47 protein-coding genes, 2 tRNA genes and 1 pseudogene (1 of these 50 cut by a window edge) are annotated in these 57199 nt (G+C 61.4%); 25 read left to right on the top strand and 25 right to left on the bottom strand.

The window, feature by feature from the left end; genetic code table 11:
• The 4 genes and pseudogenes from OKC44_RS04805 to OKC44_RS04790 form a co-directional block, all read left to right on the top strand.
• Window positions 1-384, top strand: partial view of an FKBP-type peptidyl-prolyl cis-trans isomerase gene (locus tag OKC44_RS04805; RefSeq protein ID WP_016351483.1) — the 3' portion only. Its footprint begins 87 nt before the window's first position; only the last 384 of its 471 coding nucleotides appear in the window; the start codon falls outside the window, past its left edge; the stop codon is at window positions 382-384.
• A gap of 311 nt (window positions 385-695) precedes the next feature.
• A complete protein-coding gene (locus OKC44_RS04800) occupies window positions 696-1463 on the top strand; it encodes a DODA-type extradiol aromatic ring-opening family dioxygenase (RefSeq protein ID WP_266140924.1) in 768 nt (255 codons plus the stop codon).
• Between the two features lie 154 nt (window positions 1464-1617).
• Window positions 1618-4899, top strand: a pseudogene (locus tag OKC44_RS04795) (response regulator).
• A 189-nt stretch (window positions 4900-5088) separates the two neighbouring features.
• Entirely contained in the window at window positions 5089-5766 is a 678-nt protein-coding gene (locus tag OKC44_RS04790) for a Crp/Fnr family transcriptional regulator (protein ID WP_202009411.1), read from the top strand.
• Window positions 5767-5844: 78 nt separating this feature from the next.
• Here OKC44_RS04790 and tsgA read toward each other — a convergent pair whose 3' ends face one another.
• The 3 genes from tsgA to OKC44_RS04775 form a co-directional block, all read right to left on the bottom strand.
• Window positions 5845-7008, bottom strand: coding sequence for an MFS transporter TsgA (tsgA, locus tag OKC44_RS04785; RefSeq protein ID WP_266140925.1), 1164 nt, complete (start codon window positions 7006-7008; stop codon window positions 5845-5847).
• A 53-nt stretch (window positions 7009-7061) separates the two neighbouring features.
• Complete coding sequence (gene deoD, locus OKC44_RS04780) at window positions 7062-7763, bottom strand: purine-nucleoside phosphorylase (protein WP_266140926.1); 702 nt, start codon at window positions 7761-7763, stop codon at window positions 7062-7064.
• 289 nt (window positions 7764-8052) lie between these two features.
• Complete coding sequence (locus OKC44_RS04775) at window positions 8053-8433, bottom strand: hypothetical protein (protein WP_266140927.1); 381 nt, start codon at window positions 8431-8433, stop codon at window positions 8053-8055.
• A 647-nt stretch (window positions 8434-9080) separates the two neighbouring features.
• On the opposite strand from OKC44_RS04775, the gene OKC44_RS04770 reads away from it, so the two are divergent.
• A complete protein-coding gene (locus OKC44_RS04770) occupies window positions 9081-10436 on the top strand; it encodes an AAA family ATPase (protein WP_266140928.1) in 1356 nt (451 codons plus the stop codon).
• Window positions 10429-11253 (top strand): HNH endonuclease, encoded by an 825-nt coding sequence (locus OKC44_RS04765; protein ID WP_257685251.1) that lies wholly within the window; start codon window positions 10429-10431, stop codon window positions 11251-11253. Before OKC44_RS04770 ends, OKC44_RS04765 begins: the two co-directional genes overlap by 8 nt.
• A gap of 173 nt (window positions 11254-11426) precedes the next feature.
• Here the strand turns inward: OKC44_RS04765 and OKC44_RS04760 are convergent.
• Window positions 11427-12280 (bottom strand): IS5-like element ISAs34 family transposase gene (locus OKC44_RS04760; protein ID WP_161470807.1). Its coding sequence is split into 2 segments (ribosomal slippage): window positions 11427-11938 and window positions 11938-12280, totalling 855 coding nucleotides; the frame shifts between segments, so codons are not numbered across the junction.
• A 348-nt stretch (window positions 12281-12628) separates the two neighbouring features.
• Complete coding sequence (locus tag OKC44_RS04755; RefSeq protein WP_266141120.1) at window positions 12629-14206, bottom strand: ATP-binding cassette domain-containing protein; 1578 nt, start codon at window positions 14204-14206, stop codon at window positions 12629-12631.
• A 430-nt stretch (window positions 14207-14636) separates the two neighbouring features.
• Here OKC44_RS04755 and OKC44_RS04750 point away from each other — a divergent pair, with 430 nt between their 5' ends.
• Window positions 14637-15551, top strand: coding sequence for a DKNYY domain-containing protein (locus OKC44_RS04750; RefSeq protein ID WP_266141119.1), 915 nt, complete (start codon window positions 14637-14639; stop codon window positions 15549-15551).
• A gap of 113 nt (window positions 15552-15664) precedes the next feature.
• Here OKC44_RS04750 and thrC read toward each other — a convergent pair whose 3' ends face one another.
• The 4 genes from thrC to OKC44_RS04730 form a co-directional block, all read right to left on the bottom strand.
• Entirely contained in the window at window positions 15665-16939 is a 1275-nt protein-coding gene (gene thrC, locus OKC44_RS04745) for a threonine synthase (protein ID WP_270811370.1), read from the bottom strand.
• Entirely contained in the window at window positions 16936-17931 is a 996-nt protein-coding gene (gene thrB / locus OKC44_RS04740; protein WP_270811368.1) for a homoserine kinase, read from the bottom strand. Before thrB ends, thrC begins: the two co-directional genes overlap by 4 nt.
• Before the next feature lie 2 nt (window positions 17932-17933).
• The gene (gene thrA, locus OKC44_RS04735; RefSeq protein WP_029299563.1) at window positions 17934-20393 is read right to left on the bottom strand and encodes a bifunctional aspartate kinase/homoserine dehydrogenase I; all 2460 of its coding nucleotides are present in this window, start codon (window positions 20391-20393) and stop codon (window positions 17934-17936) included.
• Between the two features lie 260 nt (window positions 20394-20653).
• Window positions 20654-21346 (bottom strand): tRNA/rRNA methyltransferase, encoded by a 693-nt coding sequence (locus OKC44_RS04730; protein ID WP_029304108.1) that lies wholly within the window; start codon window positions 21344-21346, stop codon window positions 20654-20656.
• 195 nt (window positions 21347-21541) lie between these two features.
• Between OKC44_RS04730 and aceK the strand changes: the two genes are divergently transcribed.
• On the top strand, window positions 21542-23269 hold the full coding sequence (aceK, locus tag OKC44_RS04725; protein ID WP_270811365.1) for a bifunctional isocitrate dehydrogenase kinase/phosphatase: 1728 nt from the start codon (window positions 21542-21544) through the stop codon (window positions 23267-23269).
• Window positions 23270-23384: 115 nt separating this feature from the next.
• On the opposite strand, the gene OKC44_RS04720 is transcribed toward aceK, so the two are convergent.
• A complete protein-coding gene (locus tag OKC44_RS04720; protein ID WP_024943684.1) occupies window positions 23385-23783 on the bottom strand; it encodes an META domain-containing protein in 399 nt (132 codons plus the stop codon).
• A gap of 172 nt (window positions 23784-23955) precedes the next feature.
• On the opposite strand from OKC44_RS04720, the gene OKC44_RS04715 reads away from it, so the two are divergent.
• Window positions 23956-24432 (top strand): hypothetical protein, encoded by a 477-nt coding sequence (locus tag OKC44_RS04715; RefSeq protein ID WP_024943683.1) that lies wholly within the window; start codon window positions 23956-23958, stop codon window positions 24430-24432.
• Window positions 24433-24437: 5 nt separating this feature from the next.
• Here the strand turns inward: OKC44_RS04715 and OKC44_RS04710 are convergent, their stop codons facing one another.
• Together OKC44_RS04710 and OKC44_RS04705 are read right to left on the bottom strand one after the other, a co-directional pair.
• Window positions 24438-24917, bottom strand: a complete 480-nt coding sequence (locus OKC44_RS04710; protein WP_010633331.1) for a putative 4-hydroxy-4-methyl-2-oxoglutarate aldolase — start codon at window positions 24915-24917, stop codon at window positions 24438-24440.
• A 42-nt stretch (window positions 24918-24959) separates the two neighbouring features.
• Window positions 24960-25376, bottom strand: a complete 417-nt coding sequence (locus OKC44_RS04705) for a DUF3293 domain-containing protein (protein ID WP_270811362.1) — start codon at window positions 25374-25376, stop codon at window positions 24960-24962.
• Window positions 25377-25752: 376 nt separating this feature from the next.
• On the opposite strand from OKC44_RS04705, the gene arcA reads away from it, so the two are divergent.
• Complete coding sequence (arcA, locus tag OKC44_RS04700; RefSeq protein ID WP_011706824.1) at window positions 25753-26472, top strand: two-component system response regulator ArcA; 720 nt, start codon at window positions 25753-25755, stop codon at window positions 26470-26472.
• Window positions 26473-26618: 146 nt separating this feature from the next.
• Here the strand turns inward: arcA and OKC44_RS04695 are convergent.
• Together OKC44_RS04695 and OKC44_RS04690 are read right to left on the bottom strand one after the other, a co-directional pair.
• Window positions 26619-26693, bottom strand: a tRNA-Gly gene (locus tag OKC44_RS04695).
• Between the two features lie 94 nt (window positions 26694-26787).
• Window positions 26788-26861 (bottom strand) — tRNA-Gly (locus tag OKC44_RS04690).
• 201 nt (window positions 26862-27062) lie between these two features.
• Between OKC44_RS04690 and cydD the strand changes: the two genes are divergently transcribed.
• The 4 genes from cydD to OKC44_RS04670 all read left to right on the top strand — a co-directional run bounded on the left by cydD (window position 27063) and on the right by OKC44_RS04670 (window position 31610).
• Window positions 27063-28832, top strand: coding sequence for a heme ABC transporter permease/ATP-binding protein CydD (gene cydD, locus OKC44_RS04685; RefSeq protein WP_270811360.1), 1770 nt, complete (start codon window positions 27063-27065; stop codon window positions 28830-28832).
• A complete protein-coding gene (gene cydC, locus OKC44_RS04680) occupies window positions 28825-30570 on the top strand; it encodes a heme ABC transporter ATP-binding protein/permease CydC (RefSeq protein ID WP_270811359.1) in 1746 nt (581 codons plus the stop codon). The genes cydD and cydC overlap by 8 nt, the downstream gene beginning before the upstream one ends.
• Before the next feature lie 253 nt (window positions 30571-30823).
• A complete protein-coding gene (rcsF, locus tag OKC44_RS04675; protein WP_010633326.1) occupies window positions 30824-31195 on the top strand; it encodes an Rcs stress response system protein RcsF in 372 nt (123 codons plus the stop codon).
• 22 nt (window positions 31196-31217) lie between these two features.
• On the top strand, window positions 31218-31610 hold the full coding sequence (locus tag OKC44_RS04670; protein WP_029304115.1) for a DUF488 domain-containing protein: 393 nt from the start codon (window positions 31218-31220) through the stop codon (window positions 31608-31610).
• A gap of 70 nt (window positions 31611-31680) precedes the next feature.
• Here the strand turns inward: OKC44_RS04670 and OKC44_RS04665 are convergent, their stop codons facing one another.
• On the bottom strand, window positions 31681-32661 hold the full coding sequence (locus OKC44_RS04665; RefSeq protein ID WP_270811357.1) for an NAD-dependent epimerase/dehydratase family protein: 981 nt from the start codon (window positions 32659-32661) through the stop codon (window positions 31681-31683).
• 247 nt (window positions 32662-32908) lie between these two features.
• Between OKC44_RS04665 and tsaA the strand changes: the two genes are divergently transcribed.
• Complete coding sequence (gene tsaA, locus OKC44_RS04660; protein ID WP_270811356.1) at window positions 32909-33616, top strand: tRNA (N6-threonylcarbamoyladenosine(37)-N6)-methyltransferase TrmO; 708 nt, start codon at window positions 32909-32911, stop codon at window positions 33614-33616.
• A 62-nt stretch (window positions 33617-33678) separates the two neighbouring features.
• Here the strand turns inward: tsaA and OKC44_RS04655 are convergent, their stop codons facing one another.
• The 3 genes from OKC44_RS04655 to OKC44_RS04645 are packed head-to-tail and all read right to left on the bottom strand — an operon-like array spanning window position 33679 to window position 36865.
• Window positions 33679-34800, bottom strand: coding sequence for a beta-ketoacyl-ACP synthase III (locus OKC44_RS04655; protein ID WP_270811355.1), 1122 nt, complete (start codon window positions 34798-34800; stop codon window positions 33679-33681).
• Window positions 34801-34855: 55 nt separating this feature from the next.
• A complete protein-coding gene (locus OKC44_RS04650) occupies window positions 34856-36019 on the bottom strand; it encodes a vWA domain-containing protein (protein ID WP_270811353.1) in 1164 nt (387 codons plus the stop codon).
• Window positions 36020-36022: 3 nt separating this feature from the next.
• Window positions 36023-36865: an AAA family ATPase gene (locus OKC44_RS04645; RefSeq protein WP_270811351.1), complete on the bottom strand. Its 843-nt coding sequence runs from the start codon at window positions 36863-36865 to the stop codon at window positions 36023-36025.
• Window positions 36866-37032: 167 nt separating this feature from the next.
• Between OKC44_RS04645 and cysK the strand changes: the two genes are divergently transcribed.
• From cysK to crr, 4 genes are all read left to right on the top strand, one after another.
• Window positions 37033-38001 (top strand): cysteine synthase A, encoded by a 969-nt coding sequence (gene cysK / locus OKC44_RS04640; protein ID WP_270811349.1) that lies wholly within the window; start codon window positions 37033-37035, stop codon window positions 37999-38001.
• A gap of 442 nt (window positions 38002-38443) precedes the next feature.
• Window positions 38444-38701 (top strand): HPr family phosphocarrier protein, encoded by a 258-nt coding sequence (locus OKC44_RS04635; RefSeq protein WP_005303128.1) that lies wholly within the window; start codon window positions 38444-38446, stop codon window positions 38699-38701.
• Window positions 38702-38745: 44 nt separating this feature from the next.
• Window positions 38746-40473, top strand: coding sequence for a phosphoenolpyruvate-protein phosphotransferase PtsI (gene ptsI, locus OKC44_RS04630; protein ID WP_011706834.1), 1728 nt, complete (start codon window positions 38746-38748; stop codon window positions 40471-40473).
• 43 nt (window positions 40474-40516) lie between these two features.
• On the top strand, window positions 40517-41026 hold the full coding sequence (gene crr, locus OKC44_RS04625) for a PTS glucose transporter subunit IIA (protein WP_005303134.1): 510 nt from the start codon (window positions 40517-40519) through the stop codon (window positions 41024-41026).
• A gap of 78 nt (window positions 41027-41104) precedes the next feature.
• On the opposite strand, the gene OKC44_RS04620 is transcribed toward crr, so the two are convergent.
• Both OKC44_RS04620 and OKC44_RS04615 read right to left on the bottom strand, forming a co-directional pair.
• On the bottom strand, window positions 41105-42067 hold the full coding sequence (locus OKC44_RS04620; protein ID WP_270811347.1) for a sensor domain-containing diguanylate cyclase: 963 nt from the start codon (window positions 42065-42067) through the stop codon (window positions 41105-41107).
• Between the two features lie 61 nt (window positions 42068-42128).
• Window positions 42129-42947 (bottom strand): ABC transporter substrate-binding protein, encoded by an 819-nt coding sequence (locus OKC44_RS04615; RefSeq protein ID WP_201974596.1) that lies wholly within the window; start codon window positions 42945-42947, stop codon window positions 42129-42131.
• 219 nt (window positions 42948-43166) lie between these two features.
• Here OKC44_RS04615 and OKC44_RS04610 point away from each other — a divergent pair, with 219 nt between their 5' ends.
• Entirely contained in the window at window positions 43167-43712 is a 546-nt protein-coding gene (locus tag OKC44_RS04610) for a cytochrome b (RefSeq protein ID WP_024943670.1), read from the top strand.
• An 81-nt stretch (window positions 43713-43793) separates the two neighbouring features.
• Here OKC44_RS04610 and OKC44_RS04605 read toward each other — a convergent pair whose 3' ends face one another.
• The 4 genes from OKC44_RS04605 to OKC44_RS04590 all read right to left on the bottom strand — a co-directional run bounded on the left by OKC44_RS04605 (window position 43794) and on the right by OKC44_RS04590 (window position 49476).
• Complete coding sequence (locus OKC44_RS04605; RefSeq protein WP_270811342.1) at window positions 43794-47549, bottom strand: AAA family ATPase; 3756 nt, start codon at window positions 47547-47549, stop codon at window positions 43794-43796.
• Complete coding sequence (locus tag OKC44_RS04600; protein WP_102988257.1) at window positions 47546-47728, bottom strand: exonuclease SbcC; 183 nt, start codon at window positions 47726-47728, stop codon at window positions 47546-47548. The genes OKC44_RS04605 and OKC44_RS04600 overlap by 4 nt, the downstream gene beginning before the upstream one ends.
• On the bottom strand, window positions 47725-48951 hold the full coding sequence (locus tag OKC44_RS04595) for an exonuclease SbcCD subunit D C-terminal domain-containing protein (RefSeq protein ID WP_270811336.1): 1227 nt from the start codon (window positions 48949-48951) through the stop codon (window positions 47725-47727). Before OKC44_RS04595 ends, OKC44_RS04600 begins: the two co-directional genes overlap by 4 nt.
• A gap of 96 nt (window positions 48952-49047) precedes the next feature.
• Window positions 49048-49476: a GNAT family N-acetyltransferase gene (locus OKC44_RS04590; RefSeq protein ID WP_011706840.1), complete on the bottom strand. Its 429-nt coding sequence runs from the start codon at window positions 49474-49476 to the stop codon at window positions 49048-49050.
• A 180-nt stretch (window positions 49477-49656) separates the two neighbouring features.
• Here OKC44_RS04590 and rdgC point away from each other — a divergent pair, with 180 nt between their 5' ends.
• From rdgC to OKC44_RS04570, 4 genes are all read left to right on the top strand, one after another.
• Window positions 49657-50568, top strand: a complete 912-nt coding sequence (rdgC, locus tag OKC44_RS04585) for a recombination-associated protein RdgC (RefSeq protein WP_011706841.1) — start codon at window positions 49657-49659, stop codon at window positions 50566-50568.
• Window positions 50569-50747: 179 nt separating this feature from the next.
• Window positions 50748-52526 (top strand): gamma-glutamyltransferase, encoded by a 1779-nt coding sequence (ggt, locus tag OKC44_RS04580; RefSeq protein WP_270811335.1) that lies wholly within the window; start codon window positions 50748-50750, stop codon window positions 52524-52526.
• A gap of 386 nt (window positions 52527-52912) precedes the next feature.
• Complete coding sequence (ybaL, locus tag OKC44_RS04575) at window positions 52913-54556, top strand: YbaL family putative K(+) efflux transporter (RefSeq protein ID WP_017409102.1); 1644 nt, start codon at window positions 52913-52915, stop codon at window positions 54554-54556.
• 400 nt (window positions 54557-54956) lie between these two features.
• A complete protein-coding gene (locus tag OKC44_RS04570; protein ID WP_270811334.1) occupies window positions 54957-56138 on the top strand; it encodes a M28 family metallopeptidase in 1182 nt (393 codons plus the stop codon).
• Window positions 56139-56212: 74 nt separating this feature from the next.
• Here OKC44_RS04570 and OKC44_RS04565 read toward each other — a convergent pair whose 3' ends face one another.
• Window positions 56213-56425, bottom strand: a complete 213-nt coding sequence (locus OKC44_RS04565; protein ID WP_270811332.1) for a hypothetical protein — start codon at window positions 56423-56425, stop codon at window positions 56213-56215.
• 304 nt (window positions 56426-56729) lie between these two features.
• On the opposite strand from OKC44_RS04565, the gene OKC44_RS04560 reads away from it, so the two are divergent.
• A partial coding sequence (locus OKC44_RS04560; protein WP_270811330.1) for a pyruvate kinase occupies window positions 56730-57199 on the top strand: 470 nt, incomplete at its 3' end.

Raw genomic sequence — 57199 nt, 5'->3', positions numbered from 1 at the left:
AACGTGCGCAAGGGCGCCGAGTTCCTCGCCGCCAACAAGGAGAAACCCCTGGTGACCACCACCGCCTCCGGTCTGCAGTATGAAGTGCTGACCCCGGGCACCGGCACCGTTCACCCCACCGCCACCAGCAAGGTGAAGGTGCACTACGAGGGCAAGCTGCTGGACGGCACCGTCTTCGACAGCTCGGTCGCCCGCGGCGAGCCCATCGAGTTTGGCCTCAATCAGGTGATCGCCGGCTGGACCGAAGGGGTGCAGCTGATGGTGGAAGGGGAGAAGACCCGCTTCTACATCCCCGCCAACCTGGCCTACGGCGATCGCGCCGCCGGCAAGATCCCGCCGGGATCTGTATTGATCTTCGACGTGGAACTGCTGGGTATTCAGTAAACCGGTCAGATCCCACCCAGCGCCCGTGCTGATCTTCGATGTCGAACTGCTGGGTATTCAGTAAGTTGTTGATGGCAGGCCTGTCGCCTGTTTGATCCCCCAAGGCCGGCCACTGCGCTGGCCTTGTCATGAGTAAAACCGCCCGCCCTCCCCCCCATAACTATCAACCAATAGTGAACAGTGCTTATTCATCAAGCTAGATTGTTAACTTCATTGTCGGGGCAGATAATGACCATATCGTCAGTGGCATGTCGCCCTGACCCACAGTTTTCGGTGCGCCGCGCACCAATTCAACGCATATGGAGTCTGTCATGTCTATCGCCCCCGTCTGGTTCATCTCCCATGGCGCCCCGGATCTGGTTCTGCGCGACCAGCCGGCGACCCATTTCCTCAAAAATCTGCGCCTTGGCGATCTCAAGGGGCTGGTGGTCATCTCGGCCCACTGGTTTACCCGCAGCGAGCTGCAGATCAACGTCGAGCCCAACCCGGCCTTGATGTACGACTTCTACGGCTTCCCCGAGCCGCTCTACCACATCCGCTGGCCGGCCAGCAGCCCGCTCTGGCTGCAGGAGGCGGTGAGCGATCAGCTGCTGCTGGCGGGGCTGCCCGCCGAGCCGGTGCGCCGCGAGCTGGATCACGGGGTCTGGTCACCGCTCTCGCTGATGGATCCCGCCAGCAGCGTCCCACTGGTGCAGCTCTCCATCCCGGCCAGCTTCACCCCGCGCCAGCTGTGGCAACTGGGGGAGGCACTGCAACAGCTGCGCGCCCAGGGGATCGGCATCCTGGCCTCCGGCGCCATCACCCACAACCTGCGGGCCCTGGGGCCGGAAAACTCGCCAGTGCCGGGCTGGGCCCGCAGCTTCGTCAACTGGCTGGAGCTGACCATGAGCGAGGGCGATCGGACCGCGCTGGAAGATTACCGGGCGCGGGCGCCGGGGGCGGTGGAATCCCACCCCCACGACGATCATCTGCGCCCGCTGTTCGTGGCACTCGGCGCCGCCGGCCAGAACAAGCCCGTCAAGCTGCACGACAGCTGGGATGGCGGCAGCCTCTACATGGGCTCTTACCGCTTCGGTTGAGCCCTGGCAGCGCAAGATGGCGGGTCGCTTCCCGCCATTTTTTATGGCGCCGGCACTGACAAACTGCTGAATAGAGGTTCATTGTCCGCCGCTCTTCGGTAGAATCGCCGCTTTCGATCACCATCTGACCAGCGGGAGGGGGCACAAGCCGGCAATGAACCTTATTCGACCCCTGCTGCTGCTCTGCCTGCTGTTTCCCCTCTGCGCCCAGGCGCTCACCCTGCACAGCCGTCACTATCTGCAGAGCAGCCCGGCCCCCACGCAGGCGGCCGAACAGCAGTGGCTGGCCCGGCACCAGCTGCTGCGCGTTGGTGTGCTACGCCACGACTACCGCCCGTTCGCCATGACCGGGCCGGACGAGCACTTCGAGGGGATCTCCGCCGACTATCTCGACATCGTCGCCAAGACCCTGCAAAAGCCGGTCGAGCTGCGGGTGTTCGACGACAAGCGCAGCGCACTGGCGGCGCTGCGGGCGGGGGAGCTTGACCTCGTCAATCTCGGCAACCTCAGCCTGAGCGGCCCCGACCAGACGGGCATTGCCCTCAGCCAGCGCTATTTCAGCAGTGCCCCCGTCTTCTCGGCGCTCGCCGCCGAACAGGGCCCGCTGCTGCTGCCGGGCCAGCGGGTCGCCACCGTGCAGGGGTATGTGGACGAGGCCGCCTTCAAGCGCTACTACCCGGACCTGGTGCTGGTCAACTACCCCTCCAACGTGGCGGCCTTCGATGCGGTCTTCTTCGGTCGCGAGCCGCTGCTGCTAAGCGACCCCCACTCCCTGCACTACCTCAACAGCGAGCGCTTCGACAAGATCCGGCAGCGCAGCTAGGCGCAACCCGCCATCGCGGCAGACGGCTTTCGCTTTGCGGTTTCGTCCGACAGCCCCCGGCTGCTGGCGCTGCTCAATCACGCCCTGGCGGGGGTGAGCGACATTACCCACAGCCTCATCTTCAGCCAGTGGAACGGCCCCATCCGCGACATCGTCGAGCGCCCCAGCGAGCTCTACAGCGCAGAGGAGCGCGCCTGGCTGGCGACGGCCGGCCCGGTCAGGGTGTGGTTGATGGACGATCTCTACCCCTACGGGGTGCGCGACTACGACAACCAGCTCACCGGCATGTCGGTGGAGATGCTGGAGAAGATCAGCCGGCGCTCCGGCCTGCGCTTCGAGTTCGTCAGTTATGGCTCGGAGCTGGCGCGCAACGAGGCCCTGCTCAGGGGCGAGCTGGATCTCATCGGCGCCATCTCCCGCCCGGTGGCCGAGAGCTACCGGCTGCGCCCCTCCCTGCCCTATGCCACCGACGACATCTATGTACTGGTGGCCCGCAAGGGGGATGCCTTGAGCGGCGATCTGGCGCAGCTTGCCGGCAAGCGGGTCGGCAGCACCCACTACAACCCTATCGCCCGGCGGCTCGACAACAGCCGGGTGAGCTATCTGGAGAGCGCCGACGAGGCGATGGCGGCGGTCGACGACGGCCGGCTCGATGCCGCCATCGTGCCGCTCTATTTTGCCCAGCATGCAGTGGAGTGCGGCCGGCTCAGCCAGATCCGCATCGCCGGCCCCGCCGACAACCAGCCCATCCGGATGGGCTTTGCCAGCCTGCCCGGCAACCAGATGCTGATGGATGTCATCGACAAGACCATCCTCTCCATCGCTCCCAACGAGCTGGCCACCATGAGCTACCAGTGGCGCAACCGCAAACTGCCGGCGCCCACCTTCATGGAGCGCAACGCCCCCTACTTCTACCTGCTGCTGGCCGGCCTGTTCGCCATCGCCCTGCTGCTGCTCTATCGCAACCGCATGCTCAACCGGCTGGCCCGCTCGGAGCAGGCCTCCCGCCGCCAGCTGGAGGAGCACGTGCGCTTCATCGAGGCGCTCGGCGAGAGCCTGCCCCACCCCATCGTCGTGCGCGACAAGGGCGGCAAGGTGATCCTCTGCAACAGCAAGTACCTGGCCATCCTCAACGCCCCCATCGAGCGGGTGCTCGGTACCTCGTTTGCCGAGGGGCTCAAGGGGCTGCTGGGTGCCGAGGCCATCACCACCCTGGAGCAGGATTTTCAGCAGGTGCTGCAAAGCGGCAGCCCCATACTGTCGGATCGCATCTTCAGCCAGCGCGGCCCGCGCCAGTTCGTCTACCACTGGATGGTGCCCTACTTTGACTACCGCGGCGCCATCAGCGGGGTGATCAACGGCTGGATCGACATCACCGAGCGCAAGACCATGGAGGAGGCCCTGCGCCGCGCCAAGGAGCAGGCCGACCGCGCCAGCCGCGCCAAGAGCGACTTTCTGGCCACCATGAGCCACGAGATCCGCACTCCCATGAATGCCATCCTCGGCATGCTGGAGCTGGCGAGCCAGGATCCCGCCCTCGCCCCCTACACCGGCGAGCAGCTGCGCATCGCCTCCGAATCCGCCAACGGCCTGCTGGATCTCATCGGCGACGTGCTGGACATCTCCAGCATCGAGTCGGGCCAGCTGACCCTGGCCCCCGAGCCGTGCGAGCTGGCGCCGCTGCTGCAATCGGTGGCCCGCGCCTTTGCGGGCATGGCCGAGCAGAAGGGGCTCAGCTACCGGGTAGAGCTGGATCCCCTGCCGCGGGTGCTGATCGACGGGCCACGCCTGCGCCAGATCGTCTTCAACCTGCTCGGCAACGCCATCAAGTTTACCGAGCGGGGGGAAGTGAGCCTGCAGGCCAGCCTCGCGGGGAGCGCGGAGCAACCCCGGTTGCACCTGCTTATCCGCGACAGCGGAGTGGGCATCGCCCCCGACAAGCTGCCCGGGCTGTTCAACCCCTTCTACCGCGCCCACGACCCCTACCAGTTCGCCGGCACCGGCCTTGGCCTCAACATCGCCCGCATGCTGTGCCAGCTGATGGGGGGCAAGATAGCGGTCAGCAGCGAGCTTGGCGCCGGCACCGAGCTCAGGATCCGGCTGCCGCTCACCCCGCTGGCGCCGGAGCTCGAGCCAAAGCCAGCGTGTGAGCCATTGCCTGCGCCGCTCGATGCCGAATCGGCCATGGTGCCCTCACCCAAGCGCCCCTCACCCCCTGCCGCCGCCGGCCGGCTGCGGGTGCTGGTGGTGGACGACAACCACGCCAACCAGGTGCTGCTGCGCCAGCAGCTCAAGCACCTGGGCCACGAGGTGAGCGTGCGGGGCAACGGCGCCGAGGCGCTGCGGGCCATCCAGAATCAGGACTTCTCTCTCATCATCACCGACTGCCAGATGCCGCTGATGGATGGCTTCGAGCTGACCCGCCGCCTGCGCGCCCGCGGCCACACTCTGCCAATCTGGGGCTTTACCGCCCATGCCACAGCGCGCGAGCGGGAGCGCTGCCTGGCCGCCGGCATGGATGAGTGCCTCTACAAGCCCATCGGCCTGGCCCGGCTGCGCACAGCCCTCGCCAGCCTGGAGCAAAACAGCGCCAGCGCCCTGAGTCCGGTCTGATAATCTGAGCCAGCTTGTGCGGGCTGTGCTCCCGCCGCATCCGCGCCAGCCGTGTCCACCCCAGTCCCGCCAGCCCGATCTCCGTCACACCCTCGCATGCTCACGCCGGCCCTCCGCGCCTTCGGGCTGGAGTCTGCCAGCGGCAGGGTGTGTAATAGCCGTTTGTGTTTGGCGACGACCCGGAACCCCATGCAACTCAAACCCCTTCTCAAGGGGCGCTTTCAGCCCCACTGGCAGGCCGGCCACGATCTCATCGAACAGGTGGTCAGCTCCTGCATCACGGAGCGGCGCCTGATCCCCGAGGGGGAACCCCTGATGCGCCAGGGCGAACCGCTGCGGGATCTGGTGCTGGTCAAGAGCGGCCGCATCGCCATGGGCCACACCGCCATGAATGGCCGCCGCTTTCAGCTCGGCACCCTGGAGTGCGACCACCAGCTCTTCGGTGAGATGGAGTTCTTCACCGGCTATCGCTGCCAGCTCGACATCATCGCCGAGGAGCCGCTGGAAGTGGCCCGCATCGATGGCGAACAGCTGGAGCAGGCGCTGGTCGCCCACCCCAAGGTGGCGCTCTTCTTTGCCACCGCCATTGCCATCGACTATCAGGACACGGTGGATATCTTCACCTGCCGCATGCTCTACCCCATCAGCTACAACATCGCCCTCGACCTCTATCACAGCCACTGCCACCACAACCCGGTAAGCGGCTTTCGCAAGGGGTATCAGGAGGCGGAGCGCTTCGGCACTACGGATCGGGTCTACCGGCGGGCGGTGAAAGAGCTGATGGAGAAAGGGCTAGTGGAGCGCGGTGAGGAGGGACTGCAGATCCGCGATCTGGCGGGGCTCAAGGCCTTTCTGGAACAGCCATAACTCGCGGGCATCAGTTGCCGGTTAAAGACAAAAAAGAGGGGCGGTTTATACCGCCCCTCTTGCTGTCTACTCTCCCGCTCAGGCGAGACAAGGCTGGGGCCGGGCCATGCGCAGCGACGCCACCAGCATGACGAGGATCACGCCATAGATAAGCGGGATGGCGTACATCACCGCCTGCAGACCGATCACCTGCTCGAACAGGGCGCTGATGGCCGGGCTGAACATGGCCCCCGCGCTGCCGCTGATCAGGATATAGGAGACGTTCTTGCTCGATGCCTGGCGAACAAACGACACCCCGTAGGCGATAAAGGCGTTGTAGAGCGCGGCGCAGACAAAGCCGTAACCGTAGGTGAGGTAAGGCAGCTGGCTCAGGTTGTCGGTGGTGACGATAAGCGCCGTCATCCCCATCGCCAGCGTGATGATCACCAGCAGGAAGGTGCGGATCGCAATGCGGGTCACGATGGCGGTCGAGACCAGCGCGCCGAGCAGGGCCGCCGTCCAGTACTGGGTGATGATATTGCCCGCCTCCTCGAAGGGGATGCCGAACTTGTTCTTCACGAACATGGGTGCCCAGGTGAGGAAGGTGTAGAGCGCCAGCATGCCGAGAAAGAGCCCCAGCCCGCCGCTGATGATGCCAAGGTTCCACTCCGAGTGCTCGTTGCCGGCGCTCTCGCCGCCCGCCTCGCAGCTGCGGAAGTTGGTCAGCACTGCCACCAGCATAGTCGCCAGCGCCACCACACCCACCGCCAGATAGCTCCAGCTCCACGCCATGGCGTGAGTCAGGGTGTAGGTAGTGATAAGCGGGAAGACCACCCCGGCCACGTTGAAGGTGGCATCCTGCACCACCAGCATGGTGCTCTGCATCCGCGCCTGCCAGACGCTCACCACCAGGGTCCCTGCAATGCAGAGCCCCACCCCGCCGCACAGGCCGATCACCGTCATGGCCGCCATCACCACATAGAGCGAGCCGGTCAGATGGAGCGAGGCCGCCGCCAGCGCGATCAGGCCGTAGCAGAGCAGCGTCATCCGCTTGAGGCCCACTTTCTCGATGAGGAAGAAGGCGGCAATGGTGCCCGCCAGCGCCCCGCCGTTAAGCAGGGAGAAGATGGAGGCCACCTGATTGACGTCGGCGCCGAACTTGGCGGCGATGGGGTCGATCAGCATGCCGAACTGGGTCGCAAAACCGGCCATCACGAAGTTGGCCAGGAAGCTGATGGCAGTGAGGGAGAGCTTATTGTTCATATTGGATCTCTCTTGGGGTCAGGGTGCGTGCAGGGTTGGGCGGGCCGCAGCACTTACAGCGCGGTGTGCAGCGCCAGCTCGATCATCTGGTTGAAGGAGAGCTGCCGCTCTTCGGCAGTGGTCTCTTCACCGGTCAGGCAGTGGTCGGAGACAGTCAGGATGGCGAGCGCCTCGATCCCCTGCTGATGGGCCAGCCCGTAGAGACCGGCCACCTCCATGTCGATACCGAGCACGCCAAACTTCTCCAGCGCCGGAATGAGGTTGTCGTCCGGATCGTAATAGAGGTCGCCGGTGAAGATATTGCCCACCTTGACCGGAATGGCCTTCTCCTGCGCCAGAGTGAACGCCTTGTGCAGCAGGGCGAAGTCGGCCGAGGTGGCCATCTGGTAGCCGGCGCTGCGCTTGGCATTGGTCGGGGAGTCTGTGCCCGCCGCCTGTGCCAGAATAACATCACGCATCTGCACGTGGCGCTGGGTCGCCCCCAGACTGCCGATACGGATGATCCGCTTGACCCCGAAGTCGTTCACCAGCTCGTGGGCGTAGAGCACCATGGAGGGGATCCCCATGCCGTGGCCCATCACCGAGATACGCTGGCCGTTGTAGTAGCCGGTGTAGCCCAGCATGTTGCGCACATTGGTCACCTCGCGCGCATCGGTCAGAAAGGTCTCGGCGATATAGCGGGCCCGCAGCGGGTCCCCCGGCATGATGACGGTCTCGGCGAAATCGCCCGGGTTGGCATTGATATGAGCGGTCATTGTTGTTGTGCTCCAGTTTGACTCGTGTGGATGAGGGCATCCTAGCCCCCGTCCCCTCGCCCCTTGCAGGACAAAAGTCCTGTTGTGCCGATCGAGATCCCAGTTCCGGCAACTTCTCCAGGGCCGCCCCCGCTTACCCCCTTTGCTACCGCTTGTCTGCCCCCGCCCAACCCAACCCTGCCCTACCCTGTCCTTGCGTCACCCGTTCAGCGATAACGCACCAGTGCCCGCCCCAAAAAGCGCGGGGGGTCATCAGGCCCCCCGCAAACACACCGGACAAGAAAACCCCTTACTTGGCGGCGCTATCCTTCACGCACTTCTGGACAAAGCTGTTCTTGGCCGCGCCAGCCAGCTTCTTGTCGGCCGCCGCCTTCTCGCACTTGGCCGCCGGATCCATCGCCGCACCCGTCTTCACGCACTTCTGGATAAAGCTGTTCTTGGCCGCACCGACCAGCTTCTTGTCGGCGGCCGCCTTCTCGCATTCGCCGCTCACAGCGCCGGCGGCATCTTTCACGCACTTGCCGACAAAGCTGGTCTTGGCGGCGCCCGCCAGTTTTTTGGCCGCGGCCTGCGCCTCGCACTGCAACTGGGCAGCGTCGTTGGCAAAGACCGGATTGGCCAGCAGCACGCTGCCGCAGAGCAGGCCGAACAGGATGGCAATACGCTTCATATGACGTTCCTTATTGTGATGTGTTGGCATGGTGACCTGTTTGCATGGTGATCTGATTGCAAGTAACTGTTATGACAACAGCTGATTGTTGCCGCAGATCCCCCGCCTCGCCAGCCAGGGCCACGGAGCACAGGGCACCATAGCCCGCACTATAGCGCCGATTGGCTAAGCTGGACTCTCTCCGGCCAGCTCCGCCTTAACAGCAAGCCAACCCCCCTCTTCCCCACGACATTCGCCAACACCAATAAAATCAAGGGCCATGGGAATCCTGTTCCCCACCACAGCGATTTCTTGAGCCAGCGCATAAAACGCAGATATTCCTGATAGTTACGTCAATTTTTGACTGGTGAGAGCAGATTCGATTGGCTTAACATAGCCATCCGGTGCCTATTGCTGCGATGGGCTGCTGCCCTCGCTGGTTAATGGAGCATTTTGGAAGCTGTAATCCAGGGGCGGTAGCGTTGCTTTTCGAGCTAAAAAAATGAAGCCCACAAGTAAAAGATAATTTATTTTTAAAAACCGATTTTGAACTCAAAAATCAATAAACACCTCACACACTTCCACCTAAAAGTTGACTTTACTTCGAGACATTACACTCTACTTTAATCATACTTAATGGTTATTTAATTTAATAAAAGGCATACCTAATGAAAATATCTAATATTAATTTCTTGAACTATAAAAAAATATCAAACCTAAATGTCAGTATACCAATTGATAACAATGTCGTCTGCTTTGTTGGTGAAAATGGCTCTAACAAATCATCGATTCTCTACACAATATATCAATTAATTAGACGTCACTCTAGTGAAGCGTCCCCAAGCGATGAAACTGATCATTATCGACAAAACACCAATATAATAAAACAAGATTCTAAAGATGGATTCTATTACGCTAGCGTGTCGATTGAACATGAAAGCAATATATATAAATGTTCTGAAGCAGCTGTAATTGACTATAGCAAAATCACTAATGACATCCAAGCTTTGTTCACTGCAAGCTTTAGAAAAAACATGCTTGATACATCTTCAATGTTCATTAGTGATTACAATGCCAATGGAATTCACCATAATTGGGATACTACTTTTGAAGAAAGTAACGATCCCATAAAAAGCAATGTCTTATTATTTCGACCAACAAATAGACATGAAATTGCCCCATATGAAAAGAAAAGTAACGATTACACATATAAACCTGAAACATCTAGAATTATTGGACGTAGACGTTTCCCATTCAAAGTTACTAGCGGCATTGATGATGCTATAAGCATTTTTCTAGATGTGCTTCTTGAGCATTTTATTGCAACATCGAATAGCAAGACACCATCTTATTCTCTTCATCAAAGCTTCATAGATACACTTAGAAGTATAGATTCAAATTTCGAGAAGTTTTCTATAGGAACATTCCCAATTCGAAGCATCTCCTGCAATGGTTTACCATCATTAGATGCTTTGTCATCAGGGCAGTCTGACTGGTTAGTAACTGCATTTAATATTTTCATCCAATCAACTGAAATACAAAGAAACAATAACACAAAATATAGACTTCCCTCAGATGTACCAGGAATTGTATTTATTGACGAAATAGACAAAAATTTTCATCCTAAAATGCAAGAAGAATTCTTACCATGGTTAACAAGTACCTTCCCAAACATTCAATTTATAATCACAACTCACAGCCCATATGTTATTAGATCTCTTCCTGAAAATTCTACCGTTATAAAATTACCAAATGGCGAAGACATTACGGATAACTACTCATATTTTGATATTAACGAAATAATAAATAAAGTATTTGAACAAAATCTAGGCTTTTCACCATCGGTTCAAGAAAAAATAAATGAAATTATTCTCCTTGTAAATGAACAACAAGAGGGCAATCACGATTTAATAAAAGAAAAATATGACTTCTTGACCTCTAAGTCGGCATCACTACATGAACATCTAAGAAGAATAATACTCACACAAGGAAGTGCTAATTTAATAGAGGTGTTGGATGCGTAAAGTTAACAGAGGGGCATTTCCAGTCCCATCTAATTTATCAACACTATATGCTGATGTACCCCGACTAAATAGAGAGCATCAAGATATATCTACAGGATTAGTTAAAAAGGCTAAAGGAAACATCTATGCACACGACAATGTTAAACTAACACTACAAAATTTGTATAGAGACAAGTGCTATATTTGTGAAAAAAACATAAAAAATACATATCAAATAGAGCATTACTTGCCTTATAGCATTCATTTCCCTGAAAGGGCTTATGATTGGGATAACTTACATTTATCATGTGACAAGTGTAATAAAAAGAAAATAAAAAACCAATATAAACTAAAAGATATTAATGATGAAAAAAAAGTACTCGATATACTCATACTAAATCCATGTGTGGATAATGTAGAGCAACTGATTACTTTTGATGAAATCACATGTAAAGCTGTTGATAATGGACATGAAAATATAAAATCCAAGATGACGGAAGTTTTTTTAAATGAACCTGAGTATTTAAGTGAACGTCAAAGCCATATCTCTGGATTAATTGACTTGATTTTATCTGATGAATGGCAAACAAGCTACAACATATTACGACACCAATACGTCAACCATCCACAATTAAATCTTGACTACCAAGTTCCACAGGATAATAAAATCGGTGACTTATGCCATAGAATTTTAAAAGGTTACTTATCTATAAATTCACCATATTATACTTTTACACGAACAGTTTTTTACCGAAGAGTTAGACTCAACATTGCAGCAGTTAAAAAATTTGGAAATGAATGGTGTGTGTTTATGGGGATTGCGCCCCCTACAACATAAAAGTATCTTAGATAGATAAACTTCACCGCGAGCAGAATAAAAAATGTGAAGTTTCGACGAACTAGGTCAAGGTACTGATCTGCAATATATATCAGAAACTCTACCTTAAATATAACAGGTACTGCTATCCACACCTTGTCGACCTGTCCTTCAACTGCAGTTAGGCTGTGTTCTCAAAATGCTGGTTTTCTGTCCACCAATAGCTCTCGTAAGTAACGAAGGCAGAAAGCCAGCTTGATAAAAGCAGCAAAACTTCCCGCCAGCTTTTCATATCTCGTTGAGAATCGGCGAAACTTCTTCAGCCATCCGAAGCACCGCTCGACCACATTTCGCCTGCGATAACGAGCTTTGTCTAATACCAGAGGTCGTCCCTTATGGTGCCGCTGCTGGTCGCTGCGCTGCGGGATGACTGCTTTTATCCCTCTGCGCCGGAGTTCGGCCCGCAAAGCCCTGCTGCTATAGGCCTTATCTGCGGCAAGATGCGCTGGACGCGTGCGATAACGGCCTGATGAGGTCGGTATCCTTGCCATGGCCAGCGCACTTGTCGCATATCTGATTTCCGCTGATTGCCCCGGTGAAAGGCAGAACCCCAGCGGTAAACCATGACCATCAGTGACCAAGTGAATTTTGCTGCCAAAACCTCCACGCGAGCGACCAAGCGCTTGATTCACCGGAGTGTTTTTTTACGCGCTCCGGCAGCATCTTTGGATGCCCTGACATTGGAGCCGTCAATGCACCACAGGTCGAAGTCGATAAGCCCTTCTTCATTGAGATGTAGTTGCAGCGCTTCAAGGATGGCATCGATGTGACCTGTACTCTGCCAACGTCGAAAGGTGTTGTAGACCGAACTCCATGGGCCGAAACGTTCTGGCAGATCTCGCCAAGGCGCACCGGTGTGGAGTATCCAGAGAATGCCATCGAGCACTTGGCGTGGCTCGCGAGTAGGACGTCCGCTTATGCGGTGGTATGGAAAAAGGGGCTCGATAAGTCCCCATTGTGCATCGGTCAACTGGTAACGACGGGACACTGCATAGGTCTTAAGCTGTTGAGAAGATGTGAGATTATATCTTCATCACTTTAAGAACACAGCCTAGTTCCCCTCCCTTTCAATCCCCATCGGGGCATGGGAGATCTGCTGCAGAGGTAGGCCATTGAACCAACACCATCTGTTGTTCAGATTTCATCCTCCTTTCCAAGAAATAAAAATCCCCCGCTACCGGGGGATTTTTATTTCTATAGGTTAGTTCTCGACCAAGGCTCAAGCCAGCAGAAAGGCTCTTAAGCCAGCAAACTCCGCTGGCAAATTAACAGATAGCAGCGGCACATCCTCTCGTCCACCGAATCCTTGAATTTGTACAAAGACTCAAACTCTGCGTCAATCATCCCCCTCCAACCAATACTCCCTTTCAACCCCCACCCCGACCACAAAGTCGGGATCGTGGGAGACCAGCAGCAGGGTGCCCGGGTAGTCGGCCAGCACCTGAGTGAGCAGCTGGCGCGAGGCATGATCCAGATGGTTGTCCGGCTCGTCCAGCAGCAACAGGTCGGGAAGTTGCGCCAGCACCATCAGCAAACCCAGTTTTAGTCGCTCGCCACCGCTCAGCCCATGACTGGGCGCCAGGGCGCGATCGCCGCGCAGTGCTATGCCCGCCAGTCGGGTTCTCGCGTCGCTCTCGGAAAGTGTCGGTGCCACTGCCAGCAGATTGGCCAGCGGGCTGAGGTCTCGCGCAATCAGGCTGAGCCCCTGATCGAGACAGGCCATCCGGCCATTGATGCGAAAGCTGCCGGCATCGGGTGCCAGCTCGCCGCGCAGCATCTGCAGCAGGCTCGACTTGCCGCTGCCGTTGCGACCGGCCAACAGACAGCGAGCCCCCCGTTGCAGCACCAGATCTACCTGCTGATCATGCCAGCGCCTGTGGCGCGCCGCCGTGATCACCAACGGCTGGGCCGCCCCCTTGCGATCGCTTTTCGCCGGCCACTGCATGACAAGCGGCTGCACCGCTGCCAGTGCAGCTGCCGCTTCCGCGCGAGCCTCCATCTGGGCACTGTGGCCCCGCTCATGGCAATCCAGCACCTTGCCAAGGGATTTGCCCGCCTGTTCCGCTTTGAAATCGAGCAGGATCTTGGCCTGAGAGCCGCGCTCACGCCGTCCCTGACTGGCTCGTCTGGCCGCCTGTTCTCGCACCTTTTGCAGGCTGCGCGCCGCCGCTTTTTCACGGCGCTCCGCCTGCACCAGCCGGGCACTGCGGGCAGCCTGCAACTCGGCCTGCTGCGCCAAAAATGCCTCAAACGAGAGGCTAGCACTCTGCAGCCCCTGCTCGCCCAGCTCCAGTAGCTGGCTCCCCTGATTGAGCAGACGTCGGTCGTGACTTACCAGCAGATAGCCACCACTGTGGCTGGCCAATCGCTGGCTCAGCCACGCGATGCCACTGGCATCCAGGTGGTTGTCCGGCTCATCGAGCAGCAGAAAGTGAGCAGATCTCGCAAACAGTGCCAGCAGGCGCAAACGGGTGAGCTGGCCGCCGCTCAGGGTGCTGACCGGGGCATGGGCATCGAGTCTGAGGCCCGCTTCTGCCAGCAGGTCGGCAAGATCGCTGCGCAGGTGCCAGCGATCAGCCAGCCGCTCGAAATCGTCCAGGGCGCAGCTCCCCTGCTCGATGCGCTCAAGGGCCCGCAGCGGCTCGCCCCAGCCGATCACATCGGCCACGCTGGCTCCGTCGTCATGATCTTGAGCGGGTGCAAACTGGGACAACCAGCTGATGGGGGTCAGCCACTCAATCTTGCCAGAAGCCGCGCGGCGCTGGCCCGCCAGCAGTTCGAGCAGCAGGCTCTTGCCGATGCCGTTGCGGCCGATCAGGGTGCATCCCGCAGCGGGCAAAGTGAAGGTAAGGGGCACAGTGCAGGCGCCGAAGGGCAGCTGCAAAGCGTTGATATGACATGCGATATGGGTCATCTGAACTCCTGTGGGCCAATGCGGGAGCCGCAGGCCAAGAGCCAAGCAAATGACAGGGACACGTGTCCACTAATGGGAAAACAAGCAAGGAATCAGCATCAACCTGTCACGGTAAGACGCACCCGATCTCCCAGGCGGGAGAGGAATCAAAAGCGGGGTGCGGACAGGTTAAATGCGCATCGGAGGAAGTACTCATATATCAAAGGAGCCAAGAGGCTAACCCGACGAAGGTGAGTTGGTCAACTGAACATACAGCCTCCTGCCAAGGTGCAAGCTGGGTGGGCACTCTTAGCGGCGCTTAATGCTTGCCATATGGAAACTCACCTACGTATGATGCCAAACGGCACCACTTTTGGGGCATGCTGTGCTCTCGCAACCCTGGCGGCCATTTCGCATTATCACCCACCTTCTCAATGAACAGTGAGCCCTTATGAATGTTCGCTACTGCGCCCTGTTGGCGTGCTGTCTGCCGCTGGCAAGCCATGCAGAGATTGTTGCTCCCTATCAGCTTGATGCCGGCAAGGTCATCTTCAAACCCTATGGCAATCAAGCGGGGATCACACTGGCAGGAGCTGTGCCGACAGACTTTGATGTCACATACCGCAACGATAATTTCAGCATTGCCCATTCGCAGGGGCGCTATTTCTGCAATGCCCAGCCACTGCCTGATAGCTTCGATCTCAACACTGCCAAGGCGCTTGGCAGTTTTCTGCTGAGCGGGCAGCAGGCCTATGCCTATTGCGAGCAGATCAAGGTGCCAGTGAATACCGCCGCCTTCACCTTGCTTGACCACCCTTTTGCCAGCGACGATCGCCATGTCTTTCTCGTCACCGGTGAACTGCTCGAGGGGGCGGACCCCAAACGCCTGAAAACGACCCATGGTCAGGCTGCTGACCAGCGCCACTACTACTATGTGGCCGACCAGACCAAGGTCATCCCCCACAAAGGAAAAGTAGCGTTGTACGACGTCTGCCAAGGGTGGGCCAACATTGATGGCACCCTCTATTTTGAGGGTGAACCCCAACAAGGGGTGGATGCCACCAGCTTCCACTGCCTGAACTTCTCTTCCGCCGTGACCAAAGACGGCTTCTATAGCGGCAACCAGCGGATTTCCCCCCTGCCAAAAGGGGTCGACAGCGATCTTATCAAACCACTGCAGGAAAACTTCGTCACCGACGGCACTCGCGTGTGGTATGTGAACGTCCAGCCGACTGAACTGGAAGGGGTCAACCTGGCCGCAGCCAAGGTGGAATACGACCAGCTCAGCGATGGGGTGCACAACTGGGATTGCAGTGTTCACGATGATCTGGGCAACCCGAGCTGTGAAAAAACGGCCGTGGAATAACTTGCTCCCGATTTCTGGTTGCTCTCGACCCCAACGCAGAAAACAAAAATCCCCCGATATCGGGGGATTTTTTATGGCTGCCTTCAGCACCCGGCTATCTTGCTCAACCAGTCTTACTCAATCAGAAACGCTCTTAACCGGGCAAACTCCGCCGGCAGGTTATGGGACAAGAGCGGCAGCACGGCATGCTTGGCGAGCGGACCTGGCAGCGGCACGTCCAGCCCCAGGATCTCGTCCACCGACTCCTTGAACTTGGCCGGATGAGCGGTGCAGAGGAACACCCCTACTTCGTCCTCAGCCAGCTGTTCTCCCAGCAGATCCCAGGCAATCGCCCCGTGGGGTTCGCACAGGTAATCCAGCTGGTGCAGGCGCTTGAGTGCGTCTCGAGTTTGGGCATCACTGCGCATGCCAGAACCCAGGGTTTCCAGTGCCCAGCCGTTGCGACGGCACAGCTCTTCCACCCTAGGCCAGTTGTTGGGGCGGCTCACATCCATGGCGTTCGACAGGGTGGCCACCGTCTGGTGCGGATCCCACTGACCGGTTTTCAGGTAGCGCGGCACGGTATCGTTGGCGTTGGTGGCGGCGATAAAGCGCTTCACCGGCAGCCCCAGCGCCTTGGCGATAAGGCCTGCGGTGAGGTTGCCAAAGTTGCCGGACGGCACGCTGATCACCGCCTTGGCACGATCGGCTTTCGGTAGCTGGGCCAGCGCCTCGAAGTAGTAGCAAACCTGGGCCAGCAAGCGGCTGATGTTGATGGAGTTGGCGGAGTTCAGACCGATGGCCTTTTTCAGCTCCTCGTCATCGAAGGATTGCTTCACCAGCGCCTGGCAGGCATCGAAATCGCCATCGATGGCGATGGTGCGGATATTGCCACCCAGGGTGCAGAACAGCGCTTCCTGCAGCGGGCTTATCTTGCCCTTCGGGTAGAGGATCACCACCTCGATCCCCTCCAGCCCGTAGAAGGCGTGGGCCACGGCGGCGCCGGTGTCACCCGAGGTGGCGGTGAGGATGGTGATCTTGTCGTTGGTTCTAAAGGCCGCGAGGCACTGAGCCATAAAGCGGCCGCCGAAGTCCTTGAACGCCAGGGTCGGGCCGTGGAACAGTTCGAGGGCATAAGTGCCATCTTTGAGTTTCACCAGCGGCGCCGGGAAGGTGAAGGCGGCCTTGACCAGCTCGTGCACCTGAGGCGCGGGCACTTCGTCCCCCAGCAGGTGACTGAGGATGTGGGCGGAGCGCTCCACCAGCGGCAGATCCAGCAGGGCATCCACATCGGCCAACGGCTCGAGCTGCTCGGGGAAGAACAGACCCTGTTCGCGGCCCAGACCCTGACGCACCGCCTGGGCGAAGCTCACCTGTTCACTCTTGTCCTTGATATTGTAAAGATTCATAGCTCGCTTCCTGTTACCCGTGCCCCGGCCATGTCGAGTTTGCAAACCCGGGCAAATCCATCTTCGTTCTGCACGAAATGTGCATCCATCCAATCTTTCATCCGCTCGGCCTGAGCCAGATCCTTCATCACCACGAACACGCTGGGGCCGGAGCCCGAGATGCCGGTGGCCAGCGCCCCGTTCTGGGCGGCCTGGGCCCGCACCTCGTTGAAGCCTTCAATCAGCGCCGCGCGGTAGGGCTCGGCAATCACGTCTTTGAGTACGCTCGCCGCCAGCCCCTCCTGCCCGGTGTAGCTGGCGTGCACGAAAGCGGCCAGCCGGCGGCCATAGGTGAGGCAATCCTGGCGGCGATACTGGGCCGGCAGAATGGCGCGGGCGGCGGCGGTGGAGACCACTGTGCCCGGGTAGCAGACCACCCAGTACCACTGCTCAAACACCGGGATGCCCTGGCTGATGACGCCGTGCTCTTCCAGCACCAGTTGCATGCCGCCCAGATAGCAGGGGGCGACGTTGTCGTAGTGGACGGAGCCGGAGATCTTGCCTTCCATCTCCCCCATCAGCAGCAGCAGGTCGTGCTCATTGAGCGGCGCGCCGTGAAAGGCGTTGAGGCCTTCCAGTGCCGCCACCACGCTGCAGGCGCTGGAACCCAGACCCGAGCCCACCGGCAGGTTCTTCTCCAGCACCATTTCGAGCGGCTTGAGAGCAAGGCCGCGCTTCTCCAGCGCCTCGCCATAGGCGAGCCAGCAGTCATGGAGGATGTTCTTTTTCGGGTCAGCCGGCAACTTGTGGGCGTAACAGCCCACGGAGGAGAGGGCAAACGGTACATCGGCCGCCTTGACCTGGACGCGATCCCCGAGCAGAGAGCCATCCACGGGGGCGAGCGCCGCCCCCAATACATCGAATCCCACGCTCAGGTTGGCGCTGGAGGCGGGGGCATAGGCCACCACGCTGCCGCCTTCAGTCATATAAGAGGGGTACATGTCTGAACTCATGCTTACAACTCCTGCTTCCAGTTCTGGGTGCGCAGCACGTCGGCAAAGACGCCCGCGGCGGTCACTTCGGTACCGGCGCCATAGCCGCGCAGCACCAGCGGGATCGGCTGGTAGTAGGTAGAGAAGAAGGCGAGCGCGTTCTCCCCGTCTTTGACCTTGAACAACGGCTCGTCGGCGCCGACCGCCTTGATGGCGACCTTGCACTTGCCACCCTCGATGGAGCCCACGTAGCGCAGCACCTTGCCGTCACGCTGGGCGGCCGCAAACTGGTCGCGGAACCAGCCGTCAGCCTCCGGCAGGCGGGCCATAAAGGCTTCCACGTCGCCGCTCACATCAAAGCCCGGTGGCAATGCCTGCTCCACTTCCACATCGGAGAGCTCCAGCGCCATGCCAGCCTCGCGAGCCAGAATGAGCAGCTTGCGGGCCACGTCCATGCCGTTGAGATCGTCGCGCGGATCCGGCTCGGTAAAGCCGTTGCCACGGGCAATCTTGGTGGCATCGGAGAAGGCCATCCCCTCGTCCAGCTTGCCGAAGATAAAGGAGAGCGAACCGGACAGCACGCCGTCGAAGGCACGCAGCTTGTCGCCGGCCTTGATCAGGTTTTGCAGGTTCTCGATGACCGGCAGGCCGGCGCCCACGTTGGTTTCGTACAGGAACTTGCGACGGGTCTGGCGGGCGGTGCGGCGCAGCGCCTTGTAGTAATCCAGCGACCCGGTGTTGGCCTTCTTGTTCGGGGTGACCACGTGGAAACCGGCGGCAAGGAAGTCGGCGTACTGGACGGCGATGGCCTCGCTGGAGGTGCAATCGACGATCACCGGGTTGATGAGGTGGCTCTCTTCCACCAGCTTTTGCACCGCTTCCAGGCTGAAGCTGTCACGGGCCTCCACCAGCTGTTCACGCCAGTTGGCGAGGTTCAGCCCATCCTTGTTGACCGCCATCTGGCGGCTGTTGGCGATGCCCACTACCCGCAGGCCGGTGCCCTGCTCGGCCAATACCGGCTGCTGGCGGGCAATCTGGTCCACCAGGGCTGCACCGACACCGCCGACGCCGACCACGAACAAGTCGATGAACTGCTGGCTGCCGAAGAAGTTCTGGTGGCAGGCCTTGATGGCTTCCGCCACCTTGCGATCCCGCACCACCGCAGAGATGGAGCGTTCACTCGAGCCCTGGGCGATGGCGACGATGTTGATGGAGGCTTGTGCCAGCGAGGTGAAGAAGCGGGCCGCCATCCCCTTGGAGGTGCGCATGCCATCACCGATCAGGGAGATGATCGCCAGATCCTGCATGATCTCGAGCGGATCCAGCAGCTGGTTCTTGAACTCCAGCTCGAACTCACGCTCCAGCACCTTGCGGGTCTTGTCGCAGTCATAGCTGTGGATACAGAAGCTGACGCTGTACTCGGAGGATGACTGGGTGATGAGGACGATGCTGACCCCGGCGCGGGAGACGGCGGAGAAAATGCGGCCGGCCATGCCCACCATGCCCTTCATGCCGGGGCCGGAGACGTTGAACATGCACATGCCGGAGAGATCCGAGATGGCCTTCACCTTCAGGTCATCATCCCCCTGCTCGACGCCAATCAAGGTGCCCGGCCCCTGCGGGTTGAAGCTGTTCTTGATGAGGCAGGGAATGTGGAACTGGGCCACCGGCGCGATGGTTTTCGGGTGCAGTACCTTGGCACCGAAGTAGGAGAGCTCCATCGCCTCCTTGTAGGAGAGGGTTTTCAGCAGATAGGCGTCCGGCACCAGGCGCGGGTCACAGTTGTAGCAGCCCTCGACGTCGGTCCAGATCTCGCAGCACTCGGCATCGACGCAGGCGGCCAGCACGGCGGCGGAGTAGTCGGACCCGTTACGGCCGAGCAGCACGGTCTCACCCTTGTCGCTGCCACCGGTGAAGCCCGGCATCAGGTAGAGGCAATCGGAGCGCAGGCCCTTGGCGGCGAAGCGCAGGCGGGAGGCTTCGATGTCGACGTGAGCCTCCAGATAACCGCCGTCGGTCACCAGCAGCTGCTCTGGCACTATGATGTCCAGCTCAAGGCCGCGCACTCGCAGCAACTCGTGCATGAAGGCGATGGAGAGGTTCTCGCCTCGGCTCAGGATGCGGGCCTGCACGTTGTCCGGGCAGAGCCCCAGCAGGCGGATGCCCTGCATCAGCCGCTCCACCTGATCCAGTTCGCTGGTCAGACGAGCCTGCAGCGCCTTGTCATCCAGCGCCGGATAGGCTGCCTTCAAGCCGGCCAAGAGGCGGGAGAAGATGCCGTTGATCTCGAACAATGTGCTGCTGGCATCCATGCCGCGGCTGGTCTGCTCCACCAGTGCCACCAGGTGGTTGGTCACCTTGGCCGGTGCCGACAGCACCAGGGCAACCTGGGATTGGCCGTGGGTATTCACCGCAATATCGGCGACCCGTAAAAAACGCTCTGCATCGGCCAGTGACGACCCGCCAAACTTCAACACTCTCATCGCTTTCTCTCCCTGTGATCCTTGCAAATTTGCCCGAAAATGGTTCTGAAAATCATCCAACAAAAAGGCCCGTACTGGGTGGGTACGGGCCTTTTCTGATTTCTGTGCTTGTTCGTCAGCGCATCAACCGGCCCCAGTGCCACCTGTGGTGGTACCGGTAATAATGGTGGTGGTGATGACGTTGGTGAATAACTGCATGACGAACACTCTTGAACGAAGCTGGCTTTTAGCAATACCGCGCCGGGCGCAGGGCTGTCAACCTAAACCTCTTTGCCAAGTTTGCGGGCAAGGTCTTTGCAGAGCAGATGGAGCATATTCAAATCCCGCTGCGGCAGCATGGGTACTCGGTCCATCACCCACTGATGCAGTTTTTCATCCTGCGAAACTCCGAGTTCACCGAGAATTTCTGCTGTTTTGCTTTTAAGCACCCGAACCTGTCCGGCGTTATCAACATTTTCTGCTAGCACCTCGGGCTCATCGAGCAACTGGCTCAGCTCGTAGGCGTACAGCATGATCGCCTGCCCCAGGTTCAGGGACGGGTAGCTCACCTTGAGCGGCAGATAGCTGATGAGGTCGACCTGGGCCAGCTGCTCGTTGGAGAGCCCCGACTCCTCGCAGCCAAACACGATGGCGACCTTGTCCAGCGACGGCTTGGCCTTGATCTGGTCGCGGATCTCGGCCGGAGTGAGGTAGTGCTGATAACGGCCGCGCTGGCGGGCAGTGGTAGCCACCACCAGATCCATGTCGGCCAGCGCCTCTTCCAGGGTGTCAAACGCCTCGGCCTGGGTCAGGACTTCCTGCGCACCGTGGGCCACCCAGCTCGCCTCCTCCTCTTCGTGCACCCGGCTTGCCACCAGTCGCATGGCATCGAAGCCCATGGTTTTCATGGCGCGGGCGGCAGCGCCCACGTTGGCCGGGCGGGCGGGGGCCACCAGCACAAAATAGAGTTTCATCGGGTTTTCTCCTGGGCAGGGCCGAATGCGCAAACAACAGCGGATCATCGGCAAAACAGGGGCGCAATCTACCGTTTTCACCCGAAAATTGCCACTTGAACAGACGTTTGAATGTTGCCATAGTGGCCGGGAATGTGAACAAATTGCAGCCAATCCCAGGCGCCATCGGCCCGACAGATCACAAGGAAGAGAGAGATGCAGCAGCCATTGGAACAGGCCGTCGCCGAGACGATTCTGCAACGCTTCGAGTCGTTTTACAGCCGGTTTCTCGAAATCACCCAGGGCAGCAAGAGTCGCTTCGAGAACAGCGACTGGCTCGGGGTACAGCTCGCCGGGCGCGAGCGCATTCGCCTCTACGATCACCACGTCGGCGCCACCACGGCGCTGATCAAGCAGATGATGGGGGCTACCCTGCCGAGCCAGGCCCTGCTCAAGCAGGTGAAGGGGGCGTTCAGCGATCTGTTACCCAAGTGCGAGAACTTCGAGGTGGCGGAGTCCTTCTTCAACTCCGTCTATCGCCGCATCTTCCGCCATCGCAATATTCGCGACGAGAACCTCTACATCCATCCATTTCGCAGCCGGGGGGAGCACCCCGACCTGAGCGCCCTGCTGCGCATCTATCGCACCGATCTCGCCCACCTGCCGCAGACCCTGAGCCAACTGCTGGGGGATTACAGCTTCACCCTGCCCTATGAGGACAAACAGCGGGATATTGTCGACATCCAGCGCCATCTTGCCGAGAACGGGCCGGCCATCCTGCACGATGAGCCGTTCGCCATCGAGCTGCTCAAGGAGGTGTTCTACCGCAACAAGGGGGCCTATCTGGTGGGGCTGATCCGGGTCAAGGGGCAGGTGTTTCCCTTTATCCTGCCACTGCTCAGTACCGGTCAGAGCATCTATGTGGACACCGTCATCTTCGAGCCTGAGCTGGCCTCCATCGTGTTCGGCTTCGCCCGCGCCTACTTCATGGTCTATGCCCCCGTGCCGGCGCTGTTCGTGCTGTTTCTACGCCAGATCATGCCCCACAAGCCCGATTACGAGATCTACAACGCCATCGGTTGCCAGAAGCACGGCAAGACCGAGCTCTATCGCCACTACCAGCAGCACCTGGCCCAGAGCCGGGAGCAGTTCGTCATCGCCCCCGGCATCAAGGGGATGGTGATGAGCGTGTTTACCCTCCCCTCCTATGACGTGGTGTTCAAGGTGATCAAAGACGAGTTCACGCCCCCCAAGGATGTGAGCCACGAGCAGGTGAAGGCAAAGTACCGGCTGGTAAAACAGCACGACCGGGTGGGCCGCATGGCCGATACCCAGGAGTTCACCAACTTCGAGTTTCCCCTCGATCGCATCTCGCCGGAGCTGTTGGCCGAGCTCAAGACGGTGGCCCCGTCTGCGCTGACCCTCACCGACGACAAGCTGGTGATCAAGCACCTCTACACCGAGCGCAAGATGATCCCGCTCAACCTCTATCTGGACAAGGCGGACGAGCAGCAGACCCGGCTCGCGCTGGAGGAGTATGGCAACGCCATCAAGCAGCTGGCGGCGGCCAACATCTTCCCGGGCGACATGCTGTTCAAGAACTTCGGCGTCACCCGCCACGGCCGGGTGGTGTTCTACGACTACGACGAGATCTGCTACATGACGGAGTGCAACTTCCGCCAGATCCCGCCGCCGCGCTATCCCGAGGATGAGTGGAGCGCAGAACCCTGGTACTCGGTGGCCCCCAACGACATCTTCCCCGAGGAGTTCGCCACCTTCTTGCTGCAAAAACCCCAGGTGCGCGACATCATGATGCAACTGCACAAAGAGCTGTTCGATGCCTACTACTGGAAGATGCTGCAGAGCAACATCAAGGAGGGGGTGTTCGAGGATGTCTATCCCTATCGGCGCAAGAAGCGCTTCAAATTTCAGCGGGGGGGCTAGCCCATCCGGAAGCCCAGTTGCAAAAATGAGTGCAAATAGCAAAAGGGACGCCGAGGCGTCCCTTTTGCGTTGGGCCGTCAGCTCGCGCTACGACAGCCCCTGACAAAAACGTCAGTTACTTGGCGGCAGGCATGGCGTCGAAGGTGAGCAGTGCCGCCTTGTTGGCGTCGCTCAATACCAGCTGTTGACCGCTGATCTGGAAGCTTGCCACTTTCTCCAGCTTCTGCAGATAGAGCATCTCCTTGCCGGCCAGATCGCCCATGCACATCATGCGGGTCGAACCCATGGGGCCCAGCGCCAGCACGCCGTCACCCTGCTGGGTGATGGCGCCGAAATAGCGGTTGCAGCCACCCTTGCCCGCCACCTTGTCACCGGCGACTTGCAGGGTGAAGGTGTCGCCGCTCGCCCCTTGCAGTTGCCAGGTGGAAGCTTGCAGTTGAGTCAGCTTGGAACCAGTTGCCATGGCGCAGCCTCCCAGGGCCAGTACGGCCAGCAGAGTCAGTTTTTTGTTCATGGGTTCACCTCTTGATATCAGCAAAATAGGGGAAGAAACATGGTGATGGGGGCCTGTGTATCATGAGAGCGGAGCAAATCAAAACTGTTTTATTGTGATCGGGGTTCCCTTTACTACCAGCTGGCATGTGCCATGCTTGTATTCCTGTTCCGGACCCAGGGAGGGGAAAAGAATGGTCAAATCATCCGTCATCGCACTCGTCTCATGCCTCAGCCTTACCGCCCAGGCCGCCGACTGGGATTTCCTCAAGAACGACGCCAACAGCCAGCTCTACGTCAAGAGTTACTCCGGCGTGCTGCTCGGCAATCAGACTCATCACAACGACAGCTTCGATCTCTGGCTCATCAATACCGGCTATCAGTATCCGCTGCACGATGGCGTCAGCCTCTACATGGAAGCAGGCCCGGCCATCGGCCCCAGCAGCGAGCAATCTGGCTACAACCTGAGCTCTGGGGTGCGCTATCAGCTCTCCCCCATGCTCAACATCGGCAGCCAGCTCAAACAGCTGGAAGTGAACAAACCCAGCACCCTGCTGGAGCTCAACACCAGCCTGCTGCTGACCCCGCAACTGGCCATCACTGCCAACTACGGCGTCAGCGCCTTTAGCACCGAACAATCCCTCAGCGTCGGGGTCGGCTTCAACTTCTAGCGGGATCAGATCAGCCGGGTGGCGCTCACCAGCACGCCGTTGAGATCGGCGTAGACGTAGTCACCCGGATGTATGGTCACCCCGGCAAACGACACCACGGCATCCAGCTCACCCAGCCCCCGCTTCTCGGTTTTGACCGGACAGGGCGCCAATGCCTTGACCCCCAGCGCCAGTGTCGCCAGCGTACCCACATCGCGCACGGCGCCGTAGATCACGATGCCTTCCCAGCCCTGCTCCGCCGCCTTGATCGCCAGCTGATCGCCGAGCAGGGCGCGGCGCAGGGAGCCACCGCCATCGATCACCATCACCCGCCCCTGCCCGGGCCGGTTGACCAGCTCCCGCACCAGGCTGTTGTCCTCATAACAAGAGAGAGTGACTGCCTGGCCGTGAAACAGCGCCTTGCCACCAAAATTTTGAAACAGCGGTTCCGCCACCTGCAGGGCATCGCCGTACTCGTCACAGAGATCGGGCAGTAGATCCAACATCATAAGTCTCCTTCCATGGACATGAATTCGCTCATTCTTTCATCAAGCAGAGTCCCTGACAATCCAGTGGGATTCAATTCTGCCCAGATGGTGTGGCTCCCCCGCCAGCAACACCGGCAGCAGCCAGAGCTCCCCCTGCTCCACCCAGTAGATGGCATTCTGACCAAAACGGGCTGCCAGCCGGATGGCCTCGCTGCGCGGGCAGGCCAGCAGCAGCGACGACTCCTGCCATGTTTCATCCAGAGAACTGCCCCGACAAGGCCCCATCACCTGCCAGCGAGGCACCGCCGCAATGGCCCGCCACAGGGCCCGCTGACGGCGGGTATTGCGACGCATTCCCAGCTGGCGGCTGGCAGGATTCCAGGCCGTCACAATGGCGTAGGCAGGCCATTTCGGCGCCGAAAAGGGTGCAATAAAGCAGATTTTTCTGTAGTTTTCCCACAAATTCATGTCAACCACATGTTACATTCCATTACATTTTATAGGGGCGAAAATGGGGGCAACCCCAAGTATCATGCTGTGAACTCAGGGTTTGACCTATATCAAACCAGAGTTAAAAAGTTGCTATCTGACGGCAAAGAGTGTTGTTATGCGCCTGTTAACTGATAAAATGCAGCCACTTTTGTAATGGACTACCTTTCCAGGCTTCTCTCGATCAGACTTATTGAGAGCCTATGTGTGGCACAGGGATGTTTGCCAACGCTGATGCCAAATTCGCGATAATCCGACCTGACATTCATACCCAGGATGACGTAATAAATTTTCAGGACCGGTCGGGTAACGCCAAAGAGTGTTAAAATTTAGATAACTAACTGATAAGAATCTGGGAATACTCATGCAAACACCACACATTCTGATCGTCGAAGACGAACTGGTCACTCGCAATACCCTGAAAAGCATCTTCGAGGCAGAGGGCTATATCGTGCTCGAAGCCAACAATGGCGACGAGATGCATCAGGCTCTGACTTCCCACACCATCAATCTGGTGATCATGGACATCAACCTGCCGGGCAAGAATGGCCTGCTGCTGGCACGCGAGCTGCGTGAGGACGACAACATCGCCCTGATGTTCCTGACCGGTCGTGACAACGAAGTGGACAAGATCCTGGGTCTGGAGATCGGTGCCGACGATTACATCACCAAGCCGTTCAACCCCCGTGAGCTGACCATCCGTGCCCGCAACCTGCTGAGCCGTACCATGAACGTGGCCGCCGGTGGCGAAGAGAAGAAGCTGGTGGAGCGTTACCTGTTCAACGGCTGGGCACTGGACATCAACAGCCGCGCCCTGGTCAGCCCGGCTGGCGACATGTTCAAGCTGCCGCGCTCCGAATTCCGCGCCATGCTGCACTTCTGCGAAAACCCGGGCCAGATCCAGACCCGTGCCGAGCTGCTCAAGAAGATGACCGGCCGTGAGCTCAAGCCCCACGACCGTACCGTGGATGTCACCATCCGCCGCATCCGCAAGCACTTCGAGAGCGTCAACGACACCCCCGAGATCATCGCCACCATCCACGGCGAAGGCTATCGCTTCTGCGGCGAGCTGGAGCAGGAGTAATCCTCCCTCCTCCCGAGTTGAAAAGGCGCCGATGGCGCCTTTTCCATTTCTGCGCCTTTCAGGGTGGCCGAGCTGGCACTACCGCCGGCATCAAAAAACAGACAACAAAAAGCCCACTCGCAGGAGTGGGCTTGTTGCATGAAGGCTGGAGCGGGCAGCGGGAATCGAACCCGCATCATCAGCTTGGAAGGCTGAGGTAATAGCCATTATACGATGCCCGCCTGGCATCAAAACTTGCTTGGTGTGATGGGGAAACCCCACGACAGACAGCCGTTTCGGCTGAGGTGACAACGGCCTTGACCGTTATCTGGAATTTGGAGCGGGTGATGGGAATCGAACCCACGTATGCAGCTTGGGAAGCTACCGTTCTACCATTGAACTACACCCGCGTCAGGGCCTCTACTATATGCATTTTGCCGCCGAGCGCAATCACCTCGATACGGTTTTTTACCGTAAATCAATCTGTTCGACCAACTAATGAGCAGCGCGCCGCTTTTTCAATCAACCGTTTTCACAAGCCGGAATTTACAAGGTTGCCAAGCCTGGGGGGCGAGGATAGTCTTGCGCCACTCGACGCGAGGATGGTGGTAATGGATAAAAAAACGCAAAAACGACTCTATGGCTGGTTGCGCAATCAATCGAGCCACGGCCGGCGCTGGATCGGCCTCTCCATCGGCTTTGGCCTGGGTCAGGGCATCCTGATGGTAGCGCAGGCCTGGCTGCTGGCCACCCTGCTGCACGGCTTCATCATCGAAGGCACCACGCCGGCGCAATCCATTCCCCTCTTCATCGCCCTGCTGCTGGTCACCCTCGGCAAGGCGGTGCTGGCCTATGGCCGTGAAGTAGCCAGCTTCAAGGCCGGCAGCGCGGTGCGCCAGGCCATCCGCGAGCTGGTGCTCACCCGCCTCGGCCGGTTGGGACCGGCCTACATCCAGCGTCGACCGGCCGGCAGCTGGGCCAGCCTGCTGCTGGAGCAGATTGAAAACATGCAGGATTTCTTCTCCCGCTACCTGCCGCAGATGGCGATTGCCGTGTTCATTCCGGTGGTGATCCTGGTGGCCGTGTTCCCGGTCAACTGGGCCGCCGGCCTGATCCTGCTGGGCACGGCGCCCCTCATTCCCCTCTTCATGATCCTGGTGGGGGTCGGCGCCGCCGATGCCAACCGCCGCAACTTCCAGGCGCTGGCCCGTCTCTCCGGCCACTTCCTCGATCGCTTGAAGGGGCTGCGCACTTTGCAGCTGTTCATGCGCACCCAGGCGGAAGGGGATGCCATTCGCGCTGCGTCGGAAGATTTTCGCGAACGCACCATGGAGGTACTGCGCCTTGCCTTCCTCAGCACCGCCGTGCTGGAGTTCTTCGCCGCCCTCTCGGTAGCGCTGGTGGCCGTCTACTTCGGTTTCTCCTATATCGATCACCTGAACTTCGGCCACTATGGCACCAAAGTTACTCTCTTTACCGGCCTGTTCGTGCTGTTTCTGGCTCCCGAGTTCTATGCCCCGCTGCGGGAACTGGGCGCCCACTACCACGCCAAGGCGCAGGCCATCGGCGCCGCCGAACAGCTGCTGGAGTTTCTCGAAGCCGAGGTGACGGAACCCGCCTCAGGCCATGCGTCCTTCCATGCCGACGCTCCCATCAAGGTAGAAGCCAAAGGTCTTGAAGTGCTGAGCGCCGATGGCAAGGTGCTGGTCGGCCCCATCGACTTCACCCTGGAAGCGGGTTCACGCACCGCCCTCATCGGCATCAGCGGCGCCGGCAAGAGCTCGCTGGTCAATGCCCTGCTCGGCTTTGCCCCCTATCGCGGCGAGCTCAAGGTCAACGGCCAGGAGCTGGCCAGCCTCGACATGAGCCAGTGGCGCCGCCAGCTGGGCTGGCTCTCCCAGAACCCGCAGCTGTTCCACGCCTCGCTGCGCGACAACCTGTTGCTTGCCAACCCCTCCGCCAGCGACAACGAACTGGAGGAGGCCCTGAAACGGGCTCAGGCCTGGGAGTTCGCCATGGAGAAGGGGCTCGACTATGCGGTGGGGGATCAGGCCGGCGGCCTCTCGGTCGGCCAGGCCCAGCGCCTCGCCCTGGCCCGTACCCTGCTCAAGTCCACCCAGCTGATGGTGCTGGACGAGCCCACCGCCAGCCTGGATCGCCACTCCGAGCGGGCCATCATGACCACGCTCGAACAGGCCGCTGCAGGCCAGACCCTGCTGATGATCACTCACCGCATCGACCAGCTCACCAAGATGGACCAGATCCTGGTACTAGAGCGTGGCAAGCTGGTGGAACAGGGCAGCTTCCAGCAACTGAGTAGCGCGCAGGGGCCGTTCGCCCGCCTGCTCTCCCAACGTAACGAGGGTTCTCTCGATGACTGATCTCTTGCCGTTTCTGCGCCTCTATCGCCAGCACTGGCTGAGCCTCTCCCTCGGCCTGCTGCTGGCCCTGGTGACCCTGGTCGCCGGGATGGGACTGCTGTCGCTCTCCGGCTGGTTCCTCTCCGCCGCCGCCGTGGCGGGGATGGCGGTCGCTAGCCGCGACACCTTCAACTACATGACGCCGGCTGGCGGGGTACGCTTCTTCTCCATCATCCGCACCGCCGGCCGCTGGGGTGAGCGGGTGGTGAGCCACGACGCCACCTTCCGGGTGCTAACCCGGTTGCGGGTCTGGTTCTGGCAAAAGCTCTCGCCGCTCTCCACCGGTGCCCTGGCGGGCTTTCGCCAAGCGGACCTGCTCAACCGGCTGGTGGCCGACATCGACGCCATGGACCACGTCTACCTGCGGCTGGTCACCCCCATCGGTGCGGCCCTGCTCAGTACCGCCGGCCTGGTGTTCTTCCTCTCGCTGTTCGATGCCGATCTGGCCCTGATTCTGGGCGCCATCCTGCTGTTCGGCATGCTGGCCCTGCCGCTGGTGTTCTACTTCCTCGGCCGCCAGCCCGGTCGCCAGCTGATCGCCGAGAAATCCAACCTGCGTACCCGTCTGGTGGACTATCTGGACGGTCAGGCCGAGCTGCAGATGTTTGCCGCCGCCCCCCGGGCGCGCGACGAGCTGCAGCAGGCCGAGCAGGCGCTGATCCAGGCCCAGGCCCGCATGGCCCGGGTGAGCGGGCTGGCCAACTGCTCGGTGCAACTGCTGAGCGGCTGGACCCTCACCCTGATGCTGTGGCTGGCCGGTCACGGGGTGGCAGGCGCCGCGCCGGATCCCATCACGGCGCTGATGGTGTTCGCCACCCTGGCAAGCTTCGAGGCGCTGATGCCGCTGGCCGGTGCCTTCCAGCACCTCTCCACCAGCCTCACCTCGGCCCGCCGCCTCAACGAGATCCTGCAGGAGGCCAAGGCCCCCGAGTGGGGCCACGAAGAGCGCCACGCGCCGCAGGGGGCGCTGCAGATTAGCGACCTCTATTTCAGCTACCCAGGCAACCCGCAGCCGGTGCTGCGCGGCTGTACCCTGCAGTTGCAGGCCGGTGAAAAGCTGGCGCTGCTGGGCCAGACCGGCTGCGGCAAATCGACCCTGATGGGACTGCTGACCCGCGAATGGAATCCGCAGGCCGGCAAGATCCTGCTCGATGGCAAGCCGCTCACCGACTACAGCGAAGGGGCGCTGCGCGCCTCCCTCTCGGTGGTGAGCCAGCGGGTGCATCTGTTTGCCGATACCCTGCGCGGCAACCTCAAGCTGGCCGCCCCCTATGCCAGTGACGAGCAGCTGGTGCAGGTGCTGACCCAGGTTGGCCTTGCCAACCTGCTGGAAGATGACAACGGCCACAGCGACAGCGGGCTCGATGCCTGGCTGGGGGATGGCGGCCGGCCGCTCTCCGGTGGCGAGCGCCGCCGCATCGGCATCGCTCGTGCCCTGCTGCACGACGCGCCGCTCTGGCTGCTGGATGAGCCGACCGAGGGGCTAGACAGCCAGACCGAGCGGGAGATCATGGATCTGCTGTTCAAGCTGGGGGCGGATCGCACCCTGCTGCTCATCTCCCACCGTTTGCTGGGGTTGGAACAGATGGACCGGATCGCCCTGATGGAAGAGGGGCAGATCCGCCTCTGCGCCCCCCATCAGACGCTGCTGGCGGATGACTACTACCGCAGCCTGCATCAGCGGCTGGCGCCGGCCTGATGACCAACGAGAGAGGGGCGCCCGCTGCGCCCCTCTCTCATGACACCAGGCCAGTCATCTTTGCCGGCAGCGTGAAGCTGCACGGGCAACACACGGCCAGATCCTGGTCACACCCCGCCCATACGGCTAAAAATGGGGCTGGTCGACACCGTCGACTGGCCCCTATAATGGCCCCTTCGTTATTCCACAAGATGCCGACATGGAGCGCCTGCGACTTGCTACTGTCCTCATCACCGACACAAGATACGAGACGATGAAACGCCTGATCCTGATGATGCCCCTGATTGCCTCCGGCTGCGCCGACTTTGCCTTCAACAGTAATCTGGACAAAGAGAACTTCGACGAGTACTTCAAGCCGGGCAGCGTTCAGATCTATGAACAGGGCCAGCTGGCCGATCTCAACTACCTCTATCTCGGCACCGTCGAAGGGGAGTCCTGCCAGAGCGATGCCAAGCAGCCGATCCCCAACGCCGGCGAGGCCCGTACCCTGGCCCGCCGCCGCGTGGCCGACATGGGCGGCAACGGCGTCACCTTCGACAAGTGCGCCGAATTCAGCGACACCCCGGGCTGCCTGAAGCAGGTGATCTGCTACGGCCAGGCGCTGAAAGTCGCCACCGAGAAATAAGCGTCAACGGTAAGGAGCCTGCATGGCACTGGCCATCGTTCGCCTCGGCACGCCCCGCCTGCCCGACGAGGGACTGCGGATCGGCACCGTGCGCCGCCCGCCCCGCGGCGTGCCGAAAACCGAGTTTGCCAGCCAGGATTGGTACGACGTCTGGTTCCCCAATCTCGCCCCCAGCAACGACACCATGAAGCTGGGCCAGGCTGCCGAGACGCCCGCCCAGTGGAGCGCCTTCTGCAAACAGTACAAGGCCGAGCTGGCAACCCCGGCCGCCAGGCACGATATGGCGCTGCTGGCCGCCCTCTCCCACACCACCAACCTGTCGGTGGGCTGTTACTGCGAGCAGGAGTCCCGCTGTCATCGCGCCATCTTGCGCGAGCTGCTGACCGCCGCCGGCGCCGCCATGCGCACCGAGTAGCTACGCTCACGCCGAAAAGAAAAGGGCATCTCTCGATGCCCTTTTGCTTTGCTGCCGCACTTGCTGGCCGCTAGCGGACAAGCTGACGCAGCCGCGTCTCCTGCTCTGCCGTGATGCCGGCGGCCACCACGGCGTCCGGCGCGCCGGCCAGCCACTCGGCCACATCCGCCACCGTCTCCTCCAGCGGCCGAAAATTGAGGCCCTGCACGATGGCCGCCTCGGCGCTGATGCGGCCATAACCGGCATACTCGGGCTGCTCATTGGGCAACAGGGTCGGATAGCTCTGCCAGGGCTCCACCCCGGCGGCCAGCAGTGCGGGCCAAGGTGCCCATTCGGGCACGATCGGGGTAGCAGGTGCCAGCCTGGCGGCCAGGCGATCCACCCAGTCGTTCAGCGCGATACCGGGCTTGAGCAGATTGAAGATGCCGCTCAATTGCTGCTCGGCGGCCCGCAACACGAACTCGGCGCAGTCACGCACGTCCAGATATTGCAGATGGTCTTCCCCCTGTCCCGGCAGCAGCCAGGGGCCGCCCTGCTGCACCCGCTTCACCCACCAGGCCAGCCGACCGGTGGGATCATGGGGGCCGCACAAGACACCTGGGCGCAAGATGCAAAGCCGCTCGCCCCAACGGGCCCGATACGTGGCCTCGCACAGCACCTTGAGGGGGCCGTAATCCTCCGGCATCTCCCCCTCGGCAATCGCGTGTAGCGGCGCCGACTCGTCCTGCCCGGGCTGGGCGAAGTCGCGATAGACGCTGATGGTGGAGATGAAGATCAACCGCTCGCAGCGCCCGAGCAGGGCGGCCGACAGGCCCGCCGCCTGTTCGGGGCGATAGCAGCAGGTGTCGATGGCCAGATCCCAGCTTCCCTGATAGCGATGCAGCGGGGTCAGGTCCTGATCCCGGTCCCCCTGCAGCTGGGTGAGTTCGCGCCAGTCCGGGTGCTGGCGTCGGCCGCGATTGAACAAGGTCACCTCGTGGCCCCAGTCCAGCGCCAGCGCAGTGAGATGGCGCCCCAGAAATCCGGTGCCGCCGATGATCAGCAGTTTCATCCCTGTCTCTCCTGTGCGGCGCGGCCCCTCTCCTGCGGTCACGCCGGTTGTAGCGAGCCGCCCTGCTGGCGGACGCGCCTTTCACTCATCCTGCGCCCACCCTACGCAACTTGGCGGCGCGATACAGCCCCGAAGCGGCCGGGATGGGAGCGGGATCACGGCAAGCAGGCAGCCACCGGCCGGCGGGCAAGCCTGCGTTTTAAGGGCCGCTGTGCTACATTGCCGGGGTTTTCAGTCAGGATCCGCCATGAAGTTCGAAATCGACACCCTGGGTATCATCCGCTCTCCCTACAAGGAGAAGTTCGCCATCCCGCGCCAGCCCGGTCTGGTCAAATCGGCCCGCGCCCGCCTCGAGCTGTTGCCCCCCTACGATCAGCCGGACATGCTGCGCGGCATCGAGCAGTTCTCCCACCTCTGGCTCAGCTTCGTGTTTCACCAGACCATGGCGCAGGGCTGGCACCCGACGGTGCGCCCACCGCGCCTGGGCGGCAACGAGCGGGTCGGGGTGTTTGCCACCCGATCTACCTTTCGTCCCAACCCGCTCGGCCTCTCGGTGGTCGAGCTGCACGGGGTCGGCCGTGAGCGCGGCAAACTCTGGCTCGAACTGGGGGCGGTGGACCTGCTCGATGGCACCCCCATCGTCGACATCAAGCCCTATATCCCCTATGCCGACAGCCTGCCGGATGCCCGCGGCGGTTTCGCCCCCGATGCGCCCACCCCGCCGCTGGCGGTGAGCTTCAGCCCCGAGGCGGAGCAGCAGCTGCAACCCTGGCTCAAGGCCCACCCCGAGCTGCGCCTGCTGGTGAGCGAGGTGCTGGCCCAGGATCCCCGCCCCGCCTACAAGAAGGGCAAGCCGGATGACAAGGAGTACGGCGTCAGGCTGTTTGACTGCAACGTGCGCTTTCGCATCAGCGAGCCCAGTTGCCTGGTGCTCGCCATCGAACCGGCCCAGTGAGCCAGCCATAAAAAAACCACCCGCCCGGGTGGTTTTTTGTTGCTTGCCGCTGCTCGCCCCCCTTACAAACGGGTGAGTAACAGACTGCCGATGGAGTAACCGGCGCCGAACGAGCAGAGTACGCCGCGCGCCCCGGCGGGAAGGTCGCCGTTGTGAAGGTGGAACGCAATGATGGAGCCAGCCGAGCTGGTGTTGCCATAGCTGTCGAGAATGACCGGCGCCTCCTGCTGGCTGGCGTCGTGGCCGAGCAGCTTGCGGCCGATGAACTGGTTCATGGTGAGGTTGGCCTGATGGAGCCAGAGCCGGCTCAGGGAATCTGCTGCCCAGCCCTGCTCATCGAGCTGGCCGGCAATCTGGTCGCACACCAGCGGCAGCACCTCCTTGAACACCTTGCGCCCCTGCTGGCGAAACAGCTTGTCATCGCCGTAGCGGGTGCGCGGGCTGAGCCGGTTCAGGAAGCCGAAGTTGTTGCGGATGTTGTTGGAGTACTGGGTCACCAGCTTGCTGGCCACCAGTTGCCAGGGGTTGGCCACCTTGCAATCGGCCTCCCGCTCCAGCAGCACGGCGGTACAGGCGTCGCCGAAGATAAAGTGGCTGTCTCTGTCCCTGAAATTGAGGTGCCCCGAGCAGATCTCCGGATTGACCACCAGCGCCAGTTTGGCGCTGCCGGCCGCCAGCATGTCTGCGGCGGTCTTGATGCCGAAGGTGGCGGAGGAGCAGGCCACGTTCATGTCAAACGCCATGCCACCCGCCCCCAGATAGTGCTGCAGCTCGATGGAGAGGGCTGGATAGGGGCGCGGCATGTTGGAGGCGGCGACGATGACCAGATCGATCTCGCCGGGCTCACGACCGGCGGCGATCAGCGCCTGCTCGGCGGCGGCCACCGCCATCTCCACCATGATGGAGGGCTTGTCATCGGGTCGCTCGGGCAGCAGCGGCTGCATGATGTCGGGATCCAGCACCCCCTCCTTGCTCACCAGATAACGACTCTTGATGCCGGAGGCCTTCTCGATGAACTCGCTGCTTGAGTGCTGCTTGGCGGACAGCTGGCCGGCGTCGATGGCGGAGGCGTTCTCCTCGTTGTAGAGATCCACGTACTGGTTGAAGGCGGCCACCAGCGCTTCATTGCTGACGGCAAAGGGAGGGGTATAGAGGCCTGAGCCACTGATCACGATAGAGGTCATCTTTGCTCCTCGCCGGGTTCGCTCCCGGCTTGTTGGTCTGTTCGGGTAGAGAGGGTCACAGCTGGTCGATGGCCGCAGCCAGACCTGCCAGGGTCAGCGGGTGCATGCGCCCGCCGACCAATTCGTTCATCAGCTTGATGGAGGGGTGCCAGAGCCACTCCCGGCGCGGGGTGGGGTTGATCCACACCAGCTTGGGAAAGTGCTGCTGCAGGCGGGCCAGCCACACCTGGCCGGCCTCCTCGTTCCAATACTCGACGCTGCCGCCCGGCCAGGTGATCTCATAGGGGCCCATGGTGGCATCCCCCACCAGGATCACCTTGTAGTCGCTGCCGTAGGTGCGCAGCAGGCGCAGGGTATCGAAGCGCGCCTCGTGCCGGCGGGCGTTGTCCTGCCAGACGAAGTCGTAGAGACAGTTGTGAAAATAGAAGTACTCCAGATGCTTGAACTCGTGGCGCAGGGCCGAGAAGAGGCGCTGCACCTCGGCCACATGGGCATCCATGGATCCCCCCACGTCGAAGAAGACCAGCAGCTTGACCCCGTTGTGGCGCTCGGGTCTGAGCTTCACATCGAGCCAGCCCTGCCTTGCCGTGCTCTGGATGGTGTCGTCGAGATCCAGCTCGTCGGGGCTGCCCTTGCGCACCCAGCGCCTGAGCTTGCGCAGCGCCAGCTGGATGGCCCGTTGCCCCAGCGGGGAATCATCGCTGAAGTTGCGATAGTGGCGCGCCTCCCACACCTTGACCGCCTTGCCATGCTGGCCCTCTCCCCCCATGCGCACTCCTTCCGGGTGAAAACCGCCGTGGCCAAACGGGCTGCTGCCACCGGTCCCCACCCACTTGTTGCCGCCGGCGTGGCGCTCTTTCTGCTCGCTTAACCGCTGGTTGAGGGTCGCCAACAGCTGGTCGAGCCCGCCGAGGGATTGCAGCAGGGCTTTTTCCTCAGCGCTCAATAGCCGCTCGAACTCCTGGCGCAGCCACTCCTCGGGCAGGCTCTCCGGCAACAGGGGGATGGCGGCCAACCCCTCGTAATACTCGGCGAAGGCGCGATCGAAGCGATCATAGTGGGCCTCGTCTTTCACCAGCAGGCAGCGGGAGAGCTGGTAGAACTCATCCATGTCGAGGCTGGCCAGCCGGGCTGCCAGCGCCGCGTGCAAGTCCAGCAGTTCGCGCAGACTGCAGGGGAGCTTGTGGCGGCGCAGGTGGGTAAAGAAGTCGATCAGCATCAGTCAGCTGCCACGTCTGGCCAGAAAGGCGAGCTTCTCAAACAGATGCAGGTCCTGCTCGGTCTTGAGCAGGGCGCCGTAGAGGGCAGGCACCAGCTTGCCGGGCTCGCGGGCACGCATCGCCTCGGGGGCGATGTCATCGGCCAACAGCAGCCGGATCCAGTCCAGCAGCTCCGAGGTGGACGGCTTCTTGCGCAGCCCCTCGACCTCGCGCAGCTCGAAGAAGAGATCCATCGCCTCGCCGAGCAGGCTCTCCTTGAGGTCAGGGTAGTGGAGCTTGACGATGGCCTGCATCTCGGCCTTGTCGGGGAAGCGGATGTAGTGGAAGAAGCAGCGGCGCAGGAAGGCGTCCGGCAGCTCCTTCTCGTTGTTGGAGGTGATGATGACCACCGGCCGCTGGCGTGCCTTGACTCGCTCGCCGGTCTCGTAGACGTCGAACTCCATCCGATCGAGCTCCTGCAGCAGATCGTTGGGGAATTCGATGTCGGCCTTGTCGATCTCGTCGATCAGCAGCACCGGTCGCTGCTCGGCGCTGAAGGCCTGCCACAGTTTGCCCCGGCGGATGTAGTGGCTGATCTCCCCCACCCTGGGGTCGCCGAGCTGGGAGTCGCGCAGCCTGGCTACCGCATCGTACTCATAGAGCCCCTGCTGGGCCTTGGTGGTGGATTTGATGTGCCAGGCAATCAGCTCGGTGCCCAGATGGCGGGCCACCGCTTCGGCCAGCTCGGTCTTGCCTGTGCCAGGTTCCCCTTTGATAAGCAAGGGTTTTTCCAGCACGATGGCGGCATTGACCGCCATCTTGAGCGATTCAGAGGCGAGATAGCGATCGCTTCCTGCAAATCCCATAACGTCCATTCCTTTGACGATGAGAGACCTTTTTGAGATCGAGGCCTCAATAAGAAAGAATAAGCTCTATATCTTGTAATAACATATTGTTATAACAAATCGTCACTTCTCATTCAGAAACCACAGGGTAATCTTGTTTCATCGCCGTAACAAACAGGGATAGCACCATGAGCAAAATTTTTGAGGACAACAGCCAGACCATAGGTCACACCCCGCTGGTTCGTCTCAACCGTGTTACCAAGGGCCGCGTGCTGGCCAAGATTGAGAGCCGTAACCCGAGCTTCAGCGTCAAGTGCCGTATCGGCGCCAACCTGATCTGGGATGCCGAGAAACGCGGCATCCTGACCAAGGGCAAGGAGATCATCGAGCCCACCAGCGGCAACACGGGTATTGCTCTGGCCTTCGTGGCCGCCGCCCGTGGCTATCCCATCACATTGACCATGCCGGCCACCATGAGCCTGGAGCGCCGCAAGCTGCTCAAGGCACTCGGCGCCAACCTGGTGCTGACCGAAGGGCCGCTCGGCATGAAGGGCGCCATTGCCAAGGCCAACGAGATCCTCGAATCCGAGCCGGGCAAATACGTGCTGCTGCAACAGTTTGAAAACCCCGCCAACCCGGAAATCCACGAGAAGACCACTGGCCCCGAGATCTGGGATGCCACCGATGGTCAGGTGGATGTGTTCGTGGCTGGCGTCGGCACCGGCGGCACCATCACGGGTGTCTCCCGCTACCTGAAACAGACCAAGGGCAAGGCGGTGGTCTCCGTCGCCGTCGAGCCGAGCGAATCGCCGGTGATCAGCCAGCGTCTGGCCGGCCTTGAAATCAAACCGGGCCCCCACAAGATCCAGGGTATCGGTGCCGGTTTCATCCCGGGCAACCTGGACCTCACCCTGCTGGACCGCGTCGAGCAGGTGAACAGCGATGACGCCATCGAGATGGCTCGCCGCCTGATGGAAGAGGAAGGGATCCTGGCCGGGATCAGCTCAGGCGCCGCCGTAGTGGCCGCAGCCCGCCTCGCCGAGCTGCCGGAGTTTGCCGACAAGACCATCGTCGTCATTCTGCCGAGCGCTGCCGAGCGTTACCTCTCCAGCGCCCTGTTTGCCGGGGTATTCAGCGAGCAGGAACTGCAGCAATAAGTGATCGGATTATTTCAAAACAACGGCGCTCCCAGGAGCGCCGTTTCTTTATGAGCTAGACTGAGCACTTGGCAGCGCCAGTCGACCCCTTATTTTTCGGGGTAAAATAACAAGCAACCCAGCGACAAAAAAAGCAGACATTCTGTGATAAATCTCATATCCTGTGCCGCGTCACGAGGTGTTTGCCGACTAGGTATCACAAAGTAACAAAGTGTTATTTTTCGTTATAAAATAATTTCAAGCCAGCATTGACGCGGCTTGTAGAGCGATAACGGAAAAGAGTTGAGGCAGACACCGAATACTGCACAGAAAATTGACCTGGATTAAACCATTGCAGGTCTGATTTCGTTACTTTACAACATATCCATACTGACACGGTGCGAGAAGGAAGCGTCAAAAGCATCCCTCACACCAAAAAATATCAATAATATGGGGTGAAACCATGTACGAGAAGTCTGTTGTTATTACTGCTGAAAACGGCCTGCACACCCGTCCGGCAGCTCAGTTCGTGAAAGAAGCCAAAGAATTCCAAAGCGAGATCACTGTGGTCTCCGGTGGCAAATCCGCCAGCGCCAAGAGCCTGTTCAAGCTGCAGACCCTGGGCCTGACCAAAGGCACCAACGTGACCATCCAGGCCGACGGCCCGGACGCTCAGAAAGCCGTTGAGAAGCTGGTTGCCCTGATGGACGAGCTGGAGTAATCCAGCTTTATTCCTCCCCCACAGTCGTTTTAATAGGAAGGATTATGATATCTGGCATTCTTGCGTCCCCCGGTATCGCATTCGGCAAGGCGCTTCTTCTGAAAGAAGATGAAATCGTTATCAATCAGGGCAAAATCGCTGCCGAACAGATTGATGCCGAAATCAACCGCTTCCTCGAAGCCCGCACCAAGTCAGCCGCACAGCTGGAAGCCATCAAAGAGATGGCCGGTCGCACCTTCGGTGAAGAAAAAGAGGCCATCTTCGAAGGCCACATCATGCTGCTCGAAGATGAAGAGCTGGAAGGGGATATCAGATCCTTCATCAAAGACAACAAGGCCACCGCTGACAAGGCCATCTACGAGGTCATCGAGCAGTACGCGAAGATGATGGCCGAGCTGGATGACCCCTATCTGCGCGAGCGCGCCACCGACTTCCGTGACATCGGTACCCGTCTGGTCAAGAACGTACTGGGCATCGCCGTTGTCAACCTGAGCACCATCGACGAAGAGGTGATCCTGGTCGCCAAAGACCTGACCCCGTCCGAAACCGCTCAGATCAACCTGAAATACGTGCTGGGTTTCGTCACCGACATCGGTGGCCGTACTTCCCACACCTCCATCATGGCCCGCTCCCTGGAGCTGCCGGCCATCGTGGGCACCAACGACATCACCGAGCGCGTCAAGAATGGTGACGTGCTGGTGCTGGACGCGATCAACAACCAGATCATCATCAATCCGACTGCCGAACAGCTGAACGAAGCCAAGCAATTCCAGGCCCAGTTCCAGGCCGAGAAAGATGAACTGGCCAAGCTCAAAGATCTGCCTGCCATCACCCTGGATGGCCATCAGGTCGAAGTGTGCGCCAACATCGGTACCGTCAAGGATACCGAAGGTGCCATCCGCAACGGCGCCGAGGGCGTGGGTCTGTACCGTACCGAGTTCCTGTTCATGGACCGTGACGCGCTGCCGACCGAAGACGAGCAGTTCAAAGCCTACAAAGAAGTGGCCGAAGCGATGCCGGATCAGCCGATCATCGTGCGCACCATGGACATCGGCGGCGACAAAGAACTGCCTTACATGAATTTCCCGAAAGAGATGAACCCCTTCCTGGGCTGGCGTGCCGTGCGGATCTTCTTCGATCGCGCCGACATCATGCACGCCCAGCTGCGGGCCATCCTGCGTGCGTCTGCCTTCGGCAAACTGCGCATCATGTTCCCGATGATCATCTCTGTCGAAGAGTTCCGCAGCCTGAAGGCTACCGTAGAGACGCTGAAAGCCGAACTGCGTGCCGAAGGCAAAGCCTTTGATGAATCCATCGAAGTGGGTATCATGATCGAGACCCCGGCCGCTGCCGTGATGGCTCATCATCTGGCCAAGGAAGTGGATTTCTTCAGTATCGGTACCAACGACCTGACCCAGTACACCCTGGCTGTCGACCGTGGTAACGAGATGATTTCCGCCATGTACAACCCGCTGTCACCCTCCGTCCTGACGCTGATCAAGATGGTTATCGACGCATCCCACGCCGAAGGCAAGTGGACCGGTATGTGTGGTGAACTGGCTGGTGACGAGCGTGCCACCCTGCTGCTGCTGGGTATGGGTCTGGATGAGTTCTCCATGAGCGCCATCTCTGTACCGCGTATCAAGAAGCTTATCCGCAACACCAACTTCGAAGATGTGAAGGCCATGGCTGATCAAGCGCTGAGCTTTGCCACCGCCGCCGAAATCGAAGCCTGTGTAGATAACTTTATTAAGCAGAAGGCAGTCTGCTAAGATCGGCTGCAAACAGCGACAATCATCTCTAGGAGCTTTTACTATGGGTCTGTTTGATAAACTGAAGAAACTGGTTTCCGATGACAGTTCTGATACCGGCGGCATCGAAATTTTTGCCCCCCTGTCAGGCGAAATCGTACCGATCGAAGATGTGCCCGACGTAGTCTTCGCCGAGAAGATCGTCGGCGACGGCATCGCCATCAAGCCGGCTGGCAACAAGATGGTTGCTCCGTGCGACGGCACCATCGGCAAGATCTTCGAGACCAACCATGCGTTCTCGCTGGAATCCGACTCTGGTATCGAGCTGTTCGTTCACTTCGGTATCGACACCGTTGAACTGAAAGGCGAAGGCTTCAAGCGCATCGCCCAGGAAGGTCAACAGGTCAAGCGCGGTGACACCATCATCGAGTTCGATCTGGCCGTTCTGGAAGCCAAAGCCAAATCTACCCTGACTCCGGTGGTCATCTCCAACATGGACGAGATCAAAGAGCTGGTGAAGATGACGGGTGCCGTGACCGTGGGCGAGACCCCGGTGATCCGCATCAAGAAATAATGCCGCATGGGCCCAGCGCCCATCGCTGCAACAAAAAACCGAAGCCCAGGCTTCGGTTTTTTTATGGGCGTTTTCCGGCTAGGGCCTGCCAAATACCACCCGGTTGCGGCCGTTGGTCTTGGCCTGATAGAGCGCCTTGTCCGCCACTTGCAGCAGGCTGTCGCTACTATGGCCATCGCCTCGGGTGGCACAACCCAGACTCATCGTCAGGGAAAAACTCTGCCCCTCCCACGCGACCACATGGTCGACAAACTGCCGGCGCAACTGCTCGGCTCGCTCGACCACCTGTTCGGCATCCACCCCTGGCAGGATCAACAAAAACTCCTCCCCACCCCAGCGGGCCAGATGCTCTGCGGGCTGCAGCTGACGCGTCATGATGCGGGCCACCTCGCACAACGCCGCATCCCCGGCGGGATGGCCGTAGCGATCATTGATCTGCTTGAAGTGGTCGATATCGCACAAGATCACCGAGAAGGGCTCCCCCTGCAGCCAGAGCGCCTGCAACTGCTGCCCGGCGGCACGCCGGTTGCCGAGCTCGGTCAGCGGATCGGTGCAGGAGAGCCGGCTCACCTCCTCTATCATGCAGTGCAGGTCGTGGATGTCGCGCAACGTCACTATGTGCCAGCCCGGCATGGCATCCGCCGTCAGCTGGGCCGTGATGGTAAACCAGCGCTGCTGGCCGCTCTTGCAGTAGAGACAGGCGTTCATCTCGGCCACCGCCGCGCCGTTGGCCAGGCTGGTCATCACCGCCTGGTTCCAGCGCTCAATCGCCTGGGCCCTGCTCTCTTCATCGCGATAGACGGTGGCAAACCAGCTGGCCATGTCGGGCAGATCCGTCAGGTCGTAGCCCAGCTGAGTCACGAAGGCCCGGTTCACGAACCTGTGATGGCGGGCCGGGATCTCCGACAGTCGGGTGGGTATGCTGCCCAGCGTCTCGCTGCAGGCGGATTCCGATATCAGGATCGGAAACGGGATCACGTCGAAGGAGCGAAACAGGATCTGCTGCAGCTCGGTCAGGATCACAGGATCGGTGATGTTCAAGGTAACTCCTTTACCAAGGTACCGTTCCAAGGTAAGTGAGCGCTGATCGCGGGTAAAGCGCTCATTGCGCGGCTCTGACCGCCTTGGTCGCAGCATTTTCTCCCGGTTGCCACTCCTGATAGGGACCGTGAATGCCGGAGTAGATCTTGTCGAGCTGACCGGAGGCCCTGAGCCGCTCGATGGACTGGGTCAGGAAGCGGTCGACCGCATCCCCTTTCGGCCCCTTGGGGATGATGAACACATCGTCGAACTCACCGAAATAGACCCGGTGGATATTGGTCAGCCCCATCTTGCGCAGGGTGAAATCCGCCTCCTCCTGCGCCCACAGAAAGGCATCGATGCGACCCCGGCTCAACTTGCCGAGGGATTGCTCGAGCGAGAGGGAGCGCTTGACCGAGAAGGGCCAAAAGTCGGTCACCCCCTCGATGAGCAGATCCCGCTTGGTGTACTCGTAGCCCAGCACCATGGCGGGAGTAATGGGCGCCGCACTGTTGCTGTAGAGCACATGAGTCACCTTGCCAAAGGTCGCCGAGCTGAAGCGATAGGGCAGCATGGACTCATCGATGTAGGGGTTGCGCAGCGCCGGCAGGTTGAAGTCCGCCTCCCCCACCACCACGCTGCGGGTGGCACGGGACATGGGGTAGACCATCACGCTCACCTCCACCCCGTCATCCAGCCCGGCGATGGCCTTGACCAGGTCGACGAAGGGACCGGTGCCGTTGGAATCGATGAGCCCCGGCAACAAACCAAGATAGGCTGAAAAATGAGTCGGTCGGCCAGGTTCTGCCGCAGCCAGCCGCTCCTCGTCAACCCCCGTCATCCCCAACAGCATGGCGAGCAGCATCAAGCCTGCCAGCACGCCCACTCTCAGATGCTTCATGATGCAACCCCTCACCACCCTGGCCGGCATGGCCCTGTTGATCAGAAGCATAGACTCGGCACAGAGCGTGTCGGGCGAGTTGCAAATAAGATGTTAAAAAACACACCGAGATCAAGGTTTTGACACATCTGCGCGGTAACATGAAAAGGAATGGTACGGGGGCAGGATGCCCGATGCGACCACCCTTGATGCAATGCGAGCCCCGAGAAGGATATGAGCATGTTGAAAAATACCGAACAACGTTATGGCAGCCTGAGCATAGGGCTGCACTGGTTGACCCTGCTGCTGATGATCGCCGTCTATGCGCTGATGGAGTTCAGGGACATCTTCCCCAAAGGGTCGGCTGGTCGCGACCTGATGAAAGAGTTTCACTTCATGGTGGGCCTGCTGATCCTGGCGCTGGTGGTCGTGCGCCTGCTGGTGCGCGTGGGTAGCCCCTCACCGCGCATCGTGCCCGAGCTCTCACCCCTGATGCTCACGCTGGCCAAGCTCGCCCACCTGGCACTCTATGGCTTCCTGATCCTCACCCCGTTGCTGGGCTGGCTGCTGCTGAGCGCGGGCGGCAAGCCCATCCCCTTCTTCGGCCTGGAACTCCCCGCCCTCATCGCCCCCGATGACGGCATGAAGGGCACCATCAAGGAGCTGCACGAGACGCTGGCCAACATTGGCTATGCGCTGATTGCCCTGCACGCAGCCGCAGCCATCTACCACCACCATGTGCTCAAGGACAACACCCTGACCAATATGCTGCCCGAGCGCAAATAACCGAGAATGGGTTGCACAACAACGAGAAGGCCCCTTTGACAGGGGCCTTCTCGTTCATGGATGGTGAGGGATGACACACCGTCAGCCGGGCAACACCACCCGGCTTTCACCTCCGCCGAGGGCCTCCACCCGCACCTGCACGCCGATCCGCTCCACCAGGGTCTGCACGTGGGAGATGACCCCGATCTGGCGGCCGGCCGCCTGCAGGGAATCAAGGCTGGAGAGCGCCAGATCCAGGCTGTCGGGATCCAGGGTGCCGAAGCCCTCGTCGATAAACAGCGATTCGACCTGGGTCTGGCGCGACGACAGGCTGGAGAGGGCCAGCGCCAGCGCCAGCGATACCAGGAAGCTTTCACCGCCGGAGAGGGAATCCACCGAGCGCACCTCGTCCCCCATGTCGAGATCCACCACCTGCAGCGCCAGATCGGTGCCGGGCACCCGCTCCAGTCGATAGCGGGGGGAGAGCTCGGCGAGCTGGGCGTTGGCCTCCAGCAGCAACCGCTCCAGGGTGAGGCTCTGGGCGAAGGTACGCAGCTTGGCGCCGCTGGCCGAACCGATGAGGTCGGAGAGCCGCTGCCAGTGATCCGCCACCGCCTGCTGGGCGGCCAGCTCCTCCTGCAAAGAACCCGCCTTGAGGGCCGCCGCCTCGGCCTGGGCCAGTGTGCTCTTGCACTTGAACAGCTGCTCGTCGAGGGCGCGGCAGTGCGCCTCCAGCGCCGTCAGCCGGCTGGCGAGTTCCGGCGGCGCCAACGCGGCCAGCTCGGGGTGATGCTCGCGGTAACGATCCCGCTTGCTCTCCTCCAGCGCCAGCGCCCGCTGCCGCTCGGTCAAGCGGGTACGCGCCTCGGCGCGGGCATCCTCCAGCGCCTGCAAGGCGGCGCGGCGCGCCTTGAGCTCATCCGGGCTCATGGCCAGCAAGCGGCGCAGGTCATATTCGGCGATACCGAGGCTGCTGGCGTGGGCAGCCCAGCGCCCCAGCACCTCCCGCCGCCGCCGACTGCTCACCTGCTTCTCCTGCTCCAGATGGCTGAGACGGGTCTTGAGCTCGGTATGGCGCTCGCGCAGGGCGCGGGCCGCCCCCTGCATCGTCTCCAGCTCGCTGGCCAGCTGCTGCAGCCGCTGCTGCCAGCGGCTCTCGACCAGGGCAATCTCCTCGCCCCCCAGACAGGTGGCACGGCTGGTGACCAGCCCCTGCCGTTGCTGTTCATGCTCCTTGTAGTCACGCTCGAGCTTGTGCAGCAGCTCGCGCTGGGTCTGCAGGCGCGCCTCCTGGGCGCTCAGGGCCGGGGTGAGGCTGGCAATCTCGCCGGTTAGCCGCTCCCACTCGCTCTGACCGTGCAGCCAGGCCTCGCAGGCCCGCTGCCACTCATGCCACTGCTGGCTACCCAGCCACTGACGCCAGGGCTGGCCTCCCATCTGCTCGTCGAGCCGGCTGCCCCCCTGCTCAAGGCGCTGGCGCAGGGTCGTTTCCTGCTCGCCCATCGCCTTCACCTCCCCTTCCAGGGCGATGCGCTGGCGGTCGGCCTCCTGCCACTGCTGCTCGAACTGCTGGTGCTGGCTGGCCAGCTGGCTCAGCTGCTGGCGCACGGCCTGCAACTGCTCCTGACCGAGCTGGGCCTCGCGCAGTTGCTGCTGGCTGCGGGCCAGCCCCTGCTCCAGGCTCTGGCCGCGGCCGAGCAGGGTACTCATCAGTTCGTTCCACTCGATTGGGCTCTGACGTAGCGGCAACGGATGGCCCAGCAGTTCGGCACCGCCCAGCTGTTGCCAGCGCTGGGTCAGCTGCTCGGCGCGCGTCTCCAGTTCAGGCAGATGTTGCTGGCGCACCGCCAGCTGACGGGCCAGCTCCTGGCGCTCGCTCTCGCACTGAATGTATTGGTGATTGAGTCGCTCCCACTCGAGCTCCAGGCTGCGGACGCGCTCCGCCAGCTGCCCCAGAATGCCCGCCACCTGTGGCTGGCTCTGGTGATAGGGGTGCTCCTCGGCGCCGCAGAGCGGGCAAGGTTCACCGTCGCGCAGGATGTGGCGATGCTGCTCGAAACTGGCGATGGCGCGGGACTGCTCCAGCGCGTGGCGTGCCTCGTCCCGTTGCAGGGCGAGCCGCTCGCGGGCCGGCGTCAGCTCGTCGCCGAGAATGGCCAGCTTGCCGAGCGCCTGCTCCAGCTGGGCGATCTCCTGCTGCAGGCGACCATGCTGCTCGCCGTGATTACGGCCATAGTCCGCCAGCTCCAGCAGCTGGCGCAGCTGGCCCAGCTGCTCGGTCTGCCCTTGCCACTGCTCCTGCGCCTTGGCCAGACGCCCCTCCCACTGCTGCTCCTGCAGCTCGTGCTGTTGCTGCTGCAGCCGCTCCTGCTCGCGCTGCCAGTAGTCGCGCTCCTGCTGCCCCTGCTCCAGCTGGTGCTGCAACTGCCTGAGGGCGCGCAGCTTGTGTTCGCGCAGGGTGAGCAGTTGCTGCAGCCTGTCGGCATCCTCGGCCCAATCCTGCATGGCGGTGAGCAGGGGTTGCCACTGGCGGGCCACCGGCGCCAGCTCCTTGTGCTCCTCAAGCCAGGCGCCCCACTGCAGGTGCTGAGCCTTGAGCTGTTCCACCTGCTGGCGCTGCTGGCGCCAGCCCTGTTCCAGGGTGAGCTGCACCTCCCGCTCCTGCGCCCCCTCCTGCTGGATCTTCTGCAGTTGCTGCTGCTTTTCCCGAATGCGGGTGTCGAGCTCCTGCGCCCGTTTGAGTTCGGGCTGCAGGGCGCCCCACTCGCGCTCGGCGGCGATCTTCTCCGCCAGCAGTTGCTGTTCGGTGAGGGCGCTCTGCTGGGTCTGCTCCTCCAGCTTGCCAAGTTCAGGGCCAAGCTCGGCCAGCGCCTTCTCCTGCTGCTGCACCTCCAGGGTGAGGCGAGCCAACTCGTCGTGATCGGCGCGGGCCACCTGGGCCTGCTCGGCGCGGGCGAACTCCTCCCGCTCGGGGGCGGCCGCACCGTGGGCCGCCTCGGCCGCGGCAAGGGCCGCCTCTCCCTCCTGACAGGCCTGCAACTGGGCTGCGATGCGGCCGTTGAGATCGCGCAAGTCCTGCATCAGCTGCTGTTGCTGCTGCTCGTGCTTGAGTCTGGTGGCAAGGCTGACCTGCTGGCTCACCCACTGCTCGCGGGTCGTCTCGTCCATCAACGCCACGTCACCGAGCCGCTGGCTGATGGCAGCCAGTTTCTGCTGTTCCTCCCGCGCCCGCTCATGGGTCTGGACCGAAATGGCGGAGTAGAGCTCGGTGCCGGTCATCCGTTCGAGCAGGGCCGAACGCTCGTCGGCGCTCGATTTGAGGAAGGCGGCAAACTCCCCCTGCGGCAGGATGACGGCGCGGCGAAACTGCTCCCAGGAGAGCCCCACCAGCTCGTCGATGCGATCCTGCAGCTCCCGCTTGCTGCCACTGAACACCTGGCCCGACGCCACGTCGGTCAGGCTGCGCTCCTGGGCCTGAAAACGCCCCTCGGCGCGGTTGCGGGCCCGGCGTACCGCCCAGCGGGCCTGCCAGATGCGGCCGTCACAGCCGCGAAACTGCACCTCGGCGAAACCGCTGGCGTGGCCGCGGCTGAGGATGCCGCGCACGTCGTTGGCCTTGAGCTTCTCCTCGTCATCCATGCGGCCCACTTCGGCGACGTTCTTGCGGTTGGCGATAAAGCGCGGCATCTCGTCGTAGAGCGCCAGACAGATGGCATCGAGCAGGGTGCTCTTGCCGGCGCCGGTATTGCCGGTGATGGCAAACAGGCCGGCGGCCCCCAGGGCACCACCGGCAAAGTCGATGGTGAATTGACCGGTCAGGCTGGCGAGGTTCTCACCACTCAAAGAGAGGATCTTCATACGCCACACGCCTCCATCCATACCGACCCGATATCGCGCGTGCTCTTGCCCCCATCAGCCCGGGTATTGCCGGTGATGGCAAACAAGCCGGCGGCCCTCAGGGCGCCACCGGCAAAATCGATGGTAAAGGGGCCAGTCAGGCTGGCCAGATTCTCCCCTGACAGCGACAAGATTTTCATTGGCTAGACTCCTTCACCTGCTCCAGGATCTCTTCAAACGACGCCACCAGCCAGGCCTCCGGCTCCCCGTCGAACTGACGCTGATAGCAGAGGCGAAACACCTCGGTGGGGGAGAGCTCATCGAGCCGGCGCTGGCCGGCACCATCCGCCAGCCCCTGGCCCGAGCCCTGATAACTGGTCGTGATGCGGGCAAGGCGCACCGGCTTGTCGCCGATGGCGGCCAGCACGCGCTCGCGGATGCGGGCCTCGGGTTTGGGCAACAGCAGCCGCACCTCGAGAAAGGGCTGGGCCTGCTGCGGGCAAGCGGGCAGGTCCAGCGCCTCGATGGCCTGGAGCGCCTCGTCGAGACCGCTCTGGGGCAGCCGGATCATCTCCACCGCGCGGGGCACCGGGATCCGCTCAAGGCGGGCCAGCTTGCCCCCCTCAAACGTCACCTCCAGCACCTGATGGTTGTAGTTCGCCTCGGCAAGCGAGAGCGGCAGCGGCGAGCCGCTGTAGTGCACCCCCTCGGCCGGGCTCTGGGCCAGATGCAGGTGACCCAGCGCCGTGTAGTCGGCGGCGGCAAACAGCTCGGCAGGCAGGGCATGCTGGTTGCCACCGAGCACCCGCCGCTCGGAGAGCTCGGAGAGCTGGCCCGCCGCCAGATAGGCGTGGCCCATGGCGATGAGGGCCTGATCCGGATGGCAGCGCGCACGTCCCTCGCTCAGCACCGCCTCATAGACCTGGCGTACCCCTTCGATGAGTCTGTCCTGCCCCTCGCTGAGCCCTTCCGGGCGCAGATCGCTGCTGCGCAGAAACGGCACGGCGGCGCACCAGGCGGCCACCTCGCCATCCTTGCCTCGCAGCGGCACCAACAGACGCTCGGTCTCGAGCCTCCCCTCGTCGTCCCGGCTGATGCTGCCCACCAGATGCAGGTCGAAGGCCCGCAGCAGCTCGTGGGGGGCATCCAGCTTGGAGGGGGAGTCGTGGTTGCCGCCGATCAGCACCATCTCCAGTGCCGGGTGCTCGGCGCGCAGCCGCGCCAGAAAGCGGTAGAGCTGCTGCCAGGCGCTGGCGGGGGGGTTGGCGGTATCGAACAGGTCGCCCGCCACCAGCAGGGCGTCGATGTCGCGGCGCTTGATGGTGTCGGCCAGCCAGTCGAGAAAGGCGTCGTGTTCAAAACGGCGATCGTGGCCATGGAGTTGATGGCCAAGATGCCAGTCGGCGGTATGCAGGATCTTCATGAAAAACGGCTCGTATGGAGGAGGTGTCAGCGGCACCCGATGCAGACAAGATGAGGATATGCCTCCCCTTTTTCAAGCCATGCGCGGCCGGCAGATTCAGGCGGGCTCGCAGCACATCTGGTACTGGGGATGACCGGTAAGGGGATCGGCCACCTCCCCCTCGATCACGAAGCCGTGGCGACGATAAAAGCGCACCGCCAGATCGTTTTCCACGAACACCCGCGCATGCAGTCGGGCCCCCTTGGATTTGGCCTCCTGCAGCAGGGCATGGCCCACCCCCCGCCCCTGGCGGTCGGGGCGCACGAACAGGGCCGCCAGGTAGTCATCCACCAGCGCCATGAAACCGAGCAGCTCACCGCGCTCCTCAAACACCCAGATGCGGGCGTGATCGAGATAGCGGGTGCGCAGATCTTCCTGGGCCTGCCACCAGCAGGAGGCATCGACAAAATCGTGGGCCTGCAGGGAGGCCAGCAACCAGATTTCGACGATCTCGTCCATGTCGTCGGACCGACTCGCCCTCAGCATATTGGTATCCTTGTTAACAACCTGAACATCCGCAGTCTAGGGGAGTTTGATGACGGCTTTGGGGACGAATATGACTCCCTGTGAAGTCGATCGCCCTTTATTTAACAAGAATGATTGGCTGATCACAAAGCGCCTCTCTAGTACAATGCCCGCCGGACAATCTATGAGACCGAGGACGCCATGTGGTTTAAAAACCTGCAGATTTATCGCTTTACCCGCCCCTTCGAGCTGACCGTCGAGCAGCTGGAAACCCAGCTGGAAGCCTGTGCCTTCACCCCGTGCGGCAGCCAGGACATCTCCCGGTTCGGGTGGGTCAAGCCCCTTGGCAAATTCGGCTCCACCCTGACCCACTCCGCCGCCGGCCACATCCTCATCTGTGCCCGCAAGGAAGAGAAGATGCTGCCCGGCACCGTGGTCAAGGAGATGCTGGCGGAGAAGGTAGAAGCGATCGAGTTCGAGCAGGGCCGTGCCCTCAAGAAGAAAGAGAAGGAAGCGCTGAAAGAGGAGATCCTCCACACCTTGCTGCCGCGCGCCTTCAGCCGCACCAGCCAGACCTTCGCCTGGATCAATCCGGCCGATAACCTGATGGTGGTGGACGCAGGCTCCGCCAAGAAGGCGGACGACCTGCTGGCCCTGCTGCGCAAATCCATCGGCACCCTGCCGGTGGTGCCGGTGGCCCTCAAGAACCCGCCCGAGATAACCATGACCGAGTGGCTGAACGAGGGCAACCTGCCCGCCTCCTTCACCCTGGAGGACGAGGCCGAGCTGCGCAGCGCCATGGAGCACGGTGGCATCATCCGCTGCAAGCAGCAGGATCTGATGACGGACGAGATCAAGAACCACCTGGCCAACGACAAGCTGGTCACCAAGCTGGCCCTCAACTGGGGCGAAACCCTGAGCTTCGTGCTGGGGGACGATCTCTCCATCAAGCGCCTGAAATTCAGCGAAGAGCTGCGCGAGCAGAACGATGACGTCACCAGCGAAGATCCGGCCGCCCGTCTGGATGCCGACTTCGCCCTGGTCACCGCCGAGCTGGCCCAGTTCATCCCGGCCCTGTTTGCCGCCCTGGGCGGTGAAGAGCAATCCATCTAAGCAACTTGGCTCAACCTGATTGCAAAAAACCGCCTCCGGGCGGTTTTTTTATGGGCGGGTGCCCGGTATGACTTGTTGATAGATGAGTAACTTGTTGATCTGATTCAACAACTTGAGTCATTAGCGCCAATCGTGACATAGTCGCCCTTCATGCTCATAAAACAGACAAGGAGAGTGTCATGTTGCGCAAACCACTGGGGCTGACCATCGCCCTCGCTCTGCTGGCCGGCTGCGCCGCTCAGCAGAGCGTGCAAACGCCCCCCGCCCACACCCTGATCGCGCCGGAGGCCGCCAGCGGCTGGCAGGACAAGCAGGGATGGCAAGGCCGCGACTTCATGGTGGCCGCAGCCAACCCGCTGGCGGTAGAAGCGGGCTACCAGATGATCCAGGCCGGTGGCAGCGCGGTGGATGCCGCCATCGCGGTGCAGCTGGTGTTGACCCTGGTGGAGCCGCAATCCTCCGGCATCGGTGGCGGCTCCCTCATGCTGGTGTGGGATGGTCTGAAAGTCGCGGCGGTGGATGGCCGCGAGACGGCCCCCGCCGCTGCTACCGATCAGCTGTTCATGAAGGATGGCAAGCCGATGGCCTTCTACGACGGCGTGGTGGGCGGGCGCTCGGTGGGCGCTCCCGGTACGGTGCGGGCGCTGGCGCTGGCCCACCAGCGTTACGGCAAGCTGCCCTGGGCTGCGCTGTTCGAGCCCGCCATCACCCTCGCGGAGCAGGGATTCGTGATAAGCCCGCGGCTGGCCGCGCTGCTGGCCAAGGACCCTTACCTTGCCAAGGACCCGGACGCGCGGGCCTACTTCTATCAGGCCGACGGCAGCCCCAAACCGGCAGGAACCCGACTGACCAACCCGGCGCTGGCCAAGGTGCTGCGAACCCTGGCAAGCCAGGGGCCGGACGCCTTCTATCGCGGCCCGCTGGCCGAGGCCATGGTGGCCAAGGTGCACGCCCACCCGACCAACCCCGGGGTACTGAGCGCGGTCGATCTCGCCAGCTACCGCGCCAAGCTGCGCGACGGCCTCTGCTTTGACTATCGCCAGAGCCGGGTGTGCGGCTTCCCGGCCCCCTCGTCCGGCACCATAGCACTCGGCCAGATCTTCGGCATGCTGGAGAGCCGCGACATGGCGGCCCTCAAACCGGTGCAGGGGGAGCAGGGCCAGCCGGCCGCCTCCGCCGAGGCGATCCACCTCTACAGCGAGGCGGCGCGGCTCGCCTTTGCCGATCGCAACCAGTACGTGGCGGATAGCGACTATGTGGCGGTCCCCGTCAGCGGCCTGCTCGACAAGCACTATCTGGCCCGGCGCGGCGCCCTCATCGGCGAACGTTCCATGGGCCTGGCCAAAGCGGGCACCCCGCCGCTGGCGCCGGCTCGCGGCCAGGATGCCACCCTTGAGCTCCCCTCCACCAGCCACGTCTCCATCGTCGACAGGGCGGGGATGGCGGTCTCCATGACCAGCTCCATCGAAGACGGCTTCGGCTCGCGGCTGATGGTCAACGGCTACCTGCTCAACAACCAGCTCACCGACTTCTCCTTCACCTCGCTGGACGCCGCCGGGCTGCCGGTGGCCAACCGGGTGGAACCGGGCAAGCGGCCGCGCTCCTCCATGTCCCCTCTGCTGGTGTTTGACAAGGACAGCGGCGAGCTGGAGATGAGCCTGGGCTCGCCGGGGGGCTCCGCCATCATCAACTACGTGGGCAAGACGTTGCTCGGCACCCAGGATTGGGGGCTCAACCTGCAGCAGGCCATCAATCTGCCCAACTTCGGCAGCCGCAACGGCCCCACCGAGCTGGAGGCGGATCGCACCCCGGCCGCCGTGGTCGAGGCGCTCAAGGCGAAGGGGCACGAGGTGGTGCTGAGCGAGCAGACCTCGGGCCTGCAGGGCGTGCAGCGCAACGCCGGTGGCTGGCTGGGCGCCGCCGATCCGCGCCGGGAGGGGATCGCCAAGGGCCAGTGAGCTCGGCTGACTCTGCACTCAGTCCCCCACGCAGCGAAGCGGCCAGTCGGCCGCTTTTTTGTGCTCTCCCTCCCCCAATTGTGCTGTGGAAAACCATCATCGATTGATTACTGTTGCCAGTCTGACCGCCAGAGAAGCGTGCTTTCGCCTCAAAACAGCCACTTATACAGTTTTAATCGCAAATTAAGTCTTAAATGTGGATAAATATTGTTTTTCTACCAAAAACGTATTATTTTTCAACAGAAACGGCAACTGTTGTCCCCCAGACACACCCTCTGTGCGTGCGGCCAGCATCTGTCTCTTTCGCCCCCTGCTCATTGACAGCTGCCCTCTTCGCCCGCGCGGTGATCTGGTAGCCCCCTGACTGCCATTAGCGAGGTGACGACATGGACCATTCCCTTCCCCTGATTACCACCCTGGTCGGCGGCTTCGTGCTGGCCTACATCCTCGGCATGTTTGCCCAGCGCCTCAAGATCTCCCCCATGGTGGGTTATCTGGCGGCTGGCGTCATCTCGGGCCCCTTCACCCCAGGTTATGTGGCCGACATGAAGCTGGTGCCCGAGCTGGCGGAGCTGGGGGTGATCCTGCTGATGTTCGGGGTGGGACTGCACTTCTCCTTCCGCGATCTGATGTCGGTGAAGCGGATCGCCATCCCCGGCGCCATCGCCCAGATCGCGGTCGCCACCCTGCTCGGCATGGGGCTCTCCTCCCTGCTGGGCTGGGATCCGGTCGCCGGCCTGATGTTCGGCCTCGCCCTCTCCACCGCCAGTACCGTGGTGCTGCTGCGGGCGCTGGAGAGCCGTCAGAATCTGGAAACCCTGCAGGGGCGCATCGCCATCGGCTGGCTCATCGTCGAGGATCTGGTGATGGTGCTGGCGCTGGTGATGCTGCCGATCATTGCCGACATCCAGTTCGGCGAACAGACCCTGAGCTGGCAGAGCATAGCGCTGGATCTGGGCTGGACCCTCGGCAAGGTGAGCCTGTTCGTGGCGCTGATGATGGTGGTGGGCAGCCGCTTCATCCCCTGGCTGCTGGCCCACACCGCCAGCACCGGCTCGCGCGAGCTGTTCACCCTGGCGGTGCTGACCTGCTCGCTCGGCATCGCCTTCGGCGCGGTCAAGCTGTTTGGCGTCTCCTTCGCCCTCGGCGCCTTCTTCACCGGCATCGTCATGAACCGCTCCGAGCTGAGCCACCGTGCCGCCAACAACACCCTGCCGCTGCAGGACGCCTTCGCCGTGCTGTTCTTCGTCTCGGTGGGCATGCTGTTCAACCCGGCGGTGCTGCTGACCGAGCCGCTGGCGGTGCTGGCCACCCTGTTCATCATCATGTTCGGCAAGTCGGCGGCGGCTTACGCCATCGTGCGGCTGTTCCGCTACAGCCGGCGCACCGCTCTCACCATCTCCGCCAGCCTGGCCCAGATCGGTGAGTTCTCCTTCATCCTCATCGGGCTGGCCATCGTGCTCAAGCTGGTGCCGGAAGGGGCTCGTGACCTGATCCTGGTGGGCGCCAGCCTTTCCATCATGCTCAACCCGCTGGTGTTCAACGCCGTCGAGCGCTACCTGGAGAAACACCCGGACGCCGACAACGCCAAGGTGCTGGCCGAGTGCAAATGCCCGGCGGTGGAGATGAAGGCCCACACCATACTGGTGGGCTATGGCCGGGTCGGCCGCCTGCTGGTGAGCGGCCTGCAGCAGGCCGGGCGCGAGCTGGTGGTGATCGAGCAGGATCCGCACCGGCTGGAGAGCCTGCGCCAGGCCGACATTCCCCACGTCAACGGCAACGTGGCCGATGACGAGGTGCTGTGCCGCGCCGCCATCACCGACGCCAGCTGGCTGCTGGTGGCCATCCCCAACAGCTTCGAGGCCGGCGAGGCCATCGCCCAGGCCAAGCTCATCAACCCGGCGATCCGGGTGATCGCCCGCGCCCACAGCGACGACGAGGTGAGCTTCCTCACCAAGCAGGGGGCGGACAAGGTGATCATGGGCGAGCGGGAGATAGCCCTCGGCATGCTGGCCCAGGCCACCGCATAAACTGCCATCCAGTGAACCTGAGGGGCCTTGGCCCCTCTTTTTCATGCCTCTTTGTCCACCCGCGCTTTGGGGTACCCAGGCCCCTCCCCACCCATGCCCACCGGCGTTTCGCGCCGACATGGCACAATTTGACTCCCGTTGTCAGCCCCCCAGGTCAGGGCTGCGCGCCGCCTCTGCGGCAGGCACGCTGCGCAGCTTCCCCTCGCCAGCACAAAGCTCCAGCGGTTACCCCCAGCGGGGCGCAGTAGACAGCAGATCCTGCAGCGGCCCCCACCGGACGGGGGTAGGGTCGCGCCAGATGGGCAAATTCGCCGGTTTCTCCCTTTGGCTAGACTGGGCCAGTCGTCTTATGACACCCACTTGGCACACATGCCTGCAACTCACACTGGAAGGATCCGCTATGAAACCCTTGTTGACCGCCCTCTTGCTTCCCCTGCTGCCCCTCGCCGTACAGGCCGCCGAACCCGTCTGGATCACGGTCGGTGCCGACAGCGGCGTCGAACTCAAGCAGGTCAAGGCCAAGCTGGCCCCCCTGTTCAGCGCCAGCGGTGCCCCGGTCCAGCTGGCCCAGGTCGAGGCGAGCGAGCTCGGCACCCTCTCCCACCTGATGCACGAAGGGCACCAGCGCTGCGGCGGCTATGTGGTGCACAGCACCTTGGCCGACGCCCTGCAGAGCATGGCCCAGCCCATCAGCCAGAACCTGTTCAGCGCCCCGCCGCTGACCCAGGGGGCCAGCGTCAACCGGCTGCTGCCCTATCTGGATCAGGGCAACATAGTCGGCACCATCAGCCAGCTCGCCAGCTGGCGCAACCGCTACTACACCACCACCACAGGGGTGCAGTCGGCGGACTGGGTGGCCGGCCAGTGGCAGACCCTGAGCACGACCTTGCCCTGGGCCAGCGTCAGCCGGGTCAAGCACAGCGGCTATCCGCAGCAATCCGTGGTGCTGACCCTCAGGGGCAGCCGCTACCCGGACGAAGTGGTGGTGCTCGGCGGTCACCTCGACTCCACCGCGGGCTCGGCCCCCAACAGCCGCACCCTGGCCCCCGGCGCCGATGACGATGCCTCCGGCATCGCCACCCTGACCGAGGTGCTGCGAGTCATCGCCGAGCAGGGCCGCCAGCCGGAGCGCACCCTGCAGTTCATCGGCTATGCGGCAGAAGAGGTGGGGCTGCGCGGCTCCAAGGACATCGCCACCCGCTACAAGGCGGCCAACACCAAGGTGCTGGCGGCACTGCAGCTGGACATGACCAACTACCAGGGCTCGGCGGAAGATATCGTCTTCATGACCGACTACACCGACCAGGGGCTGACCGGCTATCTGGCCCAGCTGCTCGACGCCTATCTGCCCCAGATCCGCTACGGCTATGACAGTTGCGGTTACGGCTGCTCGGATCACGCCTCCTGGCACAATCAGGGCTACCCGGCCGCCATGCCGTTCGAGTCGCGCTTCAACGACTACAACCCCAACATCCACACCGCCCAGGACACCTTGCAGAACTCTGATCCCTCGGCTGCCCACGCCCTCAAGTTCGCCCAGCTGGCCACCAGCTTCGCCATCGAGATGGGCAAGATAAACTGAGCCGCCAAGGCGAGGTGACGCACCCAAAACAAGAGGGAGGCCGAGCCTCCCTCTTTCGTCTCTGCATCTGCCACTCATGGCTGTCGATGCGCCCCGTCAAGCGGGGGATTCGGGTGCGGCCAGCCTTGCTGTGCGCGGGCCGTGGCGGCCTGGGCCTGGTGCATTTCAAGGCGCTCGAACGCGCGCAGCGCGCCATCGCGGGGAGCGGGATCCACCGGCCAGCAGCTGGCGGGCAGCGCCTGCACGCCCAGCAGAGCAACGGACAACAGCAACAGATAAGGGGCCATCTTGCAGCACTCCGGTGGCAGCAGAGTGTCTATTCTTGTCGAGGACCGATGACGGCTTGATGACGGGACGGGATCGTCATTTTACAACATCTGACGAGGCGGGCCGGCGCCGAGATACATATGGCGACATTTATGCCAAATCTGCGCGGACCAGTTAATTTATGCCCTAAAAAGTAGCCAAGAGGAAAACGTTATCCCTGAAAAGAAAACGTTATCTGGTCAAAACGTTGTTTCTGGATCATAAAAAGTATCCAAAAACTGGTGTATATTGCACGGCGGAAACTCCTTAACCATGAAGACTGACATGAAAAAGACCAAAATCGTCTGCACCATCGGTCCCAAGACCGAATCCAAAGAAATGCTGGCCAAGATGCTGGACGCCGGCATGAACGTCATGCGCCTGAACTTCTCCCACGGCGACTACGCCGAGCACGGTGGTCGCATCAGCAACCTGCGCGCTGTCATGGCCGAAACCGGCAAGCACGCAGCCATTCTGCTGGACACCAAGGGTCCGGAAATCCGTACCATCAAGCTGGAAGGCGGCAACGACGTTGCCCTGGTCGCTGGCCAGACCTTCACCTTCACCACCGACCAGACCGTGGTTGGCAACAAAGACAAAGTAGCCGTGACCTATGCCGGTTTCGCCAACGACCTGCGCGTCGGCAACCGCATCCTGGTTGACGATGGCCTGATCGGTCTGGACGTCATCGAGATCACCGAGCGCGAAGTCATCTGTAAAGTACTGAACAACGGCGATCTGGGCGAGAACAAGGG

Origin of the sequence: Aeromonas sp. S41-2 (genome assembly GCF_027705845.1) — a bacterium.
In the GTDB taxonomy this organism is placed as follows: domain Bacteria; phylum Pseudomonadota; class Gammaproteobacteria; order Enterobacterales; family Aeromonadaceae; genus Aeromonas; species Aeromonas hydrophila.
This window is presented reverse-complemented; position numbering and strand designations above follow the sequence as displayed.

Excerpts from the sequence above, each read along its gene's own strand:
- OKC44_RS04800 (WP_266140924.1), top strand. The coding sequence starts at position 696 with ATGTCTATCGCCCCCGTCTGGTTCATCTCCCATGGCGCCCCGGATCTG.
- OKC44_RS04790 (WP_202009411.1), top strand. The coding sequence starts at position 5,089 with ATGCAACTCAAACCCCTTCTCAAGGGGCGCTTTCAGCCCCACTGGCAG.
- tsgA (WP_266140925.1), bottom strand. The coding sequence starts at position 7,008 with ATGAACAATAAGCTCTCCCTCACTGCCATCAGCTTCCTGGCCAACTTC.
- deoD (WP_266140926.1), bottom strand. The coding sequence starts at position 7,763 with ATGACCGCTCATATCAATGCCAACCCGGGCGATTTCGCCGAGACCGTC.
- OKC44_RS04775 (WP_266140927.1), bottom strand. The coding sequence starts at position 8,433 with ATGAAGCGTATTGCCATCCTGTTCGGCCTGCTCTGCGGCAGCGTGCTG.
- OKC44_RS04770 (WP_266140928.1), top strand. The coding sequence starts at position 9,081 with ATGAAAATATCTAATATTAATTTCTTGAACTATAAAAAAATATCAAAC.
- OKC44_RS04765 (WP_257685251.1), top strand. The coding sequence starts at position 10,429 with ATGCGTAAAGTTAACAGAGGGGCATTTCCAGTCCCATCTAATTTATCA.
- OKC44_RS04755 (WP_266141120.1), bottom strand. The coding sequence starts at position 14,206 with ATGACCCATATCGCATGTCATATCAACGCTTTGCAGCTGCCCTTCGGC.
- OKC44_RS04750 (WP_266141119.1), top strand. The coding sequence starts at position 14,637 with ATGAATGTTCGCTACTGCGCCCTGTTGGCGTGCTGTCTGCCGCTGGCA.
- thrC (WP_270811370.1), bottom strand. The coding sequence starts at position 16,939 with ATGAATCTTTACAATATCAAGGACAAGAGTGAACAGGTGAGCTTCGCC.
- thrB (WP_270811368.1), bottom strand. The coding sequence starts at position 17,931 with ATGAGTTCAGACATGTACCCCTCTTATATGACTGAAGGCGGCAGCGTG.
- thrA (WP_029299563.1), bottom strand. The coding sequence starts at position 20,393 with ATGAGAGTGTTGAAGTTTGGCGGGTCGTCACTGGCCGATGCAGAGCGT.
- OKC44_RS04730 (WP_029304108.1), bottom strand. The coding sequence starts at position 21,346 with ATGAAACTCTATTTTGTGCTGGTGGCCCCCGCCCGCCCGGCCAACGTG.
- aceK (WP_270811365.1), top strand. The coding sequence starts at position 21,542 with ATGCAGCAGCCATTGGAACAGGCCGTCGCCGAGACGATTCTGCAACGC.
- OKC44_RS04720 (WP_024943684.1), bottom strand. The coding sequence starts at position 23,783 with ATGAACAAAAAACTGACTCTGCTGGCCGTACTGGCCCTGGGAGGCTGC.
- OKC44_RS04715 (WP_024943683.1), top strand. The coding sequence starts at position 23,956 with ATGGTCAAATCATCCGTCATCGCACTCGTCTCATGCCTCAGCCTTACC.
- OKC44_RS04710 (WP_010633331.1), bottom strand. The coding sequence starts at position 24,917 with ATGTTGGATCTACTGCCCGATCTCTGTGACGAGTACGGCGATGCCCTG.
- arcA (WP_011706824.1), top strand. The coding sequence starts at position 25,753 with ATGCAAACACCACACATTCTGATCGTCGAAGACGAACTGGTCACTCGC.
- cydD (WP_270811360.1), top strand. The coding sequence starts at position 27,063 with ATGGATAAAAAAACGCAAAAACGACTCTATGGCTGGTTGCGCAATCAA.
- cydC (WP_270811359.1), top strand. The coding sequence starts at position 28,825 with ATGACTGATCTCTTGCCGTTTCTGCGCCTCTATCGCCAGCACTGGCTG.
- rcsF (WP_010633326.1), top strand. The coding sequence starts at position 30,824 with ATGAAACGCCTGATCCTGATGATGCCCCTGATTGCCTCCGGCTGCGCC.
- OKC44_RS04670 (WP_029304115.1), top strand. The coding sequence starts at position 31,218 with ATGGCACTGGCCATCGTTCGCCTCGGCACGCCCCGCCTGCCCGACGAG.
- OKC44_RS04665 (WP_270811357.1), bottom strand. The coding sequence starts at position 32,661 with ATGAAACTGCTGATCATCGGCGGCACCGGATTTCTGGGGCGCCATCTC.
- tsaA (WP_270811356.1), top strand. The coding sequence starts at position 32,909 with ATGAAGTTCGAAATCGACACCCTGGGTATCATCCGCTCTCCCTACAAG.
- OKC44_RS04655 (WP_270811355.1), bottom strand. The coding sequence starts at position 34,800 with ATGACCTCTATCGTGATCAGTGGCTCAGGCCTCTATACCCCTCCCTTT.
- OKC44_RS04650 (WP_270811353.1), bottom strand. The coding sequence starts at position 36,019 with ATGCTGATCGACTTCTTTACCCACCTGCGCCGCCACAAGCTCCCCTGC.
- OKC44_RS04645 (WP_270811351.1), bottom strand. The coding sequence starts at position 36,865 with ATGGGATTTGCAGGAAGCGATCGCTATCTCGCCTCTGAATCGCTCAAG.
- cysK (WP_270811349.1), top strand. The coding sequence starts at position 37,033 with ATGAGCAAAATTTTTGAGGACAACAGCCAGACCATAGGTCACACCCCG.
- OKC44_RS04635 (WP_005303128.1), top strand. The coding sequence starts at position 38,444 with ATGTACGAGAAGTCTGTTGTTATTACTGCTGAAAACGGCCTGCACACC.
- ptsI (WP_011706834.1), top strand. The coding sequence starts at position 38,746 with ATGATATCTGGCATTCTTGCGTCCCCCGGTATCGCATTCGGCAAGGCG.
- crr (WP_005303134.1), top strand. The coding sequence starts at position 40,517 with ATGGGTCTGTTTGATAAACTGAAGAAACTGGTTTCCGATGACAGTTCT.
- OKC44_RS04615 (WP_201974596.1), bottom strand. The coding sequence starts at position 42,947 with ATGAAGCATCTGAGAGTGGGCGTGCTGGCAGGCTTGATGCTGCTCGCC.
- OKC44_RS04610 (WP_024943670.1), top strand. The coding sequence starts at position 43,167 with ATGTTGAAAAATACCGAACAACGTTATGGCAGCCTGAGCATAGGGCTG.
- OKC44_RS04605 (WP_270811342.1), bottom strand. The coding sequence starts at position 47,549 with ATGAAGATCCTCTCTTTGAGTGGTGAGAACCTCGCCAGCCTGACCGGT.
- OKC44_RS04600 (WP_102988257.1), bottom strand. The coding sequence starts at position 47,728 with ATGAAAATCTTGTCGCTGTCAGGGGAGAATCTGGCCAGCCTGACTGGC.
- OKC44_RS04595 (WP_270811336.1), bottom strand. The coding sequence starts at position 48,951 with ATGAAGATCCTGCATACCGCCGACTGGCATCTTGGCCATCAACTCCAT.
- OKC44_RS04590 (WP_011706840.1), bottom strand. The coding sequence starts at position 49,476 with ATGCTGAGGGCGAGTCGGTCCGACGACATGGACGAGATCGTCGAAATC.
- rdgC (WP_011706841.1), top strand. The coding sequence starts at position 49,657 with ATGTGGTTTAAAAACCTGCAGATTTATCGCTTTACCCGCCCCTTCGAG.
- ggt (WP_270811335.1), top strand. The coding sequence starts at position 50,748 with ATGTTGCGCAAACCACTGGGGCTGACCATCGCCCTCGCTCTGCTGGCC.
- ybaL (WP_017409102.1), top strand. The coding sequence starts at position 52,913 with ATGGACCATTCCCTTCCCCTGATTACCACCCTGGTCGGCGGCTTCGTG.
- OKC44_RS04570 (WP_270811334.1), top strand. The coding sequence starts at position 54,957 with ATGAAACCCTTGTTGACCGCCCTCTTGCTTCCCCTGCTGCCCCTCGCC.
- OKC44_RS04565 (WP_270811332.1), bottom strand. The coding sequence starts at position 56,425 with ATGGCCCCTTATCTGTTGCTGTTGTCCGTTGCTCTGCTGGGCGTGCAG.